The sequence below is a fragment of the Tautonia sp. JC769 genome (assembly GCF_040717455.1).
GTDB lineage: Bacteria > Planctomycetota > Planctomycetia > Isosphaerales > Isosphaeraceae > Tautonia.
Map to the genome: position 1 here is coordinate 1 of NZ_JBFEFH010000010.1, position 57,373 is coordinate 57,373.

The 57,373-nt window shown below is 69.5% G+C and carries 44 protein-coding genes (1 of these 44 cut by a window edge); 22 read left to right on the forward strand and 22 right to left on the reverse strand.

What is annotated here, in order from left to right; all coding sequences use genetic code 11:
- The first annotated feature begins 160 nt into the window (after positions 1 to 160).
- The 3 genes from AB1L88_RS11955 (at position 161) to AB1L88_RS11965 (ending at position 3,534) form a co-directional block, all read left to right on the forward strand.
- Positions 161 to 1,468: a protein kinase gene (locus AB1L88_RS11955; RefSeq protein WP_367096888.1), complete on the forward strand. Its 1,308-nt coding sequence runs from the start codon at positions 161 to 163 to the stop codon at positions 1,466 to 1,468.
- Positions 1,469 to 1,748: 280 nt separating this feature from the next.
- Entirely contained in the window at positions 1,749 to 2,918 is a 1,170-nt protein-coding gene (locus AB1L88_RS11960) for an SRPBCC family protein (protein WP_367096889.1), read from the forward strand.
- Positions 2,919 to 3,225: 307 nt separating this feature from the next.
- A complete protein-coding gene (locus AB1L88_RS11965; RefSeq protein WP_367096890.1) occupies positions 3,226 to 3,534 on the forward strand; it encodes a hypothetical protein in 309 nt (102 codons plus the stop codon).
- 183 nt (positions 3,535 to 3,717) lie between these two features.
- On the opposite strand, the gene AB1L88_RS11970 is transcribed toward AB1L88_RS11965, so the two are convergent.
- Both AB1L88_RS11970 and AB1L88_RS11975 read right to left on the reverse strand, forming a co-directional pair.
- Positions 3,718 to 5,175: a DUF1501 domain-containing protein gene (locus AB1L88_RS11970; RefSeq protein ID WP_367096891.1), complete on the reverse strand. Its 1,458-nt coding sequence runs from the start codon at positions 5,173 to 5,175 to the stop codon at positions 3,718 to 3,720.
- Between the two features lie 118 nt (positions 5,176 to 5,293).
- Positions 5,294 to 6,805 (reverse strand): DUF1501 domain-containing protein, encoded by a 1,512-nt coding sequence (locus AB1L88_RS11975; RefSeq protein ID WP_367096892.1) that lies wholly within the window; start codon positions 6,803 to 6,805, stop codon positions 5,294 to 5,296.
- Between the two features lie 456 nt (positions 6,806 to 7,261).
- On the opposite strand from AB1L88_RS11975, the gene AB1L88_RS11980 reads away from it, so the two are divergent.
- Complete coding sequence (locus tag AB1L88_RS11980) at positions 7,262 to 8,758, forward strand: efflux RND transporter periplasmic adaptor subunit (RefSeq protein WP_367096893.1); 1,497 nt, start codon at positions 7,262 to 7,264, stop codon at positions 8,756 to 8,758.
- A 304-nt stretch (positions 8,759 to 9,062) separates the two neighbouring features.
- Here the strand turns inward: AB1L88_RS11980 and AB1L88_RS11985 are convergent, their stop codons facing one another.
- From AB1L88_RS11985 to AB1L88_RS12010, 6 genes are all read right to left on the reverse strand, one after another.
- Positions 9,063 to 10,475 carry a DUF1552 domain-containing protein gene (locus AB1L88_RS11985; RefSeq protein WP_367096894.1) on the reverse strand — a complete coding sequence of 471 codons (1,413 nt, stop codon included), beginning with the start codon at positions 10,473 to 10,475 and terminating at the stop codon, positions 9,063 to 9,065.
- Positions 10,476 to 10,516: 41 nt separating this feature from the next.
- Positions 10,517 to 13,120 carry a DUF1592 domain-containing protein gene (locus AB1L88_RS11990; RefSeq protein WP_367096895.1) on the reverse strand — a complete coding sequence of 868 codons (2,604 nt, stop codon included), beginning with the start codon at positions 13,118 to 13,120 and terminating at the stop codon, positions 10,517 to 10,519.
- A gap of 208 nt (positions 13,121 to 13,328) precedes the next feature.
- Complete coding sequence (locus AB1L88_RS11995) at positions 13,329 to 14,297, reverse strand: PmoA family protein (RefSeq protein WP_367096896.1); 969 nt, start codon at positions 14,295 to 14,297, stop codon at positions 13,329 to 13,331.
- Positions 14,294 to 15,247, reverse strand: a complete 954-nt coding sequence (locus tag AB1L88_RS12000; RefSeq protein ID WP_367096897.1) for a biopolymer transporter ExbD — start codon at positions 15,245 to 15,247, stop codon at positions 14,294 to 14,296. The genes AB1L88_RS11995 and AB1L88_RS12000 overlap by 4 nt, the downstream gene beginning before the upstream one ends.
- Before the next feature lie 584 nt (positions 15,248 to 15,831).
- Positions 15,832 to 16,836, reverse strand: coding sequence for a ThuA domain-containing protein (locus tag AB1L88_RS12005; protein ID WP_367096898.1), 1,005 nt, complete (start codon positions 16,834 to 16,836; stop codon positions 15,832 to 15,834).
- Between the two features lie 59 nt (positions 16,837 to 16,895).
- Positions 16,896 to 18,194 carry a Gfo/Idh/MocA family oxidoreductase gene (locus AB1L88_RS12010; protein ID WP_367096899.1) on the reverse strand — a complete coding sequence of 433 codons (1,299 nt, stop codon included), beginning with the start codon at positions 18,192 to 18,194 and terminating at the stop codon, positions 16,896 to 16,898.
- A 159-nt stretch (positions 18,195 to 18,353) separates the two neighbouring features.
- Here AB1L88_RS12010 and AB1L88_RS12015 point away from each other — a divergent pair, with 159 nt between their 5' ends.
- The 6 genes from AB1L88_RS12015 (at position 18,354) to AB1L88_RS12040 (ending at position 23,716) form a co-directional block, all read left to right on the forward strand.
- Entirely contained in the window at positions 18,354 to 20,453 is a 2,100-nt protein-coding gene (locus AB1L88_RS12015) for a prolyl oligopeptidase family serine peptidase (RefSeq protein ID WP_367096900.1), read from the forward strand.
- A gap of 392 nt (positions 20,454 to 20,845) precedes the next feature.
- The gene (locus AB1L88_RS12020; RefSeq protein ID WP_367096901.1) at positions 20,846 to 21,604 is read left to right on the forward strand and encodes a class I SAM-dependent methyltransferase; all 759 of its coding nucleotides are present in this window, start codon (positions 20,846 to 20,848) and stop codon (positions 21,602 to 21,604) included.
- A gap of 547 nt (positions 21,605 to 22,151) precedes the next feature.
- The gene (locus AB1L88_RS12025; protein ID WP_367096902.1) at positions 22,152 to 22,556 is read left to right on the forward strand and encodes an Ig-like domain-containing protein; all 405 of its coding nucleotides are present in this window, start codon (positions 22,152 to 22,154) and stop codon (positions 22,554 to 22,556) included.
- A gap of 85 nt (positions 22,557 to 22,641) precedes the next feature.
- Positions 22,642 to 22,902, forward strand: coding sequence for a hypothetical protein (locus tag AB1L88_RS12030; protein ID WP_367096903.1), 261 nt, complete (start codon positions 22,642 to 22,644; stop codon positions 22,900 to 22,902).
- Between the two features lie 294 nt (positions 22,903 to 23,196).
- The gene (locus AB1L88_RS12035; RefSeq protein ID WP_367096904.1) at positions 23,197 to 23,430 is read left to right on the forward strand and encodes an addiction module protein; all 234 of its coding nucleotides are present in this window, start codon (positions 23,197 to 23,199) and stop codon (positions 23,428 to 23,430) included.
- Positions 23,423 to 23,716: a type II toxin-antitoxin system RelE/ParE family toxin gene (locus AB1L88_RS12040; protein ID WP_367096905.1), complete on the forward strand. Its 294-nt coding sequence runs from the start codon at positions 23,423 to 23,425 to the stop codon at positions 23,714 to 23,716. Before AB1L88_RS12035 ends, AB1L88_RS12040 begins: the two co-directional genes overlap by 8 nt.
- Before the next feature lie 144 nt (positions 23,717 to 23,860).
- Here the strand turns inward: AB1L88_RS12040 and AB1L88_RS12045 are convergent, their stop codons facing one another.
- Positions 23,861 to 25,000, reverse strand: coding sequence for an alpha/beta hydrolase family protein (locus tag AB1L88_RS12045; RefSeq protein ID WP_367096906.1), 1,140 nt, complete (start codon positions 24,998 to 25,000; stop codon positions 23,861 to 23,863).
- A gap of 482 nt (positions 25,001 to 25,482) precedes the next feature.
- Here AB1L88_RS12045 and AB1L88_RS12050 point away from each other — a divergent pair, with 482 nt between their 5' ends.
- Entirely contained in the window at positions 25,483 to 26,136 is a 654-nt protein-coding gene (locus AB1L88_RS12050; protein ID WP_367096907.1) for a choice-of-anchor R domain-containing protein, read from the forward strand.
- Between the two features lie 263 nt (positions 26,137 to 26,399).
- On the opposite strand, the gene AB1L88_RS12055 is transcribed toward AB1L88_RS12050, so the two are convergent.
- The 3 genes from AB1L88_RS12055 to AB1L88_RS12065 all read right to left on the reverse strand — a co-directional run bounded on the left by AB1L88_RS12055 (position 26,400) and on the right by AB1L88_RS12065 (position 29,277).
- The gene (locus AB1L88_RS12055; RefSeq protein WP_367096908.1) at positions 26,400 to 27,713 is read right to left on the reverse strand and encodes a Trx7/PDZ domain-containing (seleno)protein; all 1,314 of its coding nucleotides are present in this window, start codon (positions 27,711 to 27,713) and stop codon (positions 26,400 to 26,402) included.
- 270 nt (positions 27,714 to 27,983) lie between these two features.
- Positions 27,984 to 28,724 carry an AIM24 family protein gene (locus tag AB1L88_RS12060; protein ID WP_367096909.1) on the reverse strand — a complete coding sequence of 247 codons (741 nt, stop codon included), beginning with the start codon at positions 28,722 to 28,724 and terminating at the stop codon, positions 27,984 to 27,986.
- Between the two features lie 346 nt (positions 28,725 to 29,070).
- Positions 29,071 to 29,277: a hypothetical protein gene (locus AB1L88_RS12065; RefSeq protein WP_367096910.1), complete on the reverse strand. Its 207-nt coding sequence runs from the start codon at positions 29,275 to 29,277 to the stop codon at positions 29,071 to 29,073.
- A 436-nt stretch (positions 29,278 to 29,713) separates the two neighbouring features.
- Between AB1L88_RS12065 and AB1L88_RS12070 the strand changes: the two genes are divergently transcribed.
- Entirely contained in the window at positions 29,714 to 34,030 is a 4,317-nt protein-coding gene (locus AB1L88_RS12070) for a protein kinase (RefSeq protein ID WP_367096911.1), read from the forward strand.
- A gap of 650 nt (positions 34,031 to 34,680) precedes the next feature.
- Here AB1L88_RS12070 and AB1L88_RS12075 read toward each other — a convergent pair.
- The 6 genes from AB1L88_RS12075 to AB1L88_RS12100 all read right to left on the reverse strand — a co-directional run bounded on the left by AB1L88_RS12075 (position 34,681) and on the right by AB1L88_RS12100 (position 42,164).
- Positions 34,681 to 36,723: a site-2 protease family protein gene (locus tag AB1L88_RS12075; RefSeq protein WP_367096912.1), complete on the reverse strand. Its 2,043-nt coding sequence runs from the start codon at positions 36,721 to 36,723 to the stop codon at positions 34,681 to 34,683.
- The gene (locus AB1L88_RS12080) at positions 36,711 to 37,871 is read right to left on the reverse strand and encodes a 1-deoxy-D-xylulose-5-phosphate reductoisomerase (protein WP_367096913.1); all 1,161 of its coding nucleotides are present in this window, start codon (positions 37,869 to 37,871) and stop codon (positions 36,711 to 36,713) included. Before AB1L88_RS12080 ends, AB1L88_RS12075 begins: the two co-directional genes overlap by 13 nt.
- 259 nt (positions 37,872 to 38,130) lie before the next feature.
- Entirely contained in the window at positions 38,131 to 39,300 is a 1,170-nt protein-coding gene (locus AB1L88_RS12085; RefSeq protein ID WP_367096914.1) for a PepSY-associated TM helix domain-containing protein, read from the reverse strand.
- A 182-nt stretch (positions 39,301 to 39,482) separates the two neighbouring features.
- Positions 39,483 to 39,965 carry a carboxypeptidase regulatory-like domain-containing protein gene (locus AB1L88_RS12090; RefSeq protein WP_367096915.1) on the reverse strand — a complete coding sequence of 161 codons (483 nt, stop codon included), beginning with the start codon at positions 39,963 to 39,965 and terminating at the stop codon, positions 39,483 to 39,485.
- Entirely contained in the window at positions 39,955 to 40,866 is a 912-nt protein-coding gene (locus tag AB1L88_RS12095) for a DUF1559 domain-containing protein (RefSeq protein WP_367096916.1), read from the reverse strand. The genes AB1L88_RS12090 and AB1L88_RS12095 overlap by 11 nt, the downstream gene beginning before the upstream one ends.
- A gap of 338 nt (positions 40,867 to 41,204) precedes the next feature.
- Entirely contained in the window at positions 41,205 to 42,164 is a 960-nt protein-coding gene (locus AB1L88_RS12100; protein ID WP_367096917.1) for a GDSL-type esterase/lipase family protein, read from the reverse strand.
- Positions 42,165 to 42,586: 422 nt separating this feature from the next.
- Between AB1L88_RS12100 and AB1L88_RS12105 the strand changes: the two genes are divergently transcribed.
- The 4 genes from AB1L88_RS12105 (at position 42,587) to AB1L88_RS12120 (ending at position 47,497) form a co-directional block, all read left to right on the forward strand.
- Positions 42,587 to 45,049, forward strand: coding sequence for a VCBS repeat-containing protein (locus tag AB1L88_RS12105; protein ID WP_367096918.1), 2,463 nt, complete (start codon positions 42,587 to 42,589; stop codon positions 45,047 to 45,049).
- Positions 45,050 to 45,265: 216 nt separating this feature from the next.
- Positions 45,266 to 45,844, forward strand: coding sequence for a hypothetical protein (locus AB1L88_RS12110; RefSeq protein ID WP_367096919.1), 579 nt, complete (start codon positions 45,266 to 45,268; stop codon positions 45,842 to 45,844).
- A 115-nt stretch (positions 45,845 to 45,959) separates the two neighbouring features.
- Positions 45,960 to 46,289 carry a hypothetical protein gene (locus AB1L88_RS12115; RefSeq protein ID WP_367096920.1) on the forward strand — a complete coding sequence of 110 codons (330 nt, stop codon included), beginning with the start codon at positions 45,960 to 45,962 and terminating at the stop codon, positions 46,287 to 46,289.
- Between the two features lie 143 nt (positions 46,290 to 46,432).
- Positions 46,433 to 47,497 carry a Gfo/Idh/MocA family oxidoreductase gene (locus tag AB1L88_RS12120; RefSeq protein ID WP_367096921.1) on the forward strand — a complete coding sequence of 355 codons (1,065 nt, stop codon included), beginning with the start codon at positions 46,433 to 46,435 and terminating at the stop codon, positions 47,495 to 47,497.
- A gap of 80 nt (positions 47,498 to 47,577) precedes the next feature.
- On the opposite strand, the gene AB1L88_RS12125 is transcribed toward AB1L88_RS12120, so the two are convergent.
- The 3 genes from AB1L88_RS12125 to AB1L88_RS12135 all read right to left on the reverse strand — a co-directional run bounded on the left by AB1L88_RS12125 (position 47,578) and on the right by AB1L88_RS12135 (position 49,323).
- Positions 47,578 to 47,934, reverse strand: a complete 357-nt coding sequence (locus AB1L88_RS12125; RefSeq protein ID WP_367096922.1) for a helix-turn-helix domain-containing protein — start codon at positions 47,932 to 47,934, stop codon at positions 47,578 to 47,580.
- Entirely contained in the window at positions 47,931 to 48,341 is a 411-nt protein-coding gene (locus tag AB1L88_RS12130) for a hypothetical protein (RefSeq protein WP_367096923.1), read from the reverse strand. The genes AB1L88_RS12125 and AB1L88_RS12130 overlap by 4 nt, the downstream gene beginning before the upstream one ends.
- Positions 48,342 to 48,471: 130 nt before the next feature.
- Complete coding sequence (locus AB1L88_RS12135) at positions 48,472 to 49,323, reverse strand: fumarylacetoacetate hydrolase family protein (RefSeq protein WP_367096924.1); 852 nt, start codon at positions 49,321 to 49,323, stop codon at positions 48,472 to 48,474.
- 201 nt (positions 49,324 to 49,524) lie between these two features.
- Here AB1L88_RS12135 and AB1L88_RS12140 point away from each other — a divergent pair, with 201 nt between their 5' ends.
- The 6 genes from AB1L88_RS12140 to AB1L88_RS12165 all read left to right on the forward strand — a co-directional run bounded on the left by AB1L88_RS12140 (position 49,525) and on the right by AB1L88_RS12165 (position 56,178).
- Positions 49,525 to 50,793 (forward strand): beta-ketoacyl-[acyl-carrier-protein] synthase family protein, encoded by a 1,269-nt coding sequence (locus AB1L88_RS12140; protein ID WP_367096925.1) that lies wholly within the window; start codon positions 49,525 to 49,527, stop codon positions 50,791 to 50,793.
- Complete coding sequence (locus AB1L88_RS12145; protein WP_367096926.1) at positions 50,786 to 51,043, forward strand: phosphopantetheine-binding protein; 258 nt, start codon at positions 50,786 to 50,788, stop codon at positions 51,041 to 51,043. The genes AB1L88_RS12140 and AB1L88_RS12145 overlap by 8 nt, the downstream gene beginning before the upstream one ends.
- A 138-nt stretch (positions 51,044 to 51,181) precedes the next feature.
- Entirely contained in the window at positions 51,182 to 52,141 is a 960-nt protein-coding gene (locus tag AB1L88_RS12150) for a lauroyl acyltransferase (protein ID WP_367096927.1), read from the forward strand.
- A gap of 247 nt (positions 52,142 to 52,388) precedes the next feature.
- Positions 52,389 to 53,606: a PLP-dependent aminotransferase family protein gene (locus AB1L88_RS12155; RefSeq protein ID WP_367096928.1), complete on the forward strand. Its 1,218-nt coding sequence runs from the start codon at positions 52,389 to 52,391 to the stop codon at positions 53,604 to 53,606.
- A 51-nt stretch (positions 53,607 to 53,657) separates the two neighbouring features.
- Positions 53,658 to 54,890, forward strand: a complete 1,233-nt coding sequence (locus tag AB1L88_RS12160) for an LptF/LptG family permease (protein ID WP_367096929.1) — start codon at positions 53,658 to 53,660, stop codon at positions 54,888 to 54,890.
- Positions 54,891 to 55,008: 118 nt separating this feature from the next.
- Complete coding sequence (locus AB1L88_RS12165; protein WP_367096930.1) at positions 55,009 to 56,178, forward strand: LptF/LptG family permease; 1,170 nt, start codon at positions 55,009 to 55,011, stop codon at positions 56,176 to 56,178.
- A 25-nt stretch (positions 56,179 to 56,203) separates the two neighbouring features.
- On the opposite strand, the gene AB1L88_RS12170 is transcribed toward AB1L88_RS12165, so the two are convergent.
- A protein-coding gene (locus AB1L88_RS12170) for a beta-ketoacyl-[acyl-carrier-protein] synthase family protein (protein WP_367096931.1) crosses the window boundary here: on the reverse strand, positions 56,204 to 57,373 show its 3' portion. Its footprint extends 111 nt past the window's final position; only the last 1,170 of its 1,281 coding nucleotides appear in the window; its start codon lies off the right edge, out of view; the stop codon is at positions 56,204 to 56,206.

Consider the following 57,373-nt stretch of genomic DNA (forward strand, 5'->3'; position numbering starts at 1 on the left):
GCGTTGGTCGCCGTCCGCTGGCCCGGGCGGCAACCATGTCATAGGATAACCCGTTGGGCCTCCCACGCCGTCTCCCCGGACCCCGTGCGAGCCGCCCACATCCCCTCCCTTTTTTTTGATGTGATTGGTGTGCTTGCCCGATCCCACCGGGGAGATCGCGATGCCCGTGACCGTCCGCTGCCCGAACCCGTCGTGCGAGCGGATCAACCGCTTCGACCCCTCGCTGGCCGGTCATCCCGTCCGCTGCCCGATCTGCGGATCGCGGTTCAGCCTGGCCGATGTCCCCCCCGGCGCCTCGCCGGTCGGCCGCACCGGGTCGGCCGAGACGCAGGAGCTGACCACCCTGGTCAAGGGGGCCGGGGAGCGGGCTCGTCCGGATCGCGAGATGCCCCGGCAGGTCGGGCGATACGTCATCAAGCGGGAGATCGGCTCCGGGGCCTTCGGCTCGGTCTACTGCGCGCATGACCCCCAGCTCGACCGGGACGTGGCCCTTAAGGTCCCGCACCCGGGGGTCCTCGAAGCCCCCTCGGCCGTCGAGCGCTTCCTCCGCGAGGCCCGGGCCGCCGGCAAGCTGCGCCACGGCCACATCGTGCCCGTCTTCGACGCCGGCCAGGACGACCAGGGGCACGACTACATCGCCTCGGCCTACGTCCCCGGCTCGACCGTCGCCGACCTCCTGATCGACGGCCCCCTGCCCGCCCGACGCGCGGTCGAGATGATCGCCGACCTGGCCGAGGCCCTCGAACACGCGCACGAGCTGGGCATCGTCCACCGCGACATCAAGCCGTCGAACCTCCTGATCGACGCCGCCGGCGAGGTCCTGATCGCCGACTTCGGCCTCGCCCAGCACCGCGGCCCGAGCGACGCGACGATCACCGAGGTCGGCACGATCATGGGGACCCCCGGCTACATGGCCCCCGAGGTCGCCGCCGGCATCAACGGCGACGTCCCCCCGGCCAGCGACCAGTACAGCCTGGCCGTCGTCCTGTTCGAATTGCTCTGCGGCCGTCGGCCGTTCCAGGGGCCGTCGCACGTGGTCATCTACCGGAAGCTCGAAGAGCCGCCCCCGTCCCCCCGACAATTCCGGCCCGACCTCTCCCCGGCCCTCGAAGCCATCTGCGTCCGTGCCCTCTCCCGAAACCCGGACGACCGCTTCCCGACCATCGGCGAGTTCGCCCTCGCCCTCCGCTCCTGGCTCGACTCCGGCGACGACGCGACCCGGACCGCCGGGCCGCCCCTTGCCTCCTCAACCCCCGGCGCCCCTCCTTCCTTCACTTCGACCGCTCCGGGACAAGGACCGGACTCGGACGACCTGCCTCCCCCTCCCCCGGCCCCCGAGCCTGCCCGGCGTCGGGCCTTGCCGAACCTCTCCCCCGAGCTCCGGACGGCCTTCGTCACTCTGGCCATCTGGGGCCTGATCATCCTCGGCGTCGTGATCCTCATGCTCGCCCTCTCGGGCGACTCCTGAACCTGGAGGAGGGAGCCCCGCCTCCCGACCCTCCCGGCGGTGCTCGCCCCCCCGTTCCGAAATCCGGAACCCCTCGGGATGGCTTTACGCCCCGATCGGGCTGGGCAAATGCCCCCCGATCGCCCCGATCGCGTTCGCGCCCCGGGTTCATTGGCACAATCTCTGCATGATGTCCTTGCATCTGTTGCTCACGGCAGCTGTGTCACGCACCCGCAACCACGAAGAGAAGGACGGCCTCTTTCAATCGAGTGATGCGGCTCGACGCGAGGCCGACAGACTCATGATTCGAGCGCTTTCCTTGCTGGGGATCGGTGCCGGCCTGATGTACTACTTCGACCCCGAGCGGGGCCGTCGGCGCCGGGCCCTGGTCCGAGACCAGTTCGACCACCAGATGCACCAGCTCGAAACCCTCTCGCGGAAGGCCGGCGTCGACGCCCGCAACCGGGCCCAGGGGCTGATCGCCGAGGGCCGGGCCGCGATGACCAGCGACCATGCCCCCGATCGGGTGATCGTCGATCGCATCCGGTCGGCCATCGGCCGCGTCGCCTCGCACCCGAGGAACATCACCGTCTCGGTCCTGGACGGCCAGGCGACCGTCAGCGGCCCGGTCCTGCCCGACGAGGTCGAGCCCCTGCTCGACACGGTCGCCTCGACCCGGGGTGTGATCGGGGTCATCGACCACCTCCAGCCGCACTACGGCCCCGACACCCTCGAAGCCCCCTTGCACGATCGGGTCCGGCGCCGGAGCAGTGCCCGGCCCGACCCGACCCCGGCCCAGTGGGACCCCTCGGCCCGGCTGCTCGCCGGGGCCTCGGGCGGTGCCCTGCTGCTGGGCGGCCTGGCGCGGGGCGGGTTGCTCGGCCTGGCCGGCGGGCTCGCCGGGGCGGGCCTGCTCAGCCGGTCCCTCGCCGACCTGCCGCTCCAGACCCTGCTCGGGGCCGACGGCGGCAATCGCGCCTTCGAGTCGCACGACTCGATCACGATCCAGGCCCCGGTCGAGGACGTCTTCGCCTTCTTGACCGATTACGAGAACTATCCCCACGTCCTGCCGAACGTCCGCGACGTCCAGAAGGTCGGGCAACACCACTGGCGATGGTCCCTGATCGGCCCCGGGGGCATCACGTTCGAGGTCGAGGACATCATCACCCGGTTCGAGCCGAACCAGGCCGTCGCCTGGCACAGCTCCGGCCAGTCGGAGCTGCGCTACGCCGGGGCCGCCCGCTACGTCGCCCAGCCCGACGGCGGCACGACGGTCCACGCCTCGATGTCCTACAGCCCCCCCGGCGGCGCCCTCGGCCATGGCCTCGCCTGGCTGGCCGGCTATTCCCCGAAGCACCAGCTCCAGCAGATCCTGTTGCGCACCAAGGCGTTCCTCGAGACCGGCAAGGTCCCCCACGACGCCTACGACCCGACGCCCCCCCCGCACCATCGCGTCCGGTCCGGGGCCTGATCCGGCCTCGTCTTGCCTCGCCTCGCAGCCCCTCCCAAGCCATCGCCCCTCCGGGCGGTGGCTTTTCTCGTAGGGTGCCGTCGAGTCCTCGAAGCACCCCCTGCGCTTCGAATACGGATCGGTGCGTCTTCGAGGACTCGACGGCACCCTACGGGAGGGTCGTCGTCCTTGCCCCGGCTGCGGGCCCGGACTTCGTGACAAGTCCTCCTGCCCGTGACTATCATGAGTTCAGCGATCCTCCCCACGGGCGCGGCACGACGCGTGTCGCCGACGCTCGGCCGCAACCCCCGAAGGTCCTTGCCCTCCGATGTCTCAGTCTCGCCTGGTCCCGCTCGACCACCCCGAGGTCGCCCCGCTGACCATCTCGGCCCGGCTCCGCTCGCAACTGGTCTATTTCATGTCCGCACCCGACGCACCGGGCGTGCCGCCGCTCGGGCCGCACGAATACTGGATCGCCCGCGAGGAGGTCGAACGCGCCCTCGATGAGGGGGTCGTCCTGCTCGTCTCCCCCCTCGACACCGAGAACTTCACCGAGGTCGAGATCAACGAGGACCAGGAAGCCCTGCTCGAATGGCTCCGCGAGCACGACGTCCAGCACTTCCGCATCGATTCCTGAGCGTGCGCAAGGGCCGCCGTCGGGCGAGGCGACACGAGGCGAGGCGATCCGCCCAGACAATCACCCGCCCGCCCAGCCGAGGCGGCCGTTCCCGGCACGAACTGCCCTGGCCTCGCGAGCCGCGATCCGGCATCGATCCGACTGCAAGGCCCGCGCGTACGGAACGCGGGCCGTTCGGTCGCCTCAGAACAGCTCGGCGATCGGTTCCCCCCGATCGACGATCGCCCGGGGCCGACCGTCCTTCTCGAGGTAGTGGGCGTCGAGCGGGACCCCCATGTGCTTGTAGATCGTCGCGGCCAGGTCGCCGGGGGTCACCGGACGATCCTTGATGTGGCCGCCGTCGGGCATCGACGAGCCGATCACCTGGCCGTGGTTCAAGCCGCCGCCGGCCATGCACATCGACATGACGCCGGTCCAGTGGTTCCGCCCGTCGGTGCTGCCCTGGGTGCCCAGTTGGGGCGTCCGGCCGAACTCCCCCTGCGCGATCACGAGCACGTCGTCGAGCAGGCCGAGCCGCTCCAGGTCGTCGACCAGGGTCGTGATCAGGTGATCAAACAGCGGCAGCAAGGGCTTCAGCCCCTTGCTGATGCCGCCATAGGGCGGGATGTTGTCGCCGTGGTTGTCCCAGGTGCCCGAGGCCGGGTGGTAGCTCAGGTCGAGCGTCACGAACGAGACGCCCGACTCGACCAGACGCCGGGCGAGCAACGCCTGCTGACACCAGAGGTGCTTGCCGTAGCGGTCGCGGATCTCCTGCGGCTCCCGCTCCAGGTCGAAGGCGTCCCGGGCGCGTCGGCCGGCGATCAGCTCGATCGCCTGGCGGCCGTAGTCGTCCATCGCATCGACCGAGGGAGACGACTCGATCGCCCGTCGGGTGTCGTCGAACTGTTCGAGCAGCGATCGACGCCCCCGGATCCGCTGCTCGGTCAGGCCGCTGGGCAGGTTGAACAGCTCGGCGTTGCTCATCCGGCCGGAATCGACACCGACGTTGTTGTAGATCGGCAGCCGCGCGGCCTGGTTGGCGATGAACGGGTCGTATTCCTTGCCCAGGACCCCGGCATAGGCGATGTGCGTCCGGGAGGTCTGGAAGGCGACGTACGGCGGCATCCCCGGATGATTCGCCCCGCGGTGCTTGGCCACGACCGAGCCGATGGCCGGGTACGAATCCCCCCTCGGGTTGATCCGCGGGGCGGCTTCCAGGTTGCCGGTCTGGAAGACCTTGTTCGGCTCGTGATTGCTGTGGGCCGCATCCACCGATCGAAGTATGGTGAACTTGTCGAGCATCGCCGCCTGCTTCGGCAGGTGCTCGCAGATATGCACACCGGGCAGGGCGGTCTGGATCACGCCGAACGGGCCACGGTTCTCGTACGGGCGGTCGGGCTTCGGGTCCCAGGTGTCGATCTGGCTCGGGCCGCCGGCCATCCACAGCAGAATCACCGCCTTGCGCCCGGCGATCGGCCGGCCGGCCTCCGACGCGGCGGCCCGCTGTCGCAGCAGGTCCGGGAGCGTCAGGCCCGCGATCCCGGCCATGCCCGCCTTGAGCATGTTGCGGCGGGTCACGAGCATCAGGCCTTCCCGATCGGTCGCGTTCAGGTGGCGAAAGGCGTGGTCGTGGTTGTGGCCGTGCGGCTCCATCGGCATCATTCAGCTCCCGAGAGGAAAAACGGGGGGAAGCCCGGATCCTTTCCTTGGGGTGGCCCGGCGTCGATCGGGAGAGGAAGACGCCGGGCACCGGATCGGGCCTCGTATTCGGTGGGTCGGGTCAGGCGAGGGCCTCGGGAATCACCGAGGCCTCGGGCACGAGCGGGAGGGGACGCCCCTGACGGTCGTGCCACTCGCTGCCCGGGTCGATCCCCAGCAGGTGCACGATCGTCGCCAGGACATCCTTGGGAGAGATGGGTCGATCGACCGGGTCCGAGGCGATCCGGTCGGACTTGCCGACGACCTGCCCCCGGGCGACCCCGCCGCCGGCCATCAAGAGGGAGTAGCAGCGCGACCAGTGGTCGCGGCCCCCGCCGCCCGCGATGTTGCTGATCCGGGGGGTCCGGCCGTGTTCGCTCAGGACGACCACCAGTGTCTCGTCGAGCAACCCGCGCTGGTCGAGGTCGAGCAGGAGGCCGGAGAGGGTCCGATCCAGGCCCGGCATCAGCTCGTCCTTCATCCGGGGGTAGTGGTCCCAGTGGGTATCCCAGCCGTAGCCGGCCAGGCCGTACTCGTCCCAGAAGACCGAGACGAACCGGCCGCCGGCCTCGACCAGGCGGCGGGCCGTCAGGCTGGCCTGGCCGAAGAGGGTCATGCCGTAGAGGTCCCGGGTCGATTCCGACTCCTCCGACAGGTCGAACGCCCGCGCGAGCTTGCCCGACTGCATCATGCCGAAGGCCATCGCCCGCTGGTCATCGACGCTGCCGACGCGGTCCATCGCCGCGTCGAGTCCCGGCCGGGCCCGCTCGATCTGCTGGAGCAGCGACCGGCGGCGGTCGAGGCGGTCGAGCGTCAACTCGGGGGGCCGGCCGGTCACCTCGGCCAGGCGGAAGCGGCTGTCGGGGGTGATCCCGCGGTACAGCTCGGGGCCTTCCCAGGTCTTGCCGGCGAGGGTCTTGCGGGCCGAGACCGTCCCCCGCCCCTGGAACTCGGTCCAGACCGGGTCGAACGACGGCCCGAGGAACCCGCCGTACGGGCCGGCCCGGGCCACCTCCCCCGTCCGCTGCGTGCTGAACGCCCAGGGCAAGGCGACGTTCCGGGGGACCGGGGGCACGAACCCTTCGGGCGCCTGGCGCCGGTCCATGTAGTCGACGGCCGAGCCGATGTAGGGCCAGTGGGCGGCGTCCCTCGGGTTCAGCTCCATCGGCAGCTCGATCCGGGGGGTCGCCGTCGTGGCGAAGGCGACGCCGTGGATCGGGTACGGATGCGTGACCGACCGCAAGACGGTCACGCGGTCCATCACCTTCGCCATCCGGGGGAACCCCTCGCCGATGGCCAGCCCCGGCACGTTGCTCGGGATCGTCCCCAGGTCGCCGCGGACCTCGTACGGGGCGTCGGGCTTCGGGTCGAACGTCTCGATCTGGCTCGGGGCGCCGTACAGGTACAGCAGGATGCACGACTTCGCCTTGCCGAACCCGGGGAGCCGCGACGCCGACTCCGCGCCGATCGCCGGCCCCGCCGGCACGCCCGCCCCCGCTCCCAGTCCGAGGAGGCCGAGCGCCCCGACCTGCATCAGGTCGCGTCGGGTCATGCCGTCGCAGAGCCGCTTCGGGCCACCGAGGACTCGGATCATGAGACGGTCCCCCTCCCCTTTCTGGGCCGGGGCTGGTCGCCTCCCGGCGTGTGTTCAACAGGAGTGTAACACCTTCTCGTTGTAGCAGAACACGGAACCGGGGGGAAGACGTTGCCATCGACGGCCCCTCTGCCGAGCAACGCCGAGGATCGGGTCGGGGGGCTTCTCGGGGACAGGACGGCGGCATCGGCCCCGCACCCCTCCCCCGGGAGCGGCGACGGCCGGGCCGATCCGGCAAGGGCGACCGGCAGAGAGTTGGGACAGGTCGGGATGTCCTGCCGCTCATAACCCTAGAGACTGCGAGTTGGCGTCGGGGCCGGATCCGCTCCCCCGGGCCTCCGTCGCGGCCGATCGGCCCCGGAACGACGAGCGCCCCTCGCTCGAATCAGCCGGCCGGTGGGGGTCGGCCTCGCGACCGACGGTGTTGTTCCCCTTTGCGAAATCGGAGCCCTGGCGATGCGACTCGTGACTCCGACCAGGCTGCTCGTGCTGGCGATCCCGATGGCGGCGATGACCGGGTTCGCCGGGCTCACCGGGGCCGAACGCTGGCCCTGGGACCGGGATCGCCGGCCGGAAGGCCCCCCGGTGGCGAAGGTCGAGCGGCTCGACCCCCAGACCCGCTTCGGCCTGACGGTCCCTGGCCAGGTCAAGAGCGCCCAGTACACGATGATCGAGTGCGAGGTCGAGAACATCAGCGGCGCCGGACTGCCCACCACGGGCGGGGGCGGCGGCGGCCGCCGAGGCGGGCGGTCGCAGACCCCGGCGGGCCTGACCATCATCAGCCTCGTGCCCGAGGGGACTTACGTCCGCGCCGGCCAGGTCCTGGCCGAGATCGACCCCTCCCGCTTCATCGAGATCGCCCGCCTCCTGCGCATCAGCGTCGAGGAGGCCCAGGCGGTCGAGGCCAAGGCCCGCTACGACCTCCAGGCCGCCGAGATCGCCCTGGCCGAATACCTCGACGGGGTCCGGCTCGAGACCTTGATGCAGCTCGAAGGCCAGGTCGCCCTGGCGAAGTCGCAGGTCCAGCAGCAGAGCGACCACCTGGACTGGACCAACCGCATCCTGCCCCTCGGGTATGTCTCGCTCTCGGCCCTCCGCGACGAGGCCATCTCGATGCTCAGCGCCCAGTTGGCCCTCGAACAGGCCGAGCGTGCCCTGGCCGACTACCGCAGCTACACCGAGCCGAAGCTGACGCGGCAGCTCGAGGCCCGGCTCGACCAGGCCCGGGCCACCTACACCTTCGCCCAGCGCCGTCGCGAGATGGACGAGGATCGCCTGGCCCTGGCCGAGCAGCAGATCGAACGCTGCACGATCCGGGCCCCGCACGACGGCCAGCTCGTCTACGGCACCACCCGGGACGACACGCCCATCCGCCTCGGCCTGGAGGTCTACCGCCGGATGCGCCTGTTCATGCTGCCCGACCTGGAACGCCCGGTCGTCCAGGCCCAGGTCAACCAGACGCAGATCTGGATGGTCTCCGAGGGCCAGGAGGCCCTGGTCCGGGTGGACGCCAAGCCGGGCCTCGTCCTGCGGGGCAAGGTCGCGAGCGTCTCCCCCTTCGTCGACAACGAGGACCGCATGGCCCAGCTCTCCGGGATCATGCGTTACAACGTCCGGATCGACCTCGAGGACAGAGAGCGGTTGCTCCCCGGCCTGAGCGCCGAGGTCGAGATCCTGATCCCGGCGACGCAAGACGCCCTGACGATCCCCGCCGAGGCGCTGAGCGTCGTCGGCAACCAAACGATTTGCTACGTCCTCGGCCCCGGCGGCGTCGAACCGCGGCCCGTCGGCGTGCTCCCCGGCTCGGTCGAGCGGTTGCAGGTCGTCGAGGGGCTGTCCGAGGGCGAGCAGGTCATCCTCGGCCCCTACGACCCCTCATCCGAGCCGCTCCCCCCGCCGCCGTCCCAGCCCGAGCTGACCGCCTCCGCCTCCGAAGGCGCGGGGACGGCCTAGCAGCGCCTCCGCCCGCTTCTCGCCTCACTCAACGTCCCCGCTCCCTTTGGGCGAGTCTTGCCTCCGCCCCCCTCTCCCCGCCCGCGGGGAGAGGGATCCCGTCCAGATCACAAACCGTCACGTCCGGCTCCCAGCCCCCTCACCCGGCCTTGCGGCCACCCTCTCCCCCGCAATGCGGGGGCGAGGGATCAATCTGCCCCCTCTCCCCGCAGGCGGGGAGAGGGCCGGGGTGAGGGGCCCTCGCGTCCGAAGCCGAGCCCGGCGTCCTGTCTGTCCCAGGCAATCGCCAAACTCAAGCAACGGCTCAAAGGTTGCTCAATCGTCCGGTCGAGTCGCCGAAGCGGGCCAAGTCGTCGACGCCCATCAGGTCGGCCATGCTGAGGAACAGGTTGGCCATCGGCTCGGAGTTGTGCCGGACGTAGCGCCCGGTGGTGAAGGCCCCGCCGGCGCCGCCGGCCAGGACGATCGGCAGGTTGTCGTGCGTGTGGCGGTTGCCGTCGGCGTTGCCGCTGCCGTAGACGATCATCGAGTTGTGCAGGAGCGAGTTGCCGTCGGCGTCGGGGGTCTGCCGCAGGCGGTCGAGGAACCGGGCGAACTGCGAGACGTACCACCGATCGATGTCGGAGATCTTGTCGACCCAGTCCTGCCGGTTCTGGTGGTGCGAGAGGTCGTGGTGCCCCTCGGAAACCCCGATGAAGTCGAACGAGCGGTTGCTGCCGTCGTGCGCGAGCAGGAAGGTGGCCACCCGGGTCGAGTCGGTCTGGAAGGCCAGGAGCATCATGTCGTACATGAGCTGCACGTATTCGCCGAACTCGGGCGGGACGCCCGGCGGCGTGTCGATGCCAGGGTCGGCCGGGGGGCCGAACTGCTCGGCCTTCTCGATCCGGGACTCGATCTCCCGGACGCCCGTCAAATACTGGTCGAGCTTGTGCCGGTCCTCGGCGTCGAGCCGACGCTGCATCGACCGCGCCTCGTCCATCACGAAGTCGAGGACCGAGCGCTGCTCCTGCCGCCGACGCTCCAGGTTCGCGCGCCGCTGCTCGGGCGGCCCTTCGCCGAAGAGTCGCTCGAAGGCGAGCCGCGGGTTCGACTCGGGGGCCATCGGCGTCGTCGGCGACCGCCACGAGAGGTTGAATTGGTAGGCACAGGCATAGCCCGAGTCGCACGCCCCCGAGCGTCGGCCCGGTTCGCACGACAGTTCGAGCGACGGCAGACGCGTCTGATGCCCGATCCGCCGCGCGATCGCCTGGTCGATCGAGACGCCCGCGCGTACGTCGGTCGCGCTCTTGTTCAGGCGGACGCTCGTCAGGAAGGTGCCGTTGCCCCGGGCGTGGTCCCCCGCGCCGTCGGGACCGGCGGTGGCGTTGATCTGGTCCAGGCCGCCGACGACCTGCACCAGGTCCCGCACCGGCTCCAGCGGCTCCAGGGTCCGGCTCAGTTGGAAATCGGCGCCCGAGCCCTCGGCCTTCGGCCACCAGGTCGAGGGGATCGCCCCGTTCGGGAAGCAGATGAACGCCGTCCGGAGCGGGGCGCCCGAGGCGGTCGTGGCGGCCAGCGCCGCGCCGCCCGGGGCCGGTGCCGAGGCGGCCAGCACCCCCGTCGGGCGCCACGAGGCGAGGGCCGGCAGCGCGACGCACGTCCCCAAGCCTCGGAGGAATCGTCGGCGGCTGAAATCGGCACGAGGGTCCTGGGCGATCGGATCGATGCGGTCGGTCATAACCTTTGAATTCCCCTTCGAGGTTCGAGGGATCGACTGACTCAGTCGGTTCCGATGATCCGGTCGCCCGGATCGGACGTGGTGTTCTTGGTATTGGCGTTGGTTTCGGCGGTGGTCGTCGCCGCCGGCCCGCGTCGCCGCTGAAACGGCGGCGATTCAATGACCCCGAGGATCAAGGTCGAGGCGCGTCCCCCGCTCGATTCGAGGCGATCAACCAGCGTGTCCACCGTGTGAACGTCGTGGTACTCAAGCCCTCGGCCGAGGGCATACGTCAGCATCTTCTCGACCAGGCATCGGTAGAAGTCGTGCCGACGGTCCTGGGCGAGGATCCGCTTCAGGTCCTGCACCGACCGGAACGGCTCGCCGGTGATCAGGACGCCCGAGGCGTCGATCGGGCCGGTGCGTTCCACCTCGCGGTACATGCCCAGCGCGTTGAAGTGTTCCAATGCCAGGCCGAGCGGGTCCATCCGGTTGTGGCACGAGTTGCACAGGGGGTCGCTGCGGTGCAGCTCCATCGCCTCGCGGACCGAGGGGATCCGGCCGCCCAGGTCCTTCCCCGCTTCCTCCAGCGACGGAATATCGGGCGGCGGCGGCGCCGGCGGTGTGCCCAGGATGTTCTCCAGGATGAACAGCCCCCGCTTCACGGGCGAGGTCCGGTCCGGGTTCGAGGTCACCGCCAGCAAGGTCCCCTGGGTGAGGATGCCGCCCCGGGGGCTGTCGGCCGGCAGGTCGACCCGCCGCATCTCGTCCCCTTCCACCCCCTCGATCCCGTAGTGCCGGGCGAGCCGTTCGTTGAGGAAGGTGTAGTCGCTGTCGAGCAGCTCGATCAGGCTGCGGTCCTCCCGGACGATCGTCTCGAACAGCAGCTCCGTCTCCCGACGCATGGCGACGCGCAACGAGCGGTCCAGTTCGAACTGGCGGAAGCGGTCGCGGGAGCGGCCGAACTGCTCGCGGACCTCGTCCAGCTCGGCCCGCTCGGCGTCGGTCAGGTCCTCGAACGACTTCCGCCGCAGCTCCCGGAACCGCTCGCGGCGGGCCTCGGCCTCGGGGTCGGGGGGCTCGTCCCGGGAGAGGACGGCGAAGGCGTTGATCGGGATCGAGTCGATGTTGCGGACCTGGAGCCACTGGCCGACGAAGTTCCGCACGAACTGGTTCGAGCGCTCGTCGGCCAGCATCCGATCGACCTGCTCGGCCAGGTTCGCCCGCAGCTCCCCCCGATCGGCCAGGGCGAACAGCTCGTCGTCGGGCATGGTCGACCAGAGCAGGTACGACAGCCGGGAGGCCAGGGCGTACTCGTCGATCAGCGGGTGCGGCCCGGGACTTCCCGGCTCGATCCCCTCCTCGCGGAAGAGGAACCGCGGCGAGGCGAGCACGGCCACCATCGCCTGCGAGACTCCGGCCTCATAGGTCGCCCCCGGCTCGTCGGCGATCGCCAGGGCCAGGTCGGTCAGACGCTCGGCGGTCTCGTCTCCCACGGGTCGGCGGAAGGCCCGGGTGGAGAACCGGGCGAGCAGGGCGCGGGTATACGCGCGCAATTCCTCAGGATCGTCGGGCACGGTGCCGGGGAAGAACCGCTCGTAGTTCGCCGGCCGGACGAGATGCTCCTCCTCGAACGGCCCGAGGACCTGGGCCGAATCGAGCCGGAGCGTGAGCGACCGGACCTGCTCGGCCTCCGGGGTCAAGGGCTCGACGGTCAGGGTGATCTCGTGGTCGCCGGCCGCCCAGTCCAGGTCGATCGGGAAGCGGTACGACTGGCCCGACTGCCTCGCGAACTCGCGGCGGAACCGCTCCTCGCCGTCCACCGCCACCACCAGCAGGCAGCGGTTGGCGTCGAACCGGTCCTCGACGTAACGCTCGGTGGCGGAAAGATTCAGGACGACCTGATAGGTGCCGTCGTGCTCCACCCCGACCGTCGCGGCCACCTCGGCCGGCTCGTAGTAGGAGAGCGAGAGCGACCCCTCCCCCCTCCGACCGAACCCACCGAATCGCCGCCCAGGCTCGGAGGGCGGACGATCGTTCTCATCCTCCCCCACGGGCCGGAACCGCCGGCCGCCGATCGAGCGCTCGGGGACGGTCCCCGAGCTGGTCGGGACCGCCCGGCCCACAATATCCTGCGCCGCCGCGATGTAACGCTCCATCAACAACGGGGAAATCGTCAGGACGTCGGCGATGGTGTCGAAGCCGTGTCCGGTGTCGTCGGCCGGGAACTCGGCCTCGACGTTGAAGTCGACGCCCATCAGGTCGCGGATCGTGTTCCGGTACTCGGTCCGATTCAGCCGTCGGACCGTGACGCGGCCGGGGTCGGGGTGCTCGGGGTCGATGGCGAAGGCGTCGTACGTGATCCAGTCAAGCAGGATCTTCCGCTCCTCGTCCGACGGCTGCGGATGGTCGGACGGGGGCATGATCTCGGCCTGCACGTTCTTGAGCACGGCCAGCCACGAGGCCCGGATCTCGGGCTCGGCCCAGTCGCCCGCATCGGCCAGGGTTTCCAGGTCCACGTTCCCCTTGTTCACCCCGAGCGCATGGCAGGCGTAGCAATTGTCTTCGAGGATCGGCCGGATCACCTCGTCGAAGCGATCGTCGGCACCCCGCGCGATTGCCGGCCCGACCGCGACGCAGGCGAGCACCAAGGCCATCGGGATCATCCGAAGGGAGCTCCCAACCACGGCTCGATTGCGGATCAGTCTCATCTCGAAGATTCGCATAGCGGTTGCTGGATCGTCGTTCACCGTGACCTTCGGGGTTCGAACCTCAAGACCGATCGAGGCGGGGTGCCCCACAGTGTAAAGCGACACCGGAGAGCACCCTGCGCCCTGTTCTCATCGGAATGTTCAACCTTTGGGTGCCATCCGATCAGGCCCGGGGGCGACGCCGGATGCTCGGGAAGCCGGTCTCGTCCCTCGCAATGTATTCGTACGGCGGGGTTTCGGCAAACTCTTGCCACGGTTGATCGAGGTCGGGGAAGGAGGACTCGAAGTCGGCGACGCCGTGAATGAACAGGCGATAGCGGAGGTCGAGCGGGTGGTCGGCCGCCACGCCGTACGCCTCCGGGTGGGAGAAGGCGGCCGACATCCAGCCGTCGCGGCGGACGTGCCAGTGCGACGGGTGCCTCGGGTTGTCCGGGTGGTCGAAGTAGGCGATCCCCTCCATCACCCCAGGGGCGACGGGTCCGGAGTAATCGACCCAGCGGTTCCGGGTCTCGAAGATCGCGTCCTCGCCGATCCCCCCTTCCGACCCGGTCAGCCGGCCCCCCCCGAACTGCTCGGAGATCGTCTTGGCCAGTCGGACGCCGAGGAAGCCGAAGTTCGTCTTGCCCAGCGCGACGGGCCGGCCGTCGGGCGAGGTGAACCGCGATTGCAGGTCGAGCGCGTAGCAGCCCTGCCACCGGACGCTCGGCTCGACGGCGGCGATCAAAAGCTGCGACAGGCGATTCTTGCCGTCGGCGTACCAGTCGATCTCGGCGGCGAAGGCGGCCCAATCGGGTCCGTCCTCGTACCAGAGGACCCGCTTGTGCCGCACCTGGATGTCGGTGTTCGGCACCTCTCCCCAGAAGTTGACGTCGTCGACGAACTGGTGGCCGAACCAGACCGAGCGGTGATGCTCGTGGCCGACCGGGTGCGGGTGCCCGATCCGCGTCAGCTCCTTCCCCGACGGCCCGAGCACGGGGACGAAGCACGGGCGCGGCTTGCCCGGCTCGAACTCGTAGCCGACGACCTCGCGGCCGTCGATCCGCAGCGAGGCCCGCTCAAGCTGCGGGATCGCCTGGCACCTGGGGAAGACGAAGTCGCTGGAGTCGGATTGAGGAGAGCGGCGTCCGGTCATGGCTGGTCGTCCGATTCGGGTTCGGTTTCGGGTTCGGATTCGGGACTGTCCATGCGGAGGGCATAGAACGGCCGTTCGCGGTCGAGGATCAGGACCGTGCCGGCCATCGCGCCTTTCCCCTCGGAAAAGAGCCGGGCCCGGTATTCCTGCCGAGACCGGGGGAACTGGATCGAGAACCGCACGGGGGGATCGGTGCCGGCCTCGACCTCGCCGACCACCTCGTACGAGGTCCCCGTCTGGTCCGACCGCAGGCGGCCCGTCACGGCCCGACCCTCCACCGCCAGGTCGAGCGTGCCGGTCTGCGAGCCATCCGCGAACAGGCGATAGCGGCCGGCGTAGTCGCCGGGCACGATCACCCGGCCGGCCGAGGGAACACCCGGCGCCGCTTCGGCGAACCTGGGAGGCTCCGTCAGCACGAAGAGCGAGGCCCCGCCGACCGCCTCAAGCCTCGTCCCGCCATCCGCCTCGTCGCGGACGAAGGCGAGGTCGCCCCCCTGCCCCTCCGGCACGACCTGGCCGGAGTCGAGGTCGTACTGGAAGCCGTCGAACAGGACGACATTCTCCCCCTGGGCCAGGCGATCGGGGGCCGCGCCCCCGCCGCCTTCGAACGTGGCGAAGCGTTCCAGGATGAGGATGGCGACCGGCTTGTCGCGGTCTTCCGGGTCACTCCCGTCGCGAGGCGGCGGCGACCAGAACCCGGGGGCGAGCATCACCCGGCTCGGGTTGCCCTGGTCCGTCTCGACGACGAGGACCGGCGACCGGATCCCGTCCAGGAGATTCGGCAAGGCCAGCAGGTCGGTCAGCGCCAATGCCTCGCGGGCCTCGGCCCCGGAGCCAGTGCCCTTCGGAATCGCGGCGAGCGTGCGGCCTTCGAGCCGGTCGAAGTCGTCGGCCAGGCCGATTGCCGGGCTCAACGCCAGCAACGCGATGAAGCCTTGGCGACAGAACATGGCAAGCCTCTCCAGAAACCAGGGCAAGGAAGGGGAAGCGTCTGCGAAAGCGGCTCCCCATGCCCCCCCTCGGACCGGCCCCCGCGTCGCCCTTCGACCCGTGATCGAACCAGACGGCGACGCTTTTGCCATCACGCCCTGCCCGGCTTGGGTCCGCTTGATCCTCCCCTTTTCGATCCGATCGGCAGGCCGATCGACCGTCGGCGGAGGGGGTGGAGGGAAGGACCGTTCCGTCGCATCGTGACGCGAGATCCCGCTGAACGGAAGGGAGCGATGGATGCACGCCTCAAAAAAATTCAAAAATTCTCAACGAAGAGGGATCGCCTGGACCATCGAAACCGGGTAATGTCGACGATGTGAGACTCCCGCTCGGGTCGTGCCGGGAGCCTCGTCGGCCGGGGCGGCCGGCACGCACGTGCCGGCCGCCCGCCGACATCGCGAGAGGGTCGGCGGGCCGCACTGCCCCCCCCCAACCTTCGGCCTCCGCGTCCAGGGCGAGCAGCGATCGCCTCCGATCGCTCCCCGCCCGCCGCCACGCCTCGATCATGCTCATCCCCCGGCCGGGCGGGTCCGGCCGATCGCGGTCAAGGTGTCAGGGCATGGGCCGAGGGCTTGACGCCCTTCGTGTAGGCGTTGAAGCCGAAGGGGGTCGGATTGTACTCGCCGACGAGGTCGACGGGGGTGCCCTCCTCGGGGATCTGGCCTTCCATGCCGAGGCACCAGTAGGCGGCATTGACCAGCAAGCGACGCAGGCCCTCGCTCTCCAAATCGACGGATGAACCGGCGGTTGTGGTGAAGATGCGAGCGTCCTTGTACGTCTTCGTCCAGGCGATCGGCATCATCGGGTCGTTCTTCTCCCCCTCGACGGGCGGGTCGTCGGGGCTCATGCCGGCGACGACCTGGCCGAGGATGAGCGGTCGGCTGTCACCGGGCAAGGGGAGCGTGACGCCGTAGACGTCGGTCGGCCCCCAGATGTCGCCGTCGTCGATGCCTCGGGTGATCGGGTGCTCGTCGGCGCCGGGGGCGACGATGCCCCGGGTGCTCTCCGACCCGTGCGTGCCGTGGTGGCTGATCCAGGTCTCGCCCAGGACCTGGCGGCCGAACCCGCCGTCCCAGTCCCGGCTCCTCCAGGAGTAATGGGCATAGGTCGAATCTTCGGGCAGGTTGAAGGCATGGGTCGAGGTCCGCATTCCGATGATCGGCTTGCCCGATTCGACATAGTCAACAATGTACTTCATCTGCTCATCCGGCAGGCCGCGGAAGCGCAGGGCCATGATGACCAGGTCAGCATCCTCGAGCGCCTCCAGGCCGGGGATGTTGCCGCCGTAGTTCGGGTCGATCTCGCCGGTTTCCGGGTTGATTGCGAAGAGCACGGTGCACGTGAAGCCGTGATGCGTGGCCAGGATCTTGCCGAGCTGGGGCAAGCCTTCCTCGGAGCGGTATTCCTCGTCCCCCGAGATCAGGACGATCTGCTTCCCCTCCCCCGGGCCGGAGCCCCCTTCGTAGACGACCCAGGGGTCGTCTGCCGAGGCGGCGCCACCCAGGCAGAGCATTCCAAACACGGCGGCGAATGCGAAAAGTCGAGACATCAGCGTATTTCCTCGATGAAGTGAATTGTAATTCGCAAACTCGAAAGAATTCATCAATCTTAAAGCGTCCAGGGATCCCGGTAGGCTCGGGAGAGCAGGGCGTTGGCCTCGTCGTCGTCCTTGAAGCGCTCGGCGGCCGGGTCCCAGGTCAGCGGCCGGCGCACCTGGTAGCCGATGACGCCCAGGTGGCAGACGGTCGCCGTGCGGTGGCCGACCTCGGCCGAGGCGACCGGCCGGGCGTCACCCCGGATCGAGTCGAGGAAGTTATCGTAGTGGCTGCCCCGGGCATCGACCCGCTCGGCGTCGTCGGGCAAGGGTTCGGCCAGGGATTCGGGCTCGGTGGCGAACTTCGAGCGGCCGACGCGGATGATCCCCTCGGTCCCCTCGAAGGTGCAGTCGTCGGGACCGCCGTGGATCATCTCCACGCCGTTGTCGTAGACGAATCGCAGGCCGGTGGTCCCCTCGGCCGGCGGCTCGATCGCAACGGGGCCGGACTCGTGCTTCTTCAGGGCCCACTGGGCGATGTCGAAGTGGTGGGCCCCCATGTCTGCGATCCCGCCGTTGCCATAGGGGGCATAACTGCGCCAGTCGGGGAAATGGTTGTGGATACCTTGAGGACAGAGGACCTCGTTGTAAGGGTGGAACTCGGCCGGGCCGACCCAGAAATTCCAGTCGGTCCCTTCGGGGACCTCCTGCGCCACCAGATCGACGGGCTTCGGGGGGCCGCCGACGCCGACGCGGATGGTCTTCACCTCGCCGATCCGGCCGTTCCAGACCAGCTCGACGGCCCTCGGGAAGTTGCCGCCGAACTCGCCGGGGCTGCGCTGCTGGCTGCCGGTCTGGAAGGTGATGCCGTTGCGCTCGACGGCGTCGGCGATGGCGCGGCCCTCGGCGACGAAGTGGGTCAGCGGCTTCTCGCAGTAGATGTGCTTGCCGGCGTCGGCGGCCATGATGCAGGGGATGGCGTGCCAGTGGTCAGGCGTGGCGATGATGACGGCGTCGATGTCGTCGCGGGCGAGCAGCTCGCGGAAGTCGGCGTAGACGTCGCAGCCGGAGAATGAGGCGGAATCGTCCCGACGGGCGACGGCGTCCTCGATCCGGGCCTTGGTGTCGTCGCGGCGCTCGGCGACGACGTCGGCCACGGCGACGACCTGGGCGTCGGGCCGCCGGGCCATGCGGACCGCCAGGCCGCGCCCCTGGATGCCGACGCCGATGACGCCGAAGGTGATGCGGTCGTTCGGCCCCACGCGGCGGACGCGGGCGAAGGCCGGCGCGGCGGACAGGGCGAACCCGGCGGCGAGCGAGCTGCGGAGGAATCGGCGACGCGAGGGCAAGGCAATCGACTTCGGTCGAGACATCGTCATCACGGCTCCGTGGTCAAGAGAGGATTGAGACCGGCGGGCGGGACTGACCCTTGGCGGCGGGCCCCCCCCTGGCATTAGACTACCGCGAGTGTCCCCTGTGAAGGCGCCGGAAGGCCATCCTCCCCGAACTCCCGATCGCATGGAGTTGCCGTCATGTCCTTGATCGAACACCCCGTGACCCGTCGCGACCTCGCCCGCAGCGGAGCGGCCCTGTCGATGGCCTGGACCCTGGCCCGGGCATTCCAGCCGATCGCATCGGCCTCGGCCGCCCCGTTAGCGCCCCAGGAAAGCGAGCGGGCGATCCTCAACCGATTCCCGAGGATGCTCCAGGATTTCTACACGGCGCGGGTGCGACAACTGGAACGGCAACGGAACCGGGCGTTCCGCGCCATGCAGACGAGGGAGGACGCCGAGCGTTACGTGGCCTCGGTCCGCGAGCGGATCGCCGAGAGCTTCGGCCCATTGCCCGAGAAGACCCCCTTGAATCCACAGGTCACGGGGATTGTCGAGCGTGACGGCTACCGGATTGAGAATGTGATCTTCGAGAGCCGGCCGGGGTTCCTCGTGACGGCCAACCTCTACGTGCCGACGAATCGCGACGGGAAGATGCCGGGCGTGGTCGGCAGTTGCGGGCACTCGGCCAACGGCAAGGCGGGGGGGACGTATCAGGCCTTCGCCCAGGGGCTGGCCCGGCAGGGGTATGTTTGCCTGATCTTCGACCCGATCGGCCAGGGGGAGCGGATGCAGTCGTTCGACGACCAGGGGAAACCTCGGTACGGCGGAGGCACGAGGGAGCACCTGATCGCCGGCAACCAGCAGTACCTGACCGGCGAGTTCTTCGGCACCTGGCGCGCCTGGGACGGCATCCGGGCGCTCGACTATCTGTTGACCCGAGAGGAAATCGATCCGGAGCGGGTCGGCATCACGGGGAACTCGGGCGGCGGCACGATGTCGACCTGGCTGATCGGCCTGGAGCGTCGCTGGACGATGGGGGCGCCGAGCTGCTTCGTGACGAGCTTCCAGCGCAACCTTGAGAACGAGCTGCCGGCCGACACCGAGCAGTGCCCGCCGAGGGCCCTGGAGCTGGGCCTCGAGCACGAGGACTTCCTGGCCGCGATGGCGCCGAAGCCGGTGATCATCCTCGCCAAGGAACGTGACTACTTCGACGTCCGCGGATCGATCCTCGCGCACCGACGCCTGCAGAGGCTGTACGACCTCTTGGGGGCGAAGGAGAACATCGGCCTGTTCTACGGGCCGACCGAGCACGGGTTCTCGCAGGAGAACCGAGAGGCGATGTACGGCTGGTTCAACAAGGTGACGGGCCTGTCGGACTCGTCGGCCGAGCCGGACTTGACGATGGAGGAGGACGAGACGCTCCAGTGCGCCCCGGGGGGCCAGGTGGGCGGCGAACTCGGCTCGAAGTCGATCTTCGCCTTCACGCGGGAGGCGTCGCAGCGGCTGGCCGAGCAGCGCGGGGAGCTGGACGCCGAGGCCACGCGGGCGGCGGTCGAGGCGTTCATGAGGCTGCCGGAGCCGCGAGCGTTGCCGGCGTATCGGATCATGCGGCCGATCTCGGGCCGGGATTACCCGACGTCGCACCTGGGGAATTACGGGGTGCCGACCGAGCCGGGGGTCGAGGCGATCGTCTATCGCCTGTATGACCGCTCGCACGTCTCGCGGCCGCCGGCCGACGCAAAGCGGGCGATCCTGTACGTCTCGGACAAATCGGCGGATGAGGAATTGCGCGAGGAGCCGTTGATCCGACGGTTGGTCAACGCCGAGCCGGATTCGGCCTTCTACGCCTGCGACGTGCGGGGGATCGGCGAGTCGAGGCCGAACACCTGCGGGATCAACTCGTACTTCAATCCGTATGGGAACGACTACTTCTACGCGGCCCACGGGATCATGCTCGGCCGGCCGGTGCCGACGCAGCGGACGCTCGACGTGCTCAAGGTGCTGGAGTGGCTCAAGGGGATCGGGCATGAGGAGGTCCACCTCGTCTCCCGGGGCTGGGGGGCAATTCCCGCGACCTTCGCGGCGGTGCTGGAAGACGAGGGATTCGTGACCCGGGTGACGCTCAAGCACGCCCTCACCTCCTTCGCCGACGTGGCCGAGGACGAGGACTACGACTGGCCCCTCTCGACCTTCCTGCCGGGCGTGCTCGCCGCGTTCGACCTGCCCGACTGCTACCGGGCCCTGGAGGCGAAGGGCCTCCGGCTGATCGCGCCGCGCGGGGCGAAGGCCGAGGCCTGAGACCCGGTCAGATGGCACCTGCCACGACGAGGCGTTCCGGAGCGATGAGCGTTCCGGAACGCCTCGATCCGGTGTCGGCGCCGACCGATCGAACCGAGCTGATCTGAGGGGACCGCCGTGGTCGAGTCGATCGCTTCCGGACTTCGTTCCGAGCGTCAGACCGGCCTTCTTGTTCGACTCAGATCGGGGTGATACGATCCTCCCCTGCCCGGCGCGGTTGGACGATTTATCCGGGAAACGACCCCAGACGTCCCATCGTCAACGTCGAAGACCCGACTTCGCAATGGTCACGGTGTGTGGAACCCGTGTCTCGCGAAGGATCGAGCCGTCGAGGGCCCGCTCCATCTCGGGAAATCGGCAGCCTTTATCGCGATGCAACCCGTAGCACCGTAATGTATCAGCGACTTTATCGCATTCTCAAGAACGCCAAGACCGGCACGAACGACGAGACACGAGGGCGTCATCTGATTGCGCCGCTGGTGGCGGAATTGTGCGGCCCGAATACCTCTCCGGCGGTCCTCGATGTGGGGGCAGGTTACGGGAGCGATTTGCTGGCGATCAAGAAGGCAATCCCTGGGGCTTCCGTCTCGGCCGTGGAAGGATTCCCGAAGGCCGTGGAATTCCTGCGCTCGTCGGGGGTCGCGGTGGCCAGCATCGACTTGGAGCGCGAACGCCTCCCATTCGCAGACAATTCGTTTCATGTTGTTAATTGCAATCAGGTACTTGAGCACGTAAAAGAGTTGTTCTGGGTCGTATCCGAGCTGAGTCGGGTCTGCGTGGTCGGCGGGTATCTGGTGATCGGCGTGCCGAACCTGGGGTCGCTGCACAACCGGGTGGCCCTGCTGTTCGGCCGACAACCGCCGGCGATCCACGTGTTCGGCCCACACGTGCGAGGTTTCACGGTCGATGGGCTGCGTGACTTTTTCGAGTCGGGGCAGACGCTTCGCGTGACTCAGGTGCTTGGCGGAAACTTTTACCCGTTCCAGCCCTCCGTGGCACGGATCCTGGCCCGATGGTTCCCTGGACTGGCCGTTTCTTCGTTTTATGTGGTGGAGAAAGTGTCTCATGAGCGATTCCTGAACGTCCTGGACGGAGATCGATCGGGCGAACTGGTCGATACTCCGTACTTCCGAGGGGGCTCGGGCGGCTAAGCTCGGGGGCTCGGCTCGTCCTCCGGGCGTGATCGACCACCATCGGGACGGACGGCGACCGTTCCTTGTCGCTCGAAGCGGGTCCATCCCTCGGTGCCCGTGGCTGCTCAGCAGGAATCGCGGCGATCGGCCGAGGATTTCTGGGAGAGGGAGCGAGTGATCGGGAGGCACGGGCCCATAGGGTCGACCTCAGTGCGACCGTCGGTACGCGGTGCGGTGCGCCGATCGGAGGCGGAGGGGGCATCAGAAGGGGAATTCCGGATCTCATTCCGAGTCGAAGGGTTACGGCGATCTTCGGGGGATGATTCGGGGCCGGGGGTTCACGAGCGGGGCAATGGGGTGGTGAGCGGGGCGGACCGCAGGCGAGCAGGCCGGGGCGGTGCTCGGGGGCGGCGGGCCTGGGGTGCTCGTGCTTGACCTGCGTCGGCACGACGCGGATGATGGGGCTCGGCGCCGAAGGGCTTCGGGGTACGGGGCCGGGAGGCGCGTGCGGCGGGGTCACACCAAGGGGTTTGGTGAGGTCGGTCACACGGGGAGGGCGGAACCGATGCGTGGCACGATGGCGACCGTTGCGCTGGGCGTTGCGTTGCTGTGGGGTTCAGCATATGCCCAGGAGATCACGCTCGACGCGGTCCCTCCGGTGGTGGTCGAGACGGTGCCGAAGGCCGGATCGGGGGATGTGGACCCGAGCCTGGCCGCGATCAGGGTGACCTTCAGCAAGGACATGCAGGACGGCAGTTGGTCGTGGTCGACGCTCAGCAAGGAGACGTTCCCCGAGACGACCGGATCGCCGAAGTACCTCGAGGACGAGCGGACGGCCGCCCTCCCGGTCAGGCTGGAGGCGGGCAAGACGTATGCGATCTGGATCAACAGCCAGCGGTTCCGCAACTTCAAGGATGCGAAGGGGCAGCCGGCCGTCCCTTATTTGCTGGTCTTCAAGACGAGGGAGTGAGAGGACCGGCCTCGTCATGGTTACGGATCTCTGAGCCCAACGGCGCCGATCGATTCCGGGAAAACCACCGGGGAGGCGGGGAACGATGGGCCTGGACACGGTTGAACTGGTGATGGCCGTCGAAAAGGAGTTCGGCATCTCCGTCTCCGACGATGAAGCGCCGAAACTCGTTCGTCTCGGAGACCTTCATGCCTTCGTGGTCGAGGCTCTTTGCGCTCGCGGTGAATCAGTCGATCCCTCCGCGGTTTGGGAAGAGATCAAGGCAATCATGCGACGCGAGTTCGGTATCCGAGAGGGGAATCTCGTCCCCGAGGCCCACATCGTTGACGATCTGGGCCTGGACTGACGCCTCACCACTCCCATGGCCTCTCAGGTCACCCTCGCACAAGCGACGGGCCGTGTCAGCGATGAGGCGTTACCGACTCGGGTTGAGGGTGAGGGCCGGTGAGGGGAGCTGTCGGCGGGTTGGCTGGGGTCGTGTCGCTCCCGGTTCTCCTGACTCGTCATCAACCGCTTGCGAGGGCGTCGGCAGGACAACCCAGGCGTTGTGCCGGCCCTCTTCGGCCCGACAACTCGGGGATCGCTCGGGCGTGCCTGGGCGGGTAAAATGAGCACCGACACCTTGATGGAGGAATGTCGTATGCCCCTGACTGCCGAGCAACTGCTGACCGCGGCGCTCGACCTGCCCGACGCGGATCGCCTGGAACTGATCGAGGCGCTGATTGTTTCGGTCCAGCCTCCTGACCGACCACCGTTCGATGACTCCTGGCGAGAGGTGATTCGACGGCGATCGGCCGAGCTGAACGCTGGCAAAGTCACCTCGATCCCCTGGGCTGAGGTCAAGCGGCAGGCCCGGGAGGCCCTGGGTGATTGACGTCCGGTTCCACCCGGAGGCTCAGGCCGAATATCAGGATGCTCTGGCGTGGTATCAGGTCCGTAGCCGTCAGGCCGCGGAGCGGTTCGAGGCGGAGACCGATCGGGTTTTGGACTTGATCCAAGCCAACCCGGGCCTGTTCCCCAAGTATGATGAAGAGCACCGTTTCGTCATGCTTCGACGATTCCCCTACAGTCTCGTGTACCAGGTGCAGCCGGATCAGATATTGGTCGTTGCCGTCGCGCATTCGCGTCGATCTGCGGACTTCTGGCAGGGACGCGCCTGAACTCCTCGGATGGCCTGGTCGTCGTCTGCGTGGATCTGGGAGCGAAGCGCCGGGAGGACCGGGGCCGGGATGACCCCGGCCGCACCGGAGACGGAGGACCGTGGGATTGCGAACGCGGATGCTTGCGCGATTTCGCCCGAACGCTCAGGGAGCGACGGGGAGGTGGCGCTCGAACCAGGAGAGCATCTCGGCCTTCATCTCGGGGAGGTATTCGTGGCCGGTGTCGGTGTAGACGACGCTGTGGAAGTGCTCGGGGGCGCCGAGCAGGGTGTAGATCTGCGAGAGCTTGGATTCGAGGGTCTCGACGCCGTCGAGGGGGGCGCCGGGGTCCTCGTCGCCGGAGAGCTGGAGCATGGGGCGGGGGGCGACGAGGGCGTAGATGGCCTCGGTGTCGAAGTGGTTGAGCAGGCCGGGGACGAAGTAGTAGATGCCGTGCCTGCGGAGGTCGCCGTGGGAGAGCAGCTCGGTGTATCGGGTGAAGCAGGCGACGCCGACGAGGGCGTCGATGCGGTCGTCGATGGCGGCGAGCCACCAGGCGCGGGTGCATCCCATGCTCATGCCGGTGGCGCCGATGCGGTCGGGGTCGACCTCGGGGCGGGTCTGGAGGTAGTCGAGCAGGCATTGCTCGTCGCGGAGCATCATGCCCCAGAGGGTGCGGCCCTGCCAGAGGTGGAGCTTGAACAGGCTGTGCTCCTGGCCGAGCTTCGAGTCGTTCTCGCCCCCGGGGCCGAGGCCGACGCGATCGCCGTTGAAGTAGGCGTCGATGGCGGCGACGACGTACCCTTTGCGGGCGAGCATCGGGCCGACGTACTGGCCGTGGTCTTCAAGGGTGCAGATACTTTCCTTTGAGCTACCGTGGCCGTGCAGGCCGACGATGACCGGCGCGGGGGCCTTCAGGTTGTCGGGGATCAGGAGGATGCCGGGCACCATCATATCCACACCGTTGTGGAACTGGAACCGTTCGAGCGTGTAGCCGTCGTGCTGCTCGCGCGCAACGACCTCGACGGCCGCCGGATCGGGCCGGGGCGGGAGTTCGCCGAGCAGGTCGAGCAGGGTCGATCGGACGGCGTCGCGGCCCTCGGTTTGCCATTGTTCGGCGTCGGTGGGGAGGGGCCACTCGGGCAGCTCCATCGATCGGAAGCTCTCGGGGACGACGGCCCAGGGCTCGCCGGAGGGGGTGCCACCCTTGCTGGAGGCCGGGGTCACGCGCTCCTGGGCGCTTGCGGACGGGACGGCCGCCGAGGCGAGCAGGGCGAGGGCGGCGAGGAGAGGGGTTGGTCGCATGGGGGTTCACTCCAATCGGATCGGTCTGGCTCGTGTCGCGCGCGGGGAACGGGAGGCATTCGCCCGAGGCCCATGCGTGGGACCGGGTCGATGTCCTTGTCCACCGGTACGGGTCTGGTTGAGCCATCAATGCTGCGACGGGCGCACGCAACAACGCTGCCGGGACGTCGCGGGTCGGTACCGTCTCTTGGTCGGGATCATGATCAGGGTAAGGCCACCCGTGTCACGCGCCAACAGGCCTGCCCGAGTGATCGTGGGCAGGGTCACCGGCTTGTGTCCGCCCGGCCGAACGTTGCATCAATGCAACATTCGCGGCACCCAGACCGTGAGGGGCTTGATGAGGGTTTGCCGCCTCGCTACGTTCATCCATGCTTCGTCCAGGACTCCCCCCGACACGTCTCGCCGGCCGCCCATGACGGAGGGTCTTCCTCTGGGGGGGTCGTCATCGGGGAGGGGTATCTCCAGCAAGGAATGAACCTTGTATGAACCCGATCCGAACGCTCTCGCCGGTGGTGCTGGCCGCGGCCCTCGTGCTGGCAAACTCGGCCCGCGCCGAGGTGATCCTCGTCGACACCCTGGGCCCCGACAATTCGTTCAACGCGGTCGGCTGGACCATCGGGACGTCCAGCAACATCCGCCAGGGCCCGAGCTTCGTGACGCCCGACACGCCGGGATTGTTCTTCAGCGGCTTCGAGACGGTGTTCAGCCGGGTGTCCCGGCGGCCGAATGAGCTGGTCATCGAGCTGCGGGAGGACGGCGGGGGCACTCCCGGAGCCGTCCTGGAATCGTTCCTGTTCCTCGACGTGGTGAGCCAGGCGGCCTCCCCGAGCGTGATTTCGGCCTCCTCCGTCCTTCGGCCGAGGCTCGCGGCGAACACGCAATACTGGCTGATCGCGTCGACGCCGACCTCGAACCAGTTCATCTGGCACCTGAACGAACTCGGCGAGTTCGGCCAGCTGACGCCGCATGCGTTCACCTCCGGGGACGCCCCGTTCTCGGTCAACGACCGGCAGCCCATGCCCGCCCTCCGGGTGAAGGCGGGGGTGATCCCCGAGCCGTCGAGCCTCGTCTCGCTCGGGATCGGGCTGGTGCTGGTCGGCGGGGCGATCGCCCGCCGATGGCGGTCGCGGGCCTGAGCCGACCGACGGCGGGGCGCCCGGGCGACCAAAGGTCAATTCCACAAGCGAACGCATCCGACTCGCTCGACGACCGCTTCTGCACTCGAAGGAAGCGGCCTGCCCCGCCCGGACGACGGGGCGTCGTCCGGGGCACCCGAGATTCGTGCGTGGCCGGGGCAAAGCGCAGCGTGCCCCGCTCGAGCGGCGTCAGGCACGGCGCCGGGGCACGCTACGCTTTGCCCCGGCCACCCGTCGCCGCCCGACGCTCCATGTTCGATCGGTTACTGGAGCGGGAGGGTGAGCCGGAGTTCCTCGCCGTCGCGGAGGAGGGTGAGGGGGGCGGAGTCGCCGGGGCGGGAGTGCTGGAGGGTGTGGGCGAGGAGGGAGGATTCGGAGAGGCGGTCGGTGAGGCCGTTGAAGGAGGTGATGATGTCGCCGGCGCGGAGGCCGGTGCGCTTGGCGGTGGCGTGCTCGCCGTATTCGCCGACGCGGCGGACGCGGAGGGCGAGGGTGTCGAGGGGGAGGCCGGCGGCGGAGCGGTCGGCGTCGGGGAGGTCGTCGAGGACCATGCCGCCGAGGGCCATGCGGCGGAGTTCCCAGGTGGTGACGCGCCAGGAGATGTCGCCGCGGCGCCAGCCTTCGGGGAGGTCGAGGGTCAGGTCGATCGGCTGGCCGTCGCGGAGGACCTGGGCGGGCAGTTGGGCGGAGTCGGGGGTGTGGTGGAGTACCCACTGGAGGTCTGCGATCGAGAGGAGCGGCTGGCCGTCGAGGGCGGCGATGGCGTCGCCGACGCGGAGGCCGGCGCGGTCGGCGATGGAGTCGGCGGCGAGGGTTTCGATGGTCGCCTTCTCGGTCGGGTCGAGCTTCAGGCCGAGGACGGACGGGTCGGGATAGGGGTAGAGGACCTGGTCGGGGATCGGCTCGCCGGCGGTCCGGAAGACGAGGCGCTCGGCCTCGCGGACCTGGTGGCAGTGCATGCAACTGCGGGCGACCTCGCCGGCGTAGTCGAGGCGGGTCTCGTAGCGGCCGGCGAGGCTGGGGTACTCGCGGGGGTTGGCGAAGCGGATCGGGCGGGGCTGCTTGCCGGCGAGTAAATCCTTGACGGCGGGGTAATCCTCGTGCAATTGCAGGGCGGCTTCCATGGCCTTGCGGAGGCCGGAGAGGGAGATGTCCTCGGACTCGGGGCGATCGGATCGGGTGCCGAAGCGGCCGTAGAGGGTGGAGTCGGGGTTCATCAAAATGACGGCGAACGACTGGTCGAAGTCGAACTGGAAGCGGGTCAGGTCGATGTCGTTCGCCTGGACGATCCGGACGCAGACGAAGCGGTCGAGCAGGTCTCGGATGATCGGGTCGCGGCGGGCGACGTCGTCGTCGAACTCCTGGCAGGCCTCGCAGGGGATGCAGCGGAAGACGACCATCAGGGGCTTGCCCGAGGCCCGGGCGGCCTCGATACCGGCGTCGAGGTCGTTGTAAATCCAGTCGTCCGAGGTCCCGAACGACTGGCGGTCGTTGCGGACCTTGGTGTCGCGATCCTGGCCCGCCGCGAAGGGCGGGAGGAGAAGCATCGGGACGAGCAAAGCAAGGGCGGGTCGCATGGGACGGCTTCCTCCATCCGGTAACGAGTGGGGGTCGAAAGGAGCGATCGTATCCCATCAACATTCGCAAGGGAACGAGCGACCGCCGGGGATCGACGGGCCCCGACGATTCGTCCGGCGTGATCGGCTGTGCCGTCGGGTCGCCCGGCGACATCCGGCAGGGGCCGAGCTTCGCGACGCCCGACACGCCCGAACGACTCTCGGGCGGATTACGTGAAGGGATGTGGGACCGAAGGCATGCCCCCGGCGTTGACGGGCAACGGGCGGGACTCAGCCGGAGGGGGGGTGCAGGAGCACCCGGCGTCTGCGGGTGTGGAGCAGGACGCGGCCGGGGCCGGCGAGGTGAATCCTGAACAAGCCTTTGCCGAACGGCTCCCTGGCGCGACCGCCGAACTTCCGGACGCCGTAGGCGATGGAGCCGGAGAACGCGGCGAGGCTACCGGAGATGTGGCGCATGGACTGACCCCGGGCAAGCTCGCGTTCGTCGAAGTCGTGCCTCCCGTGAATCAGGACCTGGCCGCTTCCGGAAATCCTGTACAGGACCAGCCCCGTGTCGCTGAGAGAGGCCGCATCCGAGCGGTAGGCGACTGTGATCTCGATCGGATTGCCCCAGGCGCCAAGGATCGAATCTCGGGCCGCGATGATCGGGCCATGAGCAAGATCCCAGATGGCGATGCGACCGCGATCACCGGCCGCGAGCAGGATGGTGCCGGGGCGGTCGGCCTCGAAGGAGGTAAGTGAGGCCCCCTCGTCGTCCAGGGATCGCTTGAAGGTGCCCCCACAAACGCGGCGCCCCCAGCGCGAGCCGTCGTGATAGGCCATGATCGCCCCCCTGCACGCCCAGACGATATCGCCGGGGGCCAACTCAAGCTGGGCACGGGAGGCGGTCTCGCCGAGGATGGTCAGGGGGACCGGGCCGAGTTCTCGACGGATCGGTTCGGAGAGGTCGCGGTCGGTCAGGCCGGACGGATCGTCGTCGTCGATCGGGCGCGAATCAGGAAGATGAGCCATGGCACGCGCCTCGGTACCCGGAGGAGCGAACGAGTGTGCAGCCATCGGGGCAGGTCGGGGCGTGTTCGAAGGGGACGGCCCTCCCGTCCTCCCTCCCCGCGGGCGCCGACCACGACACGGCGACCGCCATGATGGAGGGGGGCCGATCGAGCGTCAAGGGAGCGGGAGGGGGCGACGAAGCATACGGAGCGGTCGAGCGAACGAGCGGGAAACGCGGCGATTCGGAGAGATGGAGAGGATGTGTCGACCAACGAGGACAGGGCGGAAACGGAACGCGATCGGGACAGCCGGGATCGACCTGGCCGTCCCGAGGGGGGAGGGATCGATCAGGGGTGATTGCGGTCGGTCAGAGGTCGGTCGAGCCGGTTTCCTCGACGCCCCGGGTTTGCAACGAGGCGATCCAGAAGACGGCGGCGCCGGCCGCGGTGATCAGCGCGATGACGATCCAGATGTCGGTGGAAGCGACCGGGACGAGCGGGGACGCGACCACGAAGAAGACGATGGTCAGGATGCTCAGGATCGTGGCGACGAGCATGTTCTGCTTGAAGTTCATCGGACAAGCTCCCTCGGGCAAGACGGGCTCGCGTCGAGGCCCCGGCGAGCTTGCCGGGGCCTCGAGCCTCGGGGAGGGACACGGTGCGAATCCCGGGCCGGATCGGTCGGGCCGGTCGGGCCGGGCCGATCCGAAATGCGGGGATCCGAGGCCGCTCGCACGAGCGGACCGGCGGCCGCCCCGGGGGGCCTCGGGCGACCGGGGGTGCGGTCGCGGGCTCTCGGGCGGCCCGGGCCGGCGCGGTTGGGCCTGACGGAGGTTGACACCTCTCGTCCACCTTCCTAGAGTTTACCGTCGGGCTCCGACGCGCCGATAGTCCGTACCGCCCGTCTCGTCAAGCGTTCGCGTCGCCCGTCGCATCGTGGGCGCAAGGGATTGCGACCATACCGAATGAGCCGCCCTCGACCCGATCCGCTTGCCACAGCGAGACGGCCCGATGCAGGATCGAATTCCAGACCCCCTGAAACCTGAAGCCTCGCCGTCGGCGACCGGGAGTTGGCCGGCCGGCCCGTCTCCCGAGGGGGCGGGGACCGGGTCCGACCTGTCGGCCGACGAGACGCCCACCGTGCGCCGCGGGCCCTCGGGCGGCTCGGGTTCGGGCCTGGCGCACGTGTCGGGCTCGGGATCGGGATCGGGCCTGGCGATGGGGTCGGGCTCTCGGCTGGTGGTCGGTTCCGGCTCCGGCGGGGGCCTGGGCCGGGGGCCGATGGAGGTGGGCCTGCCGTCGAACGGCGATCGGCTGGACTCGTTCGAGATCCAGCAGGCGATCGGCGTGGGGGGGATGGGGGCCGTCTTCCGGGCGCTCGACGTGCGGCTCGACCGGTTCGTGGCCTTGAAGGTGTTGCCCCCGGGGCAGTCGCACGAGGCGGAGAACGTCCGCCGGTTCTACCAGGAGGGGCGGGCGGCGGCCCGGCTCGATCACGAGAACATCGCGCGGGTGTTCACGATCGGCCAGGACAAGTCGCTGCATTACATCGCATTCGAATATATCGACGGCACGACGATCCGCCAGCGGGTCGAGCAGCGCGGGCCCTTGCCGGTGGCCGAGGCGATCAACTTCACGCTCCAGATCGCCGGGGCGCTGGTGCATGCCTCGGAACGCGGGGTGGTGCACCGGGACATCAAGCCGTCGAACATCATCGTCACGCCGCACGGGCGGGCGAAGCTGGTGGACATGGGCCTGGCCCGCCGCTTCGAGCGCGAGGGGGCCGACGAGGGCCTGACCCAGAGCAACATGACGCTCGGCACTTTTGATTATATCAGCCCCGAGCAGGCCCGCGACCCCCGGTCGGTCGACGTGCGGAGCGACCTGTATTCGCTCGGATGCACGATCTACCACATGCTGACGGGCCAGCCGCCGTTCCCGGGCGGCACGGTGCTGCAGAAGCTCTTGAGCCACCGGGAGGAGCCGGCGCCCGACGTCCGGGTCCTGAACCCGGCGGTGCCGTCGGACCTGGCGACGATCGTCCTGAAGCTGATGGCGAAGGACCCGGACCGGCGGTACCAGACGCCCGAGCAACTGGTGAGGGATCTGCTGACCCTGGCCGGGGCGCTTGGCCTGCGGTCGATCAGCCCCGAGGGTCTGGTCTGGATGAACGCGGCGCCCAAGGCCCCGGGCTGGGAGCGGCACCTCTTCTGGGGGTTGCCGGCGGCGGTCCTGCTGCTGGTCGTCGGGGCCTTGATCTGGGTCGGGCAGGAGCCTCCGGGCCAGACGAACCTGGCGATGACGCCCGATGAGCTGATCGACTCGGTCGCGTCGTCGTCGCTGTCGAGCCCGCCGTCGCCCTCGCCGCCGCCGGTGGGAGGCGAGGGCGACGGCTCCTCGGCGCCCCCGGCCGGCCCGGACGGGTCGGCCCAGGGCTCGGGCTCGGCCCCGGCGCCGGACCGCTCCCCCTCGGCGGTCCCGACCCGGCCGGACGAGGCGACCGGCCCGGCTCGCCCGGCGGGCGAGACGCGCGAGCGGCGGGTCCGATCGGACGAGGACCTGCGGACGGTGCTCCGGTCCGAGCCGCCCGGCTCGACGATCGTGCTGGCCGATGACGGCCCGTACCGGCTGGCCCCGGCCGGCGAGGGCGACGCCCCGATCCGGGCCGAGGTCACGATCCGGGCGGCCGACGGCGCCCGGCCGGTGGTCGAGGCGGCGGCGACCAACGGGTACTCGTCCGCGGCCCGGCCCCTGCTGCATTTCGCGGGGGGGCGGGTGACGATCGAGGGCCTGACGTTCCAGCTCGGCTCGGGGACCGCCTCGACCGGCCCGGCGATCCAGGCCGAGGGGACGGCCCTGACCCTGAGCCGATGCACCTTCCGGGGCTCGGGCCAGCCGGCGGCCCTGGAGTTGATCGGCCCCAGCCCCGCGGCCCTGAACAGCGGCGACCCGGTGCCGGCGGCCATGCCGGTGGTGCTGGAGACCTGCACCGTGGCCGGCGGCACGGTCGGGATCTCGTCCCGGGGCCTGATGACCCTGGGGCTGCGCGATTGCCTGGTCGCGGCCCGGGGGCCGGCCGTCTGGTTCAACAACGCCCCGCCCAGCCCGAACGCCTTCTCGTTCGACTTCGGGACCGAGGTCGAGCCGGCCCCGCAGGCCGGCCAGCCCGTGCCGGCCCGATTGATGCTCGACCATGTGAGCATGCTTGCCGGTGCCGACCCGATCCTCCGGTTCGCGGCCACCTCGGCCCGGGTCGAGGTGTCGGACTCGCTCTTCGCCCCCACCCAGACGCTGGACCGCTTCGCGGCCGGCCCGCCGACCCTGGTGGCGATCGACGACCCTGACCGCCTGCACTGGATGGGGTTCGGGAATCTTTATGCTCGGATCGGGATCTTCCTCTGGCCGACGGGCGACCCCAAGGGCCGGCCTCGCGTGTTCGAGTTCGAGACCTGGGCGCGGGGGGCGTCGACGGCCGAGGCCCGGTCGCGGTTCACGACCGAGCACGTCTGGGCCGAGTCGGACCCGGTCGCCTCGCTGATGCGGGGGATGTCCGCCTCGCAGGCGTTCCGGCCGACGGTCGCGGGGGTCTTCCCGGCCGACCGGACACGCCCGGGCCCGGGGTCGACGCTCGTGGGCGCCCGCCGGAGCGTCTCGGGGGCGATCGAGCCGATCGTGCCCGCCGGCGGAGACCCGGCGACGGCGACAACGACGGCCCAGCCCCCCGCGAACGCGGTCGCCAACCCGGCCCGGATCACGGGGTTCGACACCGACCCGATGACCCCGGGGCCGATGGTCCTGATGCCCGAGGCGCCCGACGAGCCGCCCCGGGTGGCGACCGCGCCCCGGTCGCGCCCCCGGCCGAGCGAACCGGTCGAGGGAGAGGCGCCTCCGATCGTCTTCCCGCTGTTCGGGCCCCCGGAGGGTCCGGCGCCCGACGCGGCGGATCGGGCCGAGGCGGCGCGGGCGGCCGACGTCCCCCGGCCGTCGTTGCCGGTCGATCCCGGGCGGGAGGACGAGGCGGACGAGCCGGCGCGGTCGGACGAGGCGGGCGAGCCGGTCATCCGGACCGGGTCGCAGTTCCTGGGGCGGCTGGGGCGGCTTGGCCCGAAGGGGGGGGTGCTCAGGCTCGCCTCCGATGCTCGGATCGACCTGCCCGGCCGGGCGCTCTCGGGTTCGGGGATCGTCGAGATCGTGGCCGAGCCGGGCCCCGGCCGGCCGGTGCTCCGGCTCAGGGCGGCGGAACCGGGGGCGGCCGACGCGGACGGCTGGTCGTTCCTGCTGCGGGTCGTCCCCCAGGCGGAGCTGCAGCTCCGGGGCATCGACCTGGTGCTCGACGGCGAATCGGTGGTCGGATCGGACCAGGGCCCTCGGGCGGCCTTCGGCCTCGACCCGGATGCCACGCTCGAACTGGTCGATTGCTCGGTGACGATCGCCGGGCCGGCCGACGGGGCGGCCGTGGTGCGGTTGCTCGCCGATCGTCGGCCCGAATCGCCCATGGACCCCGGCTTCAGCCGGATGCCGGGCATCCTCCCCTCGCCGAAGGAGGGCCGGAGCTTCCCCGCGAACCTGCGGATGGTCGACAGCCTGATCCGGAGCGCCGGCGACCTGGTCGACGTGGCCCCCGAGGCCCAGCTCGACGAGCTGCAGCTTTCGAACGTCGTGGCCTCGTGCGGCGGGAGCCTGGTGGCCGGCCATGGCCGATCGGCGGGACCGGGACTGGGGTCGGGTTCGGGACCGGGGGCTGATGCCCCGGCCGAGGCCCGCCTGGTCGTCTCGTTGCGGAGGGCGACGGTGGTGGCCCGCGGGGGGATCGTCCGGCTCTCCAGCTCGGCCGATCAGCCGGCGCTGCCCCGGGTGGAACTCACGGCCCGGCAATCGATCCTCGCCACCGGCCCCGACGGCGGGGCCTTGTTCCGGGTCGAGGGGCAAGGGGAGCTGGACGACCTGAGCGACCGCATCCGGATCGTCGAGAGCCGGGAGGTCGCCTACCACCGGATCGACGAGTACCGTCGCGATCAGACGGCGCAGCCTGGCACGCTGCCGGTGGTGCTCGACCGGGACGAATGGGCCCTCTCGCTGGGCCGGACCGAGGCCGATGCCCGCCACGGCGACGTCGGCTTCCGTTCTCGCCGGGGACCGGAGGCCGATCCCCTGACGCTCGCCCCCGACGACGTCCGCCTCGACCCGAACGGCCCGGCCGCGAACCTCGGCCCCGACCTGAACCGCATCCCCGATCCCCCCACGCCGGCCACCCCGGGCAACACGCCCCGATCGCCGAGCGCCGAGGTGATCGAGCGGCTGCGACGGGCCTTCCCGGGTTTCCCCTGAGCCGGCCAGGGGTTCGTTCCTCTGCGAAACGCCTCCGGAAGCTCCGACAGGCGTTTGTCTCGTAGGACCGCTTTGACCCACGATTGATGCGTTCTGGATGGTCTCGGTTGCTCGCCCACCCAGGCAGCGCAGCCGCACGAGGCTACGAAGGGCCGCACCGATGCCTCTCGTCGCTGCGCGACCCTGGTTGGCGAGCAACCAAGGGCACCCCAAGAACACGAAGCATTGCCTCCGTGGAGGGGGGGGAGCAGGAGTCGTTACGCTTCCCGTCAGAGTTGTTGGGATTCGGGTGGACGGAGTCACCCTTTTGATTCCCCGATTCGGCGGAGAGGAGCAGAAGGGGAAGGAGAAGGCCCGCACGAAGCATGCACCGGGCCTTGCGACCCGGACGGAGCCCCCTCACCTCCAACCCTCTCCCCGACCTCGGGGAGAGGGGACAAACTCCGACCCTCGCCCCCTTCGGGGGAGAGGGTGGCCGAAGGCCGGGTGAGGGGGCGGTTGGCCGGATCGCCAAGCGTTGCAATTTGGACGGTCCCACTCCCCCGGCCCTCTCGCCGCATGCGAGGCGGGAGAGGGGGCGGGGGCGGAAATCGGAGAACGACCCGATCGGGGGCGTTCCAAGCGATCGGAAACGGCCCGGGGGGGCCGGATCAGAAGAAGGTCAGCAGGGTGTCCTGGATGAGGACGAAGACCATCAGGGCGAGCAGGAAGAAGATGCCGAGGTAGGTCGGCAGGGCTTGCCAGGAGTCGGGCAAGGGGCGGCCGCGGACGGCCTCGCCGATGAGGAAGACCATCCGGCCGCCGTCGAGCGGGGGGATGGGCAGGAAGTTGACCACGGCGAGGTTGATGCTGATGAAGCCGATGAAGTAGAGGAACTCGATGAAGTTCACCCCGGCGAAGTCGTACATCGCCTTGGCGATCCGGATCGGCCCGGAGAGCCCCTTGGTGCCGACCTGCCCCTCGGCCAGGCGCTGCAAAAGGGTGTAGAAGGAGGTGATCACGCCGAGCGTCTCGTTGCCGGCCCGCCGGAGCGAGTCGGCGAGGCTGAGCGGCGGGATGGGAGCCACGTCGAGCTGCAGTTGCAGGCCCCGGGAGGGGAAGTACCAGACGTCGACCGCCTCGGGGGCGATCGGCACGGGCTGATCGCGGCCGGCGACCTTCAGCTCGATCGACTGCGCGGGATACCGCTGGGCCCAGTCGAACGCGTAGACCCAGGAGCTGCCGGGGCCGAAGGTCAGCTCCTCGACGCGGGGCTCGGGCTCGTCGTCGCGCGGCTGCCAGGTGAAGCGGAGGCCGGTCAGCTCGTCGCCGGCTTTCAGGCCGGCCTTGGCGGCGGGGGAGTCGTCTCGGACGGCGACGACGGTCGGATCGACGCGGAAGGCCAGGCCGAGGGTGTCGATGTTCAGGGGGGAGTCGGGCGAGATGGCCGGCGCCCAGGATTCGCCCTCGGTCGGCTCGACGGTCAGGCTCATCTCCTCGCCGTCGCGGAGCACGGTCAGCTCGATCGACTCGCCCACCCGGTCGGCGGCCAGGGAGGGCAGGCGCATGGGGTCGATCTCGCGGTCGCCGTCGAGGGCGACGATCACGTCTCCCGGCTCCAGGCCCGCCTGCTCGGCCGGCGAGCCGGCCCGGAGCGCGACGATCGGCCCGGCCTGGAGCCTGAAGCCGAAGTCGATGAAGCGGACCGGGGGCAGGACGATCGCCTCTCGGCTGGAGGAGGTTGCGGGGGCAAGCTCGGCGTCGTCGTCGGCATTGGCCGGAGCGGAGGATGGGGCGCCGCGTTCGACGACGATCCGGACGGGCTGGTCGCGGTACCGGTCGAGGAGGGCATCCAGCTCGTAAGGGGTGCGGAGGTCTTGCAGGTCGCCGTCGACGGGCCCGGCCTGCACGATCCGATCGCCGGGGCCGAACTGCCCCTCGGGCGAGCCGATCATGCCGGGAGGAGCGACGAAGGGATCCTGTTCGAACAGCTCCAGCGATCGGGGCAAGGCGACCCGGATCTTGGGGACCTCTTCCAGGGCGTCGCGCTCGGGGCGGATGGGCAGCTCGATCGGGTCGGGCGAGCCGGGCCGCTCGACCACGAAGCGGAGGACCTGATCGGGCCCGCTGTGGATGACGATGCGGTTGAGATCCTCGAAGGTGACGCGCTCGCCGTCGATCGACTGCACGACGTCCCCGGTCTTCAACCCGGCGCGGTAGGCGGGGCCGCCGGCGCCGACGCCGCCGACGATCGCCGGGGCCTGCAGGCGGCCGCCGACGAGGTAGACGATGGCGAAGCAGGCGACGCCGAGCAGCACGTTCATGACCACGCCGGCCGAGATGATCGCCATGCGGGCCCAGACCGACTTGTTGAAAAACGCGCCGGGGTGATTGGCCAGGGACGGCTCGATGTTCGAGCGGGGCTGGCCTTCGGCGTCGGTCTCGCTTTCGGCCTCGGGCGGGGGCTCGGTCTGGCCCTCGTCCTCGCCGAGCATGTGGACGTAGCCGCCGAGGGGCACGGAGCCGAGGACGTAGTCGGTCTCCTTGTAGCGGAAGAGGCGGACCAGCCGGGGCGGGAACCCGATGGAGAAGGTCTTGACGTAGACGCCGTTCCACTTCGCCAGGAGGAAGTGGCCCAGCTCGTGCCAGAAGATGACGAAGGAGATGCCCAGGATCGCCTTGATGACGGTCCAGACGAAGATCAAGGTACCCAACGCGCGACCTCCTGACGGGCCCAGGCATCGACCCGCTCCAACGTCTGGAGCGAGGGCCTCGGGTCATAGTCGTGATGCTCCAGCGCCGCCCGGCAGGCGCGGGGGATGTCGAGAAACGCGAGCGAGCCGCCGAGGAAGCGGCCGACGGCCGCCTCGTTCGCCGCGTTCAAGGCCGCGCCGGCGGTCCCGCCGCGTCGCATGACCTCGAAGCCGAGTTCCAGGCAGGGGAACGTCTCGCGGTCGGGGGGCTCGAAGTGCAGGTCCCACGAGCGGGCCAGGTCGAGCCGGGGGCTCGGGCCGTCGACTCGGTCGGGGTAGTTCAGGGCGTACTGGATCGGCAGGCGCATGTCGGGCGGCGAGAGCTGGGCGATGACGCTGCCGTCGACGAACTCGACCATCGAGTGCACGACGCTCTCGGGGTGGACGACGACCTCGATCTGATCGGGGGCCAGGTCGAACAGCCAGCGGGCCTCGATCACTTCGAGCGCCTTGTTCATCAAGGTCGCCGAGTCGATCGTGATCTTCGGCCCCATCTGCCAGGTCGGGTGCCTGAGGGCCTGCTCGGGGGTGACGCCTTCGAGGTCCTTGCGCGTCTTGCCGCGGAAGGGGCCGCCGGAGGAGGTGAGGATGACGCGGCGGACCTCGCGGGGGGTGCCGGATCGCAGGCACTGGAAGATGGCCGAGTGCTCGCTGTCGACCGGCAAGAGCGGGGCGTTGCGCTCGCGGGCCAGCTCGGTGATGAGCGAGCCGCCGACGACCAACGTTTCCTTGTTCGCCAGGGCGACGGCCTTGCCGGCCTCCAGGGCGGCCCAGGTGCTTTCCAGCCCGGCGGCGCCGACGATCGCCGAGACGACCGTGTCGACCTCGGCCTGCTGGACCATCCGGACCAGGCCGTCGCGGCCGGTCCAGAGCTGCGTGTCGGTCCCGCGGAGCTGCCCGTCGACCTGCGCGGCCGAGGCGGGGTCGGTCAGGGCGACCCACCGGGGTCGGTGGCGCCGGGCCTGCTCGATCAGGCGTTGCCAGCTCGAATGCGCGGCCAGGCCGGCGGCGCGGAGACGACGGCCTTCGTCGTGCTCGAGCACGTCGAGCGTGCTGCGGCCGATCGACCCGGTCGAGCCCAGGATGACGATGTTCTTCGGATCGGCCATCGGCGCCGCTCTTGATCTCCCGGGATCGCGATCCGGCAAAGGCCAACGGCCCCTCGCCGCGTCAATCCCCTGAACCCAGCGCGATTGACACGAGCCTCACGCCTTGGCGTCCTCGCTAGGGATTGTAGGAAATCCCCCCCCGACCCGACAAGCCAGAGCCCCGAGAGGGTGCGATTGGGAAACCGAGGGCCCGGCTCCCGCGTCGTCTTCGGTCAAAGGGGACGGCCCTGGCCCGCCTGGTCGCCCCCGGACGGAGGGGTCACGGCCCCGACAGGGCGCGTTCCATCAGCGCAGGCGACTGCGACGGCGACGCCGACCGCGCGTCGACCAGGCGGGCACGCCGGCGGCTCCGGGTCCGGTTCCGCCAGAGGAGGGTCCCGGTGGCGGCGAGGAGGACCGGGGAGAGGGTCGCGGGCAGGTAGAGCAGCTTCGTCGGCAGGCCCCCGAAGGTGCCGAAGTGCAGCGGGATGACCCAGCGGAGCAGCCGATCGCCGCGCGGCTGCTCGGCGGGGATCTCCTCGATCAGGACCGCGCCGGTGAACGGGTCGATGTTCATCCGGATCTCGTTGATCCGCAGCTCGTGCTCGCCCGGCGGGTCGAGGAAGACGCGGTAGGGGGTCTCCGGGCCGGTCGGCAGGTAGAGCCGTCGGGGTTCGAGGCCGGGGTGGCGTTGCATCGCGAGGTCGAGGATCTCGTCAGCGGAGCGCATCGTGCGGTCGGTGGTCGGTGTGGCGACCGCCGGGGGGCCGGGGGCCGGCTCCGGGGCCGGCCGGGAGAGGGTGATCGCGTAGGCGATCGGCGCGAAGACGCCCCAGAAGGCCATCGTCGCGCCGGTCATCGTGATGACGAGCAGCAAGGCCCCGAAGGCGATCCCCGGGACCCGGTGCAGGTCGTAATTCGCCCGCTTCCACCCCCGGTCGAGCGTGATCGTCACCAGGCTCCTCGACCATCGCCCGACCGGCCACCAGAGCCTCAGGCCCGAGGCGCAAAGCACCATCAAGGCAATCGCCGAGAGCCCGACGACCCATTCCCCCGCCGTCCCGGCCAGCAGGTTGACGTGGATCTTCGACAGTAGGACGACCGGGTCGCGTTCGGCGACCGAGACCCGATGGACGGTGGCCGTGCGGGGGTCGATCCGGACGAGGTGCCCCTCGGTGTTGACCGTCATCAGGTCGCCGGGGTGGGCCGGGTAGTGCATCCGGACGATCCGATCCCCCTCGGGCAGCTCGGCCTCGATGGCGGCGATCAAGGTCGTCGGCGCGAGGTAAGGCCCCTCCGACACCAGGCCCGGCGGGTCCCCCGAGACGATCCGGCGGGTCTGCTCCGGGAAGACGAGCAGGGCGCCCGTCACCGACACCACGATCAGGGGCAGGCTCGCGGCGAGGGCGAACCAGCGGTGAAGGCTCCGGAATCGGGACTTCCAGGACATGGCGGGGCGTTCCCTTGTTCGATCGTCGAGGGCGCCGTCCTCGTCCTGGACCGGGACGGGACGGGACGGGACGCGAGGGGTCAGGGCCGAGCGGGACGATGCCGGGCGGATCGGGGGGGCTCCCGGGGGCCCGGGCCCCGAGACCGGCGGGATCCGCCCCTCCGGCGATGGGGGATCAACGGTCAGGGCAGCTCGATGGGGGGAAGGGCCTGCGGAGACGAGCCGTCGCCCTCGATCGTCAGTTCGAGCCCCGACAGGTCGGGGTCGGCATAGCGGCCCCGGAGGCGGTCGGGGGGCGACCCGCCGAGCGCCAGCTCCTCGCGTTCCAGGGGGGACCTCGGCCGGTAGTCGAGATCGGGCCAGGTGACGGTCACCCGGTACCGGCCGGCGGGCGCGCCGTCGGCCTGCTCGTAGGTCGAGAGGACGAAGGCCCCGGAGTCGTCGACGGTGCCGTGGGGGAACAGGCCGAGCCCGACCAGCTCGGGGTCGGTCGGGTGCAGCATGACCCGGGCCCCGATCGCCGGGGCCCCCTCGACCGTGGCCCGGCCCTCGGCGGGGACGAGGGGCGGGCGGGCCTCGCCGTCGGTCTCCCGGCTGCAGCCAATCAGGCCAAGCGCGACCAGGCCGGCGAAGGCGACCGATGATCGGGGCCGATCAGAAGGCATCGACGACCTCCCCGCCCAGGGGGGAGCCGAGGGCCCGGAACAGGTCGGGCTGGATCGTCTCCTTGATGAACCGGACCGAGCCGTCGGCGAACGAGAAGTTCGCGCCGCCGGGGTGGAAGGCATACGGCTGGAACTCGTTGCTGCAATTCATCGTGCAGGGCCCGGGCCGCAGCCGGCCGTCGGCGGTGTAGGTATTCAGCGCCAGGCCGTTGTTGCCGGCCCAGGGGCCGTACCAGTTGAAGTCGAGCGGGGCCGTCGGCTGGGCCCCGGATCGCAGGTAGAAGGTCGGCTTGCCCCCCATCTCGATGAACCAGAAGGTGTTGGAGAGCCCGTCGCGGACCTGCTGGAAGGTCGGATTGGGCAGGCCGAAGAAGCCGACGACCGGCTCGCCGGCGCCGTTCCTCAGGTTGCGGACGGCGTAATAGTCGGTCACCGCCGCCCGGCCGCCGGGCGTCTGCAGCGCCCCGAAGATGTTGACCATCTCCAGCGACCGGGTCCCCTCGGGCGTCGAGGGGCAGACGTAGGAGGCCACCTGCGTGGTCGTCGCCGTCTGGTTGCTCAGGTGGTCGTAGCCGACGTCGTAGTTGTAGGCCCCCTCCAGGTTCGCCTCCTCGATGAAGGGCATGACCATCGTCAGGACGCCGTTGACCGTGTACTGGCCCGGCGCGTACTCGATCAGGATCCGGCCCGGGGCCACGGCCCCGAGCGCGCTCTCGTAGTTGTGCAAGGCCAGGCCGAGCTGCTTCAGGTTATTCGTGCACTGGACCCGCCTCGCCGCCTCGCGGGCGGCCTGCACGGCCGGCAGCAGCAGGGCGATCAGGACGCCGATGACGGCGATGACGACGAGCAACTCGATCAGGGTGAAGCCCGGCCGCCGGCCGGCATTGAGACGCAGTCGCATTACGATTCTCTTCTCTTTCCTTCACGCAGGGCGGAGGCCACGGGGTTGGGCCGGATTGCCTCGGGAACACCTCGCCCCGCTGCCGACCGGGGCAATCAATGCAATTGAGACTCAGTTTCACAAGGACGGCATGATAAGCCGTACGCCTCCCCGGAATCAAGGGCCCTGCCTTGACAAATCTCGAAAAAGTTTCGTGCGGGGAGGTCGACCGCCCCCGGCGGACCGGCACGCGGCCCCGCGGGCGAGGCTCCGAGGCCGATGGCGTCCGACCGGGCCCGCCGAGGCGGGGTGCACGCAGGGCCCGGGCCGCTGAGTCGGGGTGATCCGGCGTCGGTCGCTCAGTCGGGCCGGGCGAGGGTCAGCTCGGTCTCGGCGGTCGGGGCGAGGCTGTCGGCGAGGGAGACGATCTCGCGGTGAGAGAGTGGGGGGATGCCGAAGCCGAAGTGGACGAAGGCGGCGCGGACGAGGCGCTGGGCGATCAGGCCCTGGCCGATCGTGCCGATGTGGCGGCCGTCGGCCAGGAACAGGTGGCCGTTGCCATTGCCGGGGACGAGGCGGTCGAGCCGCCGGCCGCCGACGGTGACGAAGCGGGGCATCACGGCCTCGGCCACGCGGGCCTCGAACTCCAGGTCGGCCAGGCCGACGCGGGGCGATCGGCGGACGAGGGCGCGGAGCGAGGCGTTGAAGCGCCGCTGGGCGACGGCGAGGGCGTCGAGCCGCCGGGGGTCGATGGTGCCGACGGCCAGCTCGTGCCGGATCTCGGGGAGCCCCCGCAGGCCGGGGACGGTGGCCAGGACGACCCGGACCGAGGGAGATGCGTCGAGCAGGGTGGAGACGATCGTTTCGAGGTTGGCCGAGGCCCGTCGGCCGACCTCGGCGGCGTCGACCCAGGGGCGGTCGGGGTCGGCCGCCTCGATGAAGTCGTTCCCGCCGAGGAAGACGAAGGCCAGGTCGACCAGGCCGTCGCCGATCTGCTCGGCCAGGCCGAGGTGCTGGCCGGTCGTCAGGGCGTCGTCGGAGGTCGCGCCGCTCTGGGCCCAGTTGTAGGAGAAGCCGCGGTGCCGCGGGGGGCCGAGGTCGTCGAGCGAGAAGTGGCCGAAATTCAAGGATCGGGTCAGGGCCAGGATCTCGACCCAGCTCAGGGCGGTGGCGCGGTCGGGTTCGTAAAAACGGTACTCGTCGGTGTAACTATCGCCCACGGCCCCGACGCCCAACGGCCGCAGGGTCGCCTTGCGCACGAGGCCCGGCATGGCCGCCACCGCGACATTCATCGAGAGCGATCGGACCATGCCCCACATGACGCAAACTCCAGGATGTCTTCAACTTGGTGCGAGGTTCGAGCGAGGGCCGTTCCCGGGAAGACCGCGGAGCGTCGATCATCGATGCCGGCTCGACGGGCGGGAAGGCCTTGCACCTCTCATGCCCGTCGTGATCGATTCGCCGACGCTCGCCACGGACGTGGACGTCCGGGAATGTTGCTTCAAGCATAGCTGACGATTTCTCGACTCGCGGCGTGATGGATGCGTCGAGGGGGGAGGAAGGCTCGGCGCCTTGCCGTCACGATCCCCCTCGTCGGCAAACTCCGAAGGCGATTCGGGGTGCTTGTCGTCCCGGGAGAGCAGTCGTAAGCTCGACGGGACGAGAAGCCCGCCGGTCATGGAGTCCGGGGACGGGACCTCGGTCGAGCTTGCCCCTCCGGAGAGGGAAGGATCGCAATCTGATGGATGACGTCTTGCGCCGGTGTGTCGCGTGCGGTTGCCTGGTCGCGTTGCTCGGAGCCGGAGGAGGGATCGGAACCCCAGAGGCCCAGGGCCAGGAGCCGGTTCGCCTGGCCGAGTATTACGGCTTTCTTCCTTTGGAAATCTACAAGCTCGACACGAGGATCAGCGGGGTGGTGGTCGCCGACCTCGACGGCGACGGCCAGGACGACATCGCCGTGGCCAACAACGCCCGGAGCCGGATCAACCTGCTCCTGACCACCGAAGGGCCGTCGGACGAGGACGGGGCGTTCGGTTTCGGCGTCAATCGGCTCACCAGCACCCAGCGCATGCGGATCAAGAGCATCCCGGTGAACCAGGAAGTCGTCAGCCTCCAGGCCGGCGACCTCGACGGCGACGGCAAGATCGACCTGGCCTTCTACGGCAAGCCGGCCGACCTGACCGTCCTCTACAACCTGGGGGACGCCCAGTTCGGCCGGCCGCGACGGGTGCCGACCGGCCCGGCCGCCGAGAGCGGCTCGGCCCTGGCCCTGGGCGACCTGAACCAGGACGGTCGGCTCGACCTGGCCCTGATGACCTCGCAGGAGATCATCACCATTCTCCAGCAAGGCGACGGCTCGCTCGGCCGTCCCGATCGCCTGCCGCACACGGCGCCGAGGCCGGGCGTGTTGAAGCTGGTGGACATCGACGGCGACGGCGGCGACGACCTGGCGTTGCTCTCCGGGGGGGACGAGTACCCGATCCGGGTCCGCTTCTCGAGGCCCGGCGGCCGGCTCGGCCCGGAGGAGCGGTTCGAGATCGGGCAGTCAAGGGCCGTGGCTTATGGCGACCTCGACGGCGAATCCGGGGCCGAGGTCCTGACGATCGAATCGCAGACCGGCCGGGCCGTCGCCCACACGCTCCGCGACGGCCCGTCGGAGGACGAGCAGCGCCGGGGACGCCTGATCGTCCACCCGCTGCCCCCCGGCACGACCCGCAACCGGGCGTTGGCCGTGGGGGACCTCGACGGCGACGATCGGCCCGACGTGGTGGTGAGCGACCCGACGAACGCCCAGGTCTTCGTCGTCTTGCAGGACGATCCTGATTCGGGGCTCGGCTCGGTTTCGACCTATCCGAGCCTCGTCGGCGGCTCGGCGCTCCGGATGGCCGACTTCGACGGCGACGGCCGGGACGAGCTGTTCGTGCTCTCGGAACAGGAAAAACAGATCGGCATGAGCCGGATGGTCGACGGCCGCCTCGGCTTCCCGACCCCCTTGCCCGTCTTCGGCGGCGACCCGATCGGCCTGAGCCTCGGCGACCTGACCGGCGACGGCCGGCCGAACCTGATTTACGTGGCTCGTGAAAAAATCGATGACAAGGACGTGTTCACGCTCCGGGCGCTGAAACAGTCTGAGGCGGGCGACCTGGTCCCCGTCGTCTGGGGAGCGACCGACGCCGTGCCGGTCGAGGGGCTGACCGGACCTCCCCGAGACATCAGGCTGCTGGACGTGAATCGCGACGGGAAGCTCGACGTCTTGATCTTCGACCCCTATGCCCCCCCTGCCCTCTTGCTCGGCCAGGGGGCCGAGGCCGCTCCGGTGCGGAGCGAGAGCCGCCCCGGCCCGCTCGCCGGGGTGGCGCCGAGCGCCTTGACGCGCTCGACCCTCGACGACGAGGCGGCGATCCTGGTCGCCCAGGGGACCTTCGCCCGGAGCATCGCGCTGGACGACGCGGGCCAGTGGGAGGTCCGGGAGCAGTTCAACTCGGGCCGGACGACCGCGCAGCTCCAGGCCGCCGCGGCCATCGAGCTCGACGGCGAGGGCTCGCCCGAGATCGTGATGCTCGACCGGACCTCGAAGTCGCTCCTGATCCTGGAGAGCCCGGACGACGGGGCGACCTACCGCCTGGGCCAGACCCTGCCGGTGGGCACGATCGACTTCCTCGGCCTGCACACGGGAGACTTCGACGGCGACGGCAAGGACGACCTCTTGATCGGCGGCACGGACAAGTTCGCCGTCGTCCTGACCGGCGAGGGGGGGCGTCGGCTGGAGCAGCTCGCCAGCTTCGCCACCGAGCGCCAGGACAGCCGCCTGGCCGACCTGATCGCCGGCGACCTGAACAACGACGGCGTGGCCGACGTCATCGTGACCGACACGATCAACCACTACATCGACATCCTCCCGTTCCTCGACGGCGAGCTGACGCTCGGCCTCTCGTTCCAGGTCTTCGAGCAGAAGTCATTCCGCAACCTCGACGACCTGATCGAGCCCCGCGAGATGGCCCTCGGCGACGTGGACGGCGACGGCCGGACCGACCTGGTCGTCCTCGTCCACGACCGGATCCTGGTCTATCGCCAGGATTCTGGCGAAACCCCCGCCCCCGAGGCGATTGCCGGGGCCGACTCGGCCGACGCTCCTGAATCAGACGATCCCCCCCTGGAACCGGCCGGGGCCGGCTCGGGAGGCCCGATCGACGAGCCTGATTGAGTCGCGGAGCATCGCTCCGGGGTTGCCTCTCCCGATGCTTCGGTACGCAAAATGCGACTCCAAGGGGTTCATTGAAGCCCTACAATGGAGAAGGATCGAAGCGCCGGGCCGGCCCATTCCGTTTTGAGATCGACGCTCAGACGAGGACCGGGCCGGTCGCATCCTGGAGAGGCACCCATGAATACGATGAATCGAATGATCTTGCGGAGTCTTGGCGTGGGCCTTGTCCTCGCGGGCCTCTCGGCCGGCGAGGCAAGCGCCCAGTACGGGCCGAGGGCCAATCCGATCACCGGGCTCCGGACCGGGATGCGCTATCAGCCGGCATTGGCGTCTCCGTTCGCGACCAACCGAGTGGGAGGACTGGGGACCTCGGTCGGCCTGTCGCGTTATGGCGGGTTCTACGGCTCGAACTTCGGGCCGGGCTTCGGCGTCAATCGCTACGCCTCCCGCAGCTTCCGATCGGGCTGGGGCCTGGGCGGGTTCGGGATCGGCGGCCTGGGCGTGCGGAACGTCGGCTACAGCAGCGTCGGGTTCGGCCTGCCGGTGGCGACCTCGTTCTCCTTGAACATCGGCGGCGTCGGCTACCCGGGTTACGGCTACGGCGGCTGGGGCCTAGGCTACCCTGCGTACGGGGTGGGCATCGGCTCGCCCTGGGGGTACGGCGGGTATCCGTATGGCGCGGTCGGCGTCCGGCAGATCACGTACGGCGCGTCGTATCCCTATAGCTGGATCGGCTACGGCGGCTTCCCGTACGGCTACGGCTACGGGTATGGCGGCGGCTACTTCGGCTTCTGAGCCGGGCGAAGGCGGTCCGGGCCGTCCCCCCCGCCCGGCCCGAGACCGAACACCCGTCGCGCAGGACCGCCGACCCTCGCCCCGGCCGGAGGTCCCCATCGGAGATCGAATGCTGATGGACCGAGTTCTTCAGATCCTCACCCAGGCGCCCGAGGGTTCGCTTGCGATTCGGCCGGACGGGCCCCCGAGCTTCGCCGAAGACCGGATCAGCATCGAGGGCACGCCCCGATCGTTCCGGATGCTCGCGGACCTGCTGATCGCGATGGCCGACGCGGTCGAGACGGCCCCGCAGGCGAGCGGACGCGGCTGGCGGCTCGTGCTGGGCCCGGACGAGGCGCCGGCCCTGCGACTCGAACCGGGGTGCCTGCTCGCGATCGACTGCGAACCCGAGGCACCGGGGGCGACCGCCCCGGGCGAGGCCGGCCATGACGCCCCTCATTCATGAATGACCACCGATCGGACGGCCCGGGCTCGGCAGGCGGGTTGCGCCGGGGGTCCGGCAGGGTATGATGGGCACCCTCGGGGGAACGGCCCGCCGGGCGAAGGGTGAGTTCGATCTCGGGCGGATCGGATCGAAGGGTGACGGGCATGGCCGCCGGACAGATTCGGATCGGGATCGTCGGCGCCGGGCAGATCACCCAGCGGCGGCACCTGCCGGGCTTCAGGGCGATCCCGGGCGTGAAGGTGGTCGGGGTGTGCAACCGGCGCCGCGAGTCGTCGGCGCGGGTGGCCCGGGAGTGGGACATCCCGCAGATCTACGAGTCGTGGGAAAGCCTGGTCGAGGACGACGCGATCGATGCGGTCGTCATCGGCACGTGGCCGTATCTGCATTGCCCGATCACGCTGGCGGCGCTCGACGCGGGCAAGCACGTCCTGACCCAGGCCCGCATGGCGATGAACGCCCGCGAGGCGCAGCGGATGCTCGACCGCTCGCGCGAGGCGAAGCACCTGGCGGCGATGGTCGTGCCCAGCCCGCTCGGCCTGGCCGGGGATTCGTTCGTGAGGCGCCTGATCGACCGCGGCCTGCTCGGGACGCTCCGCGAGGTGCACGTGCACGGCCTCTCCGACCAGTGGGCCAGCCGCACGACCCCCCTGCACTGGCGACAGATCACGAGGTACTCGGGCTTCAACATGCTCAACCTCGGAATTCTGCATGAGACGGCCCTGCGCTGGTCGCCCCCGCCGGTGCAGGTGCTGGCCCGCGCCGCGATCACGATCCCGACGCGGACCGACCCGGAGACCGGCAAGAAGGCCCGCGTCGGCTCGCCCGACACGGTGCAGGTCTTCACGACGCACGAGGACGAGTCGATCGGGGTTTATCGCCTGAGCGGGGTGGTCCGGCACAACCTCGGGACGTCGATCGAGCTGTACGGCTCCCGGGGGTCGATCCTCTACGACCTGGAGACAGACGCAATTCAGGTTGGTCGCCTCAACCACCCGCTCCGCCCCGTGGCCATCCCCGAGGCCGAGCGCGGCGGCTGGCAGGTCGAGGCCGACTTCATCGCCGCGATCCGGGGCGAACGCCTCGTCACCCGGACCGACTTCCTCACCGGCGCCCGCTACATGCAATTCACCGAGGCCGTCGCCCGCAGCTCCCGCAGCCAGGGGCCGGTCAACCTGCCGTTGAGCGAGTTCTCCAGCCCGGATGAGTGAGTGGGGGGAAACCGGCCTTCATTCGCTTCATGGAGCGATTCGCGTCGAGCCAGCCGATGACCGATCTCCACCAAGCCGAATTAATCCTGGTTCGTCGTCACCTTCACACGCTCGATCCAGAGCTGAGGATAGGCGACAAGGTCGTCCAGATATCGGCAAGCAATCATTGGGACAGGCCGACTGCCTTGCTCCCAGGAGCGGAGGGTCTTGACGCTGACGCCCAGGAACTCGGCAAGCAATGCCTGACTGGCTCCCAGTCTTCGGCGTACTTCCTTGACGTCGTCGGGTCCATAAGGTTTCGGATGGATGTCGAGGCTGACCGTCCTGACGGTGAAGCGCTTCCCAACCGGTTCCCCGGCCTCGAGCGCGTCGCAGAACGCGGACAGGCCAGCAACCATCTCGGCCGCGAGCGGAGAGAGCCGCTTGTCCTCGTTCATTGGATGTCCCCTTGATTCAAAAGTCGCCTGAGCCGTCCGATCACTGCGGCCAACGCATTGCAGTCGGCCTTCGAAAGATTGGACTGTTGGCCCTTGGCGAGAATGGCCATGAGCGTGACGATCCCATGTTCGGGGAAATAGACGTAAAACACCCGGTAAGCCCCCCGTTTGCCCCGCCCCGAATCGGGGGTTGAAAACCGCGCTTTCCGGAGTCCTTGAGTCCCGGGAATGACAGCCCCCTCCTCAGGAGCAGTCATGATGAGCAATTCTAGGGCCCGAAGATCGTGATCGGACAGGCCAAGCCGAGACCATTGACCTGGGAATGGGTCAATCTGGACGAATCTCAACCAATCCTGAGGTTTAAGCACAGCGTTATGCACGAGCGTGAGATGCTCTTTCGAATGCATTCCCACCAGCCTCCGCACGGCGGCCTGTCGATCGCGATTTCAATGTCGGTTCATGAACCACTCGACCGAGGCAATGTGCCACAGAGTGGCACCATTGTCAAGATCGTGTGGCAAAGCGTAGTCGATCGAGTCACCGCCCAGCAACCGTGTTTTCGAGCGTGCCGAGGCCTTCAATGGTGATGCGGACCACGTCGCCGGGGTGGAGGGTGAACTCGTCGGGGGGGACGATGCCGGTGCCGGTCAGGAGGACGACGCCGTCGGGGAAGGCCTGGTCGAGTCCGAGCCAGTGGATCAGGTCGTCGAAGGACCGGGCAAGCTGGGAGGTCGAGGTGGCCCCGGAGAAGACGGAGGAGCCGTCGCGGTGGATATCGAGCGTGATGGAGAGATCGGAGGGGTTGGAGAGGCTGGAGAAGAGGGTCACGCAGGGGCCGAGTGAGCAAGACCCGGCGTAGACCTTGGCCTGGGGGAGATAGAGCGGGTTGCGCCCTTCGATGTCGCGGGCGGAGACGTCGTTGCCGATCGAGAGGCCGACGAGGCGGAGCGTGTCGTCGAGCACGAGGGCCAGCTCCGGCTCGGGGACGCTCCACTTCGTGTCGGAGCGGACGCGGATCGGGGCGCGGTGGCCGACGGCGCGGTCGGCGGTGGCCTTGAAGAACAGCTCGGGGCGGTCGGCGGAGTAGACGAGGTCGTAGAACGAGCCCCCCTGCTCCGACTCCTCCTCGCGGGCGACCTTCGAGCGGATGTAGGTCACGCCGGCGGCCCAGATCTCGTGGTCGTCGATCGGGGGCAGGAGGCGGAGCGAGGCGATCGGCAACGCCTCGGACTCGGGGGCGAGACGGCGGTCGACCTCGGCGGCGGGGTCGGCGGCGTGCAGGACGGTGGCGATCCGCCGAGAGCCGCGCAGGGGGCGGACGGAATCGCCCGAAATCAGGCCGACGGCGGGCTGTTCGGAATCGGGTCCGAGAAATTTCACAAGCTGCATGGTCGAAATGTCCCTTTCGTGTTAGAACCCTCGTCCGGTCGACCGGCCAGGCCGGTGGTTCGAGGCTTCGGGTGCGCCGGGGGACCGGCGATTCGGAGGGGAAACCACCGGGAATTGGCTCAAGGACGCAATGGGTCGGCCGGCGGGTGCTTCGCGTGGACACACCAAGGCCCGGCGACGGATGGAACCGGGAGGCATCGGATGTCGGATCGAATCAGGGTGGTCGGCCATGCCGCGGTCACCTGTCTGGGGAACGACCTGGACCGGACCTGGCAGGGGCTCGTCGCCGGGAAGTCCGGGTTGGCCCGGCACCCGGATCGACTCGATCCGGGCAGTTACTTGCAGGACATTGCGGGCCTGGTCGACGGCGTCGGGCCGGGGACGGCCGAGGAAGACCCGGCGATCAACCGGCTCGGCTCCCGGTTCGTCCACTTCGGCGTCAGGGCAGCGCGGCAGGCCTGGCTCGAATCGGGGTTGGAGCCGAAGCTCGACGCCGACCTGCCGAGGAGCCGGGTGGCGGTGGTCGTCGGCTCGGGACTCGGGGGGATGGACCTCTACCACTCCGAGAGCAAGCGACTGGCCGCGCGGAAGTCGCTGGCCACCGGGCCTTATCTTCTCCCGGGCCTGATCGCCAATCAAGCGGCCGGTCAGGTGGCCCAGCAGCTCGGCCTGCACGGGCCGAGCCTCTGCCCGGCCAATGCCTGCGCCAGCGGCGGGCACGCGATCATCTTCGGGGCGATGCTCCTGCGGTCGGGAGAGGCCGACGTGGCCGTCGTCGGCGCGACCGAGAGCGCCTTCACGCCCGAGATCGTCAACGGCTTCGTGACGATGAAGGCCCTGATGGGCCGCAAGCCGAACGACCGGAGCAACGACGACCCCTCGCAGGCCAGCCGCCCGTTCAGCGGCGACCGGGCCGGGTTCCTGATGGCCGAGGGGGCGGGGATCCTCGTCCTGGCGACCGAGTCGGCCGTCGACCGCCTCGGGCTGACGCCGCTGGCGACGTTGCTGGGCTGGGCGACCAATTCCGACGGCTTCCACGTGGCCCAGCCGCAGCCGGACCGGGTCCGGCAGTGCCTGGAGGCGGCCATCGGCCACGCCGGGGTCCACCCCGAGCAGATCGACTATTACAACGCCCACGGCACGAGCACGACGATCAACGACCGGGTCGAGACGGAGGCCGTGCGGCGGATCTTCGGCGATCGGGCCGCGAGGCTGCCGGTCAGCTCGATCAAGGGGGCCGTCGGCCACGCGCTCGGCGCCGCCCCGGCGATCGAGGCGGCGGTCTGCGTGCGGGCCCTGCGCGAGCAAGTCGTGCCGCCGACGGTCAACTATCGACCCGACCCGGAACTGGACCTCGATTACGTTCCGGGCGAAGGGCGGGAGGCGCGGCTCGACCGCATCCTGTCGGCCTCGTTCGGATTCGGTGGGACGAATAACGCCCTGGTCTTCGGGAGAGGAACCGATGCCTGACACCCAACTCTTCGACACGGTTTGCGCCTTGATCCGATCGGTCGTGAAGCTCGACGAGTCGGTGACGATCACGCCCGAGTCGTCGCTGGTCGAGGATCTCGGGGTCGACTCGCTCGACCTGGTGAGCGTCTTCCTGGAGGTGCAGGACACCTACGGCGTGGCGATCGACGAGGACGACCTGGCGGGCTTGGTGACGGTGGGCGACCTGGTCGGCTACGTCTTCGACCGTCGGGCCTCGCAGGCGGCCTGAATCGCCCGGGGTGATGCTCGGATCGTCAGGGCCCGGCGATGCCGGTGCGCCTGGCCGTTCCGAGGCGCTCTCCGGCGGGGGCAAACGGGGCGGTCCACATCGGTCGCGGCTCGGAAATAATAAAGGGGTCAATCAGGCATGGGGCGTCGTGGGGTCAATACGCGCAAAGGGATCTTGCGGGCGACCTTGCCGGTCTTGCGGCGGCTGCCGCCCCGGACGGCCTTGCGGGCGGTCGACGCGATCGGCCGGCTGGATTACCGGCTCGTGCCGTCGCTTCGCAAGCGATACGACGAGGCCATCCGGACCCACGCGGCGACCCTCGGCGAGGACTGGGACCCGTCCCGGATCGGCCCGGAACTCTCGGCCAATCAGGTCCGGTCGCGGGTCCGCGACATGCTGCTCGACGACCGGACCGATGCGCAACTGCACGGCCTGTTCCGGGTCGAAGGGCGCGAGTTGCTGGACGAGGCGGTCGGCCGGGGGCGCGGGGTGGTCCTGCTCGGCAATCATTTCGGCGCGCACATGCTGATGGCGTACTGGATGATCTGGCAGGGGTACGCGTGGCGGATGTTCGGCGAGCGGCCGCGGTCGATCTCGAAGCTGATGGCGGCGCAGTTCGCCACCGAGGGGCCGCTGGGGCAGTCTCGCCTGTTCGTCTCCCGCAAGGCGAACCCGGCCGAGGCGGCCGGCGCGATCCTTCGGGCGGCCCGGGTGCTCCGCGAGCAGATCGTGCTGTCGATCGCCTCGGACGTGCGCTGGCCGACGCCGCCGAACGCCCCGGCGCGGTTCCTGGGACGCTCGTACACGTTTTCCTCCACCTGGGTCACGCTGGCGGCGATGTCGGGGGCCCCGGTGGTCCCGGCCTACTGCCTGATCGAGCCGGACGGGACCTATGCGATCGAGTTCGAGGCGGCCTTCTCGGTCCCTCGGGAGGCCGCCCGCGACGAATCGCTCGCGGCCCACTGGGTCCAGCACGGCCTGACCCTGATCGAGGAGCGCGTCCGGCGCGACCCGGCCAACAGCATCGATTATTTCTTCTGGGAGGAGGACGAGGCCCGGCCCCGAGCCTCCGGGCCGCCGATGGCGGCGGCGGGGTGAACCCGACCCGAGATGATCCCGGATGCGTCGGGCCCGAACCTGCGGGCGAACTCTGGGTGTCGGAGGGCGTGGACCCCTCTGCCCCCGGCCGGAGGGCGGGTTGACCGATCCATGAAACTCGTTAGATTTGATGGAGAGACGAACCCGTGCCCGGCGTTGTCCTTTCACCCCCGCGGTTGACATGAATCCGTCGTCGTCCTTGAGTCGATTGGCCCGAGATCGAGGGGGGTCGCCGATCAGCGACCTGATGAAGTGCGCGCTCGATAATCCGGGCCTGATCTCGCTCGCCGCCGGATTCGTCGACCCCGCCTCCTTGCCGGTCGACCCGACCCGGAGGGCCGTCGACGCCCTGCTCGGCGACCCGGCCCGGGGGCGCAAGGCGCTTCAGTACGGCACGACGATCGGCGACCGCTCGCTCCGGGAACGGCTCGTCCGCCGCCTGGAGCAGGAGGAAGACGCCCTGCCGGGCCAGTTCGACCACGTCATCGACCGGACGGTGATGACCAACGGCTCGCAGCAGTTGCTCTACCTCGTGGCCGAGGCCCTGCTCGACCCGGGGGACATCGTCCTGGTCGAGTCGCCGACCTACTTCGTCTTCATGGGCCTGATCGAGGCCCGAGGGGCCCGGGTCATCGGGATCGAGACGGACGACGGCGGCCTGAGCCTCCCCGCCCTGGAGGAAACCCTCCAAAAGCTCGACGAGGCGGGCGACCTGCCCCGGGTGAAGCTGATCTATACGGTCACCGAGCACGGCAACCCGACCGGCCTGAGCCTGGCCGGCGATCGGCGGGCCCCCTTGGTCGACTTGGCGAACCGCTGGTCGAAGTCGCATCAGATTTATGTGCTCGAAGACGCCGCCTATCGGGGCCTGAGCTTCACCGGCCGGGAGCCGTCGAGCGTCTGGAGGCACGACGAGGACGGCCGCTGCGTGATCCTCGCCCGGACCTTCAGCAAGAGCTTCAGCCCGGGCTTGAAGACCGGGTTCGGCATCCTGCCCGAGTCCTTGCTGGGATCGGTCCTGAGCCTGAAGGGGGACCACGACTTCGGCTCGAACAACTTCGCGCAGAACGTGCTCGACCAGGTCCTCGGCGACGGCAGTTACGACGCCCAGGTGGCCTGGCTCCGCGAGGTCTATCGGTCGAAGTGCGAGGTCCTGCTCGGGGCCCTGGAGGAGCACCTCGGCGGGGTCGAGGGGGTGTCGTGGACGACGCCGAAGGGGGGCCTCTACATCTGGCTGACGGTGCCGGAGTGGCTCGACACGGGCAAGGATGGGCCGTTGTTCTCGAAGGCGCTGGAACATGAGGTGCTGTACGTCCCGGGTTCGTATGCGTTCCCGGAAGAACCGGGGCCGGTGCCGACGAACCACGCCCGGCTCTGCTTCGGCGTGCCGGACGAAGCGCAGTTGCGCGAGGGTGCGCGTCGCCTGGCCGGAGCCCTGGCGGCGTGCGGCGAACGGGTCGCGTGAGGCGATCGGTCCGGGGCCTGGACGCCCCGGAAGAACCGCGGGGGACCCGAAGTGAACGGACTGCTTCGCCGCTACGCGATCGGAATCCTGCCCCGGTACGTCATGGGGCAGGTGGCCAAGTCCTTCTCGCTGGCATTGCTGATGCTCACGAGCATCTTCGTGCTGGTGGTGGTCGTGGGCAAGGCCGCCGAGACGGGCCTCGGCCCTCGCGAAATCGCCATGATGCTGCCGCTGGCGGTGCCGAGCACCCTGCCGTACACGGCGCCCGTGGCCTTGCTCTTCGCCGTGACGGTCGTCTACGGGCGGATCGCGTCGGAGAACGAGGTCCTGGCGATCAAGGCGTCGGGCCAGGGGGCGATGACGGTCATGCTGCCGTCGTTCCTCTTCGGCACGATCTTGAGCGTCGGCCTGATCTACATGAGCAACGACCTGATCCCCTCGGCCACCCATCAGGCGAAGAAGGCCCTGATGAGCAACATCGAGGAGATGTTCTATCGGATCCTCAAGAAGGAGCGGTCGTTCGACAACAAGGGCTGGCCGTTCAAGATCGAGGTCCGGGACGTGGAGGACAAGGTCCTGATCGGCGCCCGGTTCTCGCACCGCAACCGCGACCCGAACGCCGAATCCCCGTTTGACATGCACATTTACGCCGAACGCGCCTCGATCCAGTTCGACAAGGAGGGGGAGAAGGTCGTCGTCATCCTCGAAGACGCGGCCATGCTCGGCGCCGCCCGGCACCGCGACTTCATGCTCATCGACAAGGAGCGGCTCGAGCTGCCGATGGCCAACAACGGCGACCGCTTCGTCGGCACGGTGCAGGAATTGACCACCGGGCAGATCATCGACGAGCAGGCCGAGTGCCTCGCCAAGTCGGTCGAGGAGCGCAACCGGCAGTCGATCGCCGCGTCCCTCTGGATCGCCTCGGGGCGGCCGAGGCTGGTCAACTGGCCGACGATCCGGGCCACCTACAACGACGCGCTCTACTGGGATCAACGGTACGACAAGCTCGAGACCGAGAAGCACATGCGGGTGGCCATCGCCTTCAGCCCCCTCTTCTTCGTCCTGATCGGCGTGCCGGTGGGGATCTGGCGGGCCCGGGGAGACTTCCTCAGCGCCTTCATGGTCTGCTTCATGCCGATCATCCTCATCTACTACCCGCTGACCCTCGTCGGCGTGAACCTCGGCAAGGAGGGGATGCTCGACCCCTTGCTCGCCCTCTGGGCGGGGAACCTCGTGCTGGCGATCCTCTGCGGCCTGGTCCTGCGACCGGTGCTGCGGCACTAGCGGGAAGGCTCGCGGCCTCGTCGATGAATCGCGGCACGGCGCGGCGATTGACGCCCGAAGGGGCAGGGATGCTCGATCGATCGATCGGTCGGACCTTTGAGGTCCACGGAGGGACCGGATGCTGCGGATCCTGGACAGGCAGCGCTACTGGGCATTCGTCAAGGCCTATTTCATCTGCTTCGTCTCGCTGGTCGGCCTGATCGTCGTGATCGACGCCTTCGCGAACCTTGACGAGTTCGCCAAGGTGGCCAGCGGCCTGGGCCTGTTCCAGAAGATGGGCCGCTTCTACCTCGTGCGCACGAGCCTCTTCTTCGACCGGCTCAGCGGGGTGATCGCCATGATGGCGGCGGTCTTCACGGCCACCTGGATGCAGCGCAACAACGAGCTGCTGGCCATGCTCGCCGCGGGAATCGGCACCAAGCGGGTCATCCGGCCGATCCTCGTCTCGGCCTGCCTGGTCAACGGCCTGGCGGTCGTCAACCAGGAATGGATCATGCCCGAGGTCGCCGACGAGCTGCAGAAGCCGCCCGACCACTTCAACGGCCGCAAGATCGTCCAGTTCCACAGCCGGGAGGACCGCGACGGCATCTCGATCGGCGCCAGCGGCGAGGGGGATCCGGCCACCCGGACCGTCACCAAGTTCCACGCCTTCCTGCCGATGCCCGTCATCGGGTCGTTCGGCAGCATCGACGCGGCCGAGGCGACCTACATCCCCGAAGACCACCCGACCGCGCCCGAGACCGGCGGGTGGCTCCTGCGACGGGCCCGGGTCAGCCCCCCCGAGGCACCCATCGACCCGGAATTGATCGTCGAGCTGGACGCGGCCGAGGCCCTCGACGGCTTCCCCCCGTCGCTCGACGGCCTGGAGGACCTGGGGGGGCGGACCCTCTTCCTCAAGTCCCGCGTCACCTTCCAGGCGATCACCCGCGACCACCGCCAGTGGTTCCGCTACGCCTCGACCCCCGAATTGATCTCGGCGCTGTCCGACCCGGTCAACGACCCGGAGAAGACCGAGATCGCCGTCTATCTGCACATGCGGATGCTCCGGCCGTTGATGGGCATGGCCCTGCTCTTCCTGTCCCTCCCCTTGATCCTCGGGGGGGTCGGGCGGAACACGTTCATCAACCTCGGCTTCTCGCTCGGGGCGTCGGCGGCCTACTATGCCACGATCAACGTGGCGCAATATCTGGGCAGCAACGGCGTCCTGACGCCGATGATCGCCGCCTGGGGCCCGCTCATCGCCTTCGGGACGATCGCGGCCTCGCGGTGGGACCTGATCAAGTCGTGAGCCCGAGCCCTGCGGGCCCGGGCGGTCAGACGCGAGCCATGACGAGCGAGGCGTTCTGGCCGCCGAAGCCGAAGCTGTTGGACAGGGCGACGCGGACGGAGGTCTCGCGGGCCGTGTTGGGCACGTAGTCGAGGTCGCAGTTCGGGTCGGGGGTCGCCTGGTTGATCGTCGGCGGGATCACGCCTCGGTCGAGCGTGATGGCCGTCGCGGCGGCCTCGAGCGCCCCCGAGGCGCCGATCAGGTGGCCGACCATCGACTTCTGCGAGCTGATCGGGATCGTCTTGGAGCGGTGGCCGAAGACCTGCTTGACGGCGTTCGTCTCCATGATGTCGTTCAGGCGGGTGCTCGTGCCGTGCGCGTTGATGTAGTCGACGTCGGAGGGGTTCGACTTCGCTTCCTTCAACGCCGCCTTGATCGATAAAGCGGCCCCCTTGCCGGTCGGCTCGGGCCGGGTGATGCCGTAGGCGTCGAACGAGGATCCGTAGCCGAGGACCTCGGAGAAGATCTTGGCACGTCGGCGTCGGGCGTGCTGGAGGCTTTCGAGCACGAGGACGGCGGCCCCCTCGCCCAGGACGAAGCCGTCGCGCTCGCCGTCGAAGGGGCGGGACACCTCGGTCGGGGTCCGGGTCGATCGGCTCAGGGCGTTCATGGCCTGATAGGCGACGATCAACAGCGGGTCGAGCCGGCTGTCGCAGCCGCCGGCGAGCATGACGTCGGCGTCGCCCCGGGAGATCAGGCGGAAGGCCTCGCCGACGGCCTGGGTGCCGGCGGCGCAGGCGGTGACGATCGTGTTGTTCGGCCCCATCGCCTGGTGCAGGATCGACAGGTGGGCCGCGGCCATGTTCGGCAGGTGCTTCAGGAGCCAGAGCGGGAACATCGACTCGGCCTGCGCGATCGAGAATTGCTTCCAGTCGAGCGCCCCGTCGTCGCTCACGCCCGAGAGCACCGGCGCGGCCAGCTCGCCGAGCGACATGGGGGTGATGCCGGTCCCCATGCAGACGCCGAATCGGGCCGGGTCGAGCCGATCGGTCTCCAGCCCCGCATCCTCGACGGCCAATCCCGCCGCACCGACGGCGAAGTTGACGGCGCGGCTCATCGTCTTGGCGTTCTTCTTGTGCTCGCCCAGGTAGGGCATCACGTCGAAGTTCTTGACCTCGCCGGCGATCCGGACCGGCAGGCCGGTCGCGTCGAAGCT

Excerpts from the sequence above, each read along its gene's own strand:
- AB1L88_RS11955 (WP_367096888.1), top strand. The coding sequence starts at position 161 with ATGCCCGTGACCGTCCGCTGCCCGAACCCGTCGTGCGAGCGGATCAAC.
- AB1L88_RS11960 (WP_367096889.1), top strand. The coding sequence starts at position 1,749 with ATGATTCGAGCGCTTTCCTTGCTGGGGATCGGTGCCGGCCTGATGTAC.
- AB1L88_RS11965 (WP_367096890.1), top strand. The coding sequence starts at position 3,226 with ATGTCTCAGTCTCGCCTGGTCCCGCTCGACCACCCCGAGGTCGCCCCG.
- AB1L88_RS11970 (WP_367096891.1), bottom strand. The coding sequence starts at position 5,175 with ATGATGCCGATGGAGCCGCACGGCCACAACCACGACCACGCCTTTCGC.
- AB1L88_RS11975 (WP_367096892.1), bottom strand. The coding sequence starts at position 6,805 with ATGATCCGAGTCCTCGGTGGCCCGAAGCGGCTCTGCGACGGCATGACC.
- AB1L88_RS11980 (WP_367096893.1), top strand. The coding sequence starts at position 7,262 with ATGCGACTCGTGACTCCGACCAGGCTGCTCGTGCTGGCGATCCCGATG.
- AB1L88_RS11985 (WP_367096894.1), bottom strand. The coding sequence starts at position 10,475 with ATGACCGACCGCATCGATCCGATCGCCCAGGACCCTCGTGCCGATTTC.
- AB1L88_RS11990 (WP_367096895.1), bottom strand. The coding sequence starts at position 13,120 with ATGATCCCGATGGCCTTGGTGCTCGCCTGCGTCGCGGTCGGGCCGGCA.
- AB1L88_RS11995 (WP_367096896.1), bottom strand. The coding sequence starts at position 14,297 with ATGACCGGACGCCGCTCTCCTCAATCCGACTCCAGCGACTTCGTCTTC.
- AB1L88_RS12000 (WP_367096897.1), bottom strand. The coding sequence starts at position 15,247 with ATGTTCTGTCGCCAAGGCTTCATCGCGTTGCTGGCGTTGAGCCCGGCA.
- AB1L88_RS12005 (WP_367096898.1), bottom strand. The coding sequence starts at position 16,836 with ATGTCTCGACTTTTCGCATTCGCCGCCGTGTTTGGAATGCTCTGCCTG.
- AB1L88_RS12010 (WP_367096899.1), bottom strand. The coding sequence starts at position 18,194 with ATGTCTCGACCGAAGTCGATTGCCTTGCCCTCGCGTCGCCGATTCCTC.
- AB1L88_RS12015 (WP_367096900.1), top strand. The coding sequence starts at position 18,354 with ATGTCCTTGATCGAACACCCCGTGACCCGTCGCGACCTCGCCCGCAGC.
- AB1L88_RS12020 (WP_367096901.1), top strand. The coding sequence starts at position 20,846 with ATGTATCAGCGACTTTATCGCATTCTCAAGAACGCCAAGACCGGCACG.
- AB1L88_RS12025 (WP_367096902.1), top strand. The coding sequence starts at position 22,152 with ATGCGTGGCACGATGGCGACCGTTGCGCTGGGCGTTGCGTTGCTGTGG.
- AB1L88_RS12030 (WP_367096903.1), top strand. The coding sequence starts at position 22,642 with ATGGGCCTGGACACGGTTGAACTGGTGATGGCCGTCGAAAAGGAGTTC.
- AB1L88_RS12035 (WP_367096904.1), top strand. The coding sequence starts at position 23,197 with ATGCCCCTGACTGCCGAGCAACTGCTGACCGCGGCGCTCGACCTGCCC.
- AB1L88_RS12045 (WP_367096906.1), bottom strand. The coding sequence starts at position 25,000 with ATGCGACCAACCCCTCTCCTCGCCGCCCTCGCCCTGCTCGCCTCGGCG.
- AB1L88_RS12050 (WP_367096907.1), top strand. The coding sequence starts at position 25,483 with ATGAACCCGATCCGAACGCTCTCGCCGGTGGTGCTGGCCGCGGCCCTC.
- AB1L88_RS12055 (WP_367096908.1), bottom strand. The coding sequence starts at position 27,713 with ATGCGACCCGCCCTTGCTTTGCTCGTCCCGATGCTTCTCCTCCCGCCC.
- AB1L88_RS12060 (WP_367096909.1), bottom strand. The coding sequence starts at position 28,724 with ATGGCTCATCTTCCTGATTCGCGCCCGATCGACGACGACGATCCGTCC.
- AB1L88_RS12065 (WP_367096910.1), bottom strand. The coding sequence starts at position 29,277 with ATGAACTTCAAGCAGAACATGCTCGTCGCCACGATCCTGAGCATCCTG.
- AB1L88_RS12070 (WP_367096911.1), top strand. The coding sequence starts at position 29,714 with ATGCAGGATCGAATTCCAGACCCCCTGAAACCTGAAGCCTCGCCGTCG.
- AB1L88_RS12080 (WP_367096913.1), bottom strand. The coding sequence starts at position 37,871 with ATGGCCGATCCGAAGAACATCGTCATCCTGGGCTCGACCGGGTCGATC.
- AB1L88_RS12085 (WP_367096914.1), bottom strand. The coding sequence starts at position 39,300 with ATGTCCTGGAAGTCCCGATTCCGGAGCCTTCACCGCTGGTTCGCCCTC.
- AB1L88_RS12090 (WP_367096915.1), bottom strand. The coding sequence starts at position 39,965 with ATGCCTTCTGATCGGCCCCGATCATCGGTCGCCTTCGCCGGCCTGGTC.
- AB1L88_RS12095 (WP_367096916.1), bottom strand. The coding sequence starts at position 40,866 with ATGCGACTGCGTCTCAATGCCGGCCGGCGGCCGGGCTTCACCCTGATC.
- AB1L88_RS12100 (WP_367096917.1), bottom strand. The coding sequence starts at position 42,164 with ATGTGGGGCATGGTCCGATCGCTCTCGATGAATGTCGCGGTGGCGGCC.
- AB1L88_RS12105 (WP_367096918.1), top strand. The coding sequence starts at position 42,587 with ATGGATGACGTCTTGCGCCGGTGTGTCGCGTGCGGTTGCCTGGTCGCG.
- AB1L88_RS12115 (WP_367096920.1), top strand. The coding sequence starts at position 45,960 with ATGGACCGAGTTCTTCAGATCCTCACCCAGGCGCCCGAGGGTTCGCTT.
- AB1L88_RS12120 (WP_367096921.1), top strand. The coding sequence starts at position 46,433 with ATGGCCGCCGGACAGATTCGGATCGGGATCGTCGGCGCCGGGCAGATC.
- AB1L88_RS12125 (WP_367096922.1), bottom strand. The coding sequence starts at position 47,934 with ATGAACGAGGACAAGCGGCTCTCTCCGCTCGCGGCCGAGATGGTTGCT.
- AB1L88_RS12130 (WP_367096923.1), bottom strand. The coding sequence starts at position 48,341 with ATGCATTCGAAAGAGCATCTCACGCTCGTGCATAACGCTGTGCTTAAA.
- AB1L88_RS12135 (WP_367096924.1), bottom strand. The coding sequence starts at position 49,323 with ATGCAGCTTGTGAAATTTCTCGGACCCGATTCCGAACAGCCCGCCGTC.
- AB1L88_RS12140 (WP_367096925.1), top strand. The coding sequence starts at position 49,525 with ATGTCGGATCGAATCAGGGTGGTCGGCCATGCCGCGGTCACCTGTCTG.
- AB1L88_RS12145 (WP_367096926.1), top strand. The coding sequence starts at position 50,786 with ATGCCTGACACCCAACTCTTCGACACGGTTTGCGCCTTGATCCGATCG.
- AB1L88_RS12150 (WP_367096927.1), top strand. The coding sequence starts at position 51,182 with ATGGGGCGTCGTGGGGTCAATACGCGCAAAGGGATCTTGCGGGCGACC.
- AB1L88_RS12155 (WP_367096928.1), top strand. The coding sequence starts at position 52,389 with ATGAAGTGCGCGCTCGATAATCCGGGCCTGATCTCGCTCGCCGCCGGA.
- AB1L88_RS12165 (WP_367096930.1), top strand. The coding sequence starts at position 55,009 with ATGCTGCGGATCCTGGACAGGCAGCGCTACTGGGCATTCGTCAAGGCC.